This is a genomic window from Fodinibacter luteus, assembly GCF_039541575.1.
Taxonomy (GTDB): Bacteria; Actinomycetota; Actinomycetes; order Actinomycetales; family Dermatophilaceae; genus Fodinibacter; species Fodinibacter luteus.
Genome location: NZ_BAABGM010000025.1, coordinates 57201 through 113121 on the forward strand (window position 1 = coordinate 57201; position 55921 = coordinate 113121).

Sequence of the window (55921 nt, forward strand, 5' to 3'; positions counted from 1 at the left end):
AGCGCGTCGGCGGTCGCCTCCGGGGCGAGGACGTCGACCCGCAGGCCGTGCTCCTCGGCGGTCTTCGCGGTCGCCGGGCCGATGCACGCGACGACCGTCGTCGGGTGCGGCTTGCCGGCGATCCCGACGAGGTTGCGCACCGTCGAGCTCGAGGTGAAGAGCACCGCGTCGAACGAGCCGTTCTTGATGGCGTCGCGCACCTCGGCCGGCGGCGGGGCGGCACGCACGGTGCGGTAGGCCGTGACGTCGTCGACCTCCCAGCCCATGTCCTGCAGGCCGGCGACGAGGGTCTCGGTGGCGATGTCGGCCCGGGGCAGGAAGACCCGGTCGATCGGGTCGAGGTCGGCGTCGAAGGCCGGCCACTCCTCGAGCAGGCCGCGCGCCGACTGCTCGCCCGACGGCACGAGGTCGGGCGTGATACCCCAGTCGCGCAGCGCCTGGGCGGTGACCCCGCCGACGGCGGCGACCTTGAGGCCGGCGAACGAGCGGGCATCGAGCCCGAACTCGTCGAACTTCTCGCGGATGGCTCGCACCGCGTTGACCGAGGTGAAGCCCACCCACTCGTAGCGACCGGTGACCATCCCCTTGACGGCCCGCTCGAGCTGCTGCGGCGTGCGCGGCGGCTCGACCGAGATCGTCGGCACGACGGCGGCGTGGGCCCCGTGGTGCTCGAGGCGGGCGATCGTGGACGCCGACTGCTCCTTCGTGCGCGGCACGAGCACCTGCCAGCCGAAGAGCGGCTTGGTCTCGAACCACGAGAGCGTCTCGCGCATGGTGACAGTGGACCCCACGACGGCCAGCACGGGGAAGCGGCCGTCGGCCATCGTCTCGCCGGCGGCGTCGAGCGTCGTCGTGATGGTGCGCTGCTCGGTCGTCGTGCCTCGCTCGGTCACGGCCACCGGGGTCGACGCGTCGCGACCGGCGGCGACGAGCGCGTCGAGGGTCTGCGCGGCCTTGTCGGGCGGGCCGATGACGACGACGGTCACGGTGGGGTCGACGGCACCGGACAGGTCGGTGCCGCGGGCGCCGGCGACGACGACGTGGATGCCGGTCGAGGCGCTCGACGTGAGCGGCACCCCGGCGTAGGACGGCACGGCCGTCACCGAGCTGACGCCCGGCACGACCTCGAAGGGGATGCCGGCCCGCGCGCAGGCCCGGGCCTCCTCGGCGAGGCCGTTGAACACGGCGGGGTCGCCGTCCATGAGCCGCACGACGAGGCCACCGGGGTGGGCCTTGGCGGCGCGCACGACGAGCTTGGCGCGCGAGGCGTGGGTCAGCCGCTCGCCGTGGTCGCCGTGACCGGCGTCGACGACGTCCACCTCGGGACGGCACCAGCGCTCGACGACGGCCTCGCGGGCGACCTGGTCGATGACGACGGCGTCGGCCGTGGCGAGCAGCTCGCCGGCCCGCACGGTGAGCAACCCCGGGTCGCCGGGGCCGGCGCCGACGAAGGCGACGCGAGCGGGGGTCTTGGTGGATGGGGTGGTCGAGCGCGTGGGGCTCACGGTGCATGCTCCGTTGCGATGGGGTCGGTCGTGGGCAGCGGGGTCGTCGGGTCGGTCGGGGACGCAGCCGGCGGCTCGGCGCCGGTCATGAGGTCGGCGGCGCCGTCGTCGAGGAGGAGCCGGGCGAGCCGGCGCCCGAGGGCACCGGGGTCGCCGGGGTCGCCGACGAGGGAGCGCCGCAGGTCGGCGGTGCCGTCGGGGGTCGTGACGACGGCGCGCAGGGACAGCTCGGGGCTTTCGAGCCCCTCGACGACCTCGGCGAGGGCGCCGACCGGCGCCGAGCACCCCGCCTCGAGCTCGGCGAGGAGCACCCGCTCCGCCGTCGTGCACGCTCGCGTGTCGGCGTCGTCCAGCGCGGCGACGGCCGCAGCGGTCGCCGCATCGCCGGCGCGGACCTCGACGGCGAGTGCCCCCTGGCCGGGTGCCGGCAGCATCTGGAGCGGGTCGAGCAGCTCGGTGGCCTCGTCGATGCGGCCGAGGCGGCGCAGCCCCGCGGCGGCGAGCACGACGGCATCCAGCCGCCCCTGCGAGACCTGGCGCAGCCGGGTGTCGACGTTGCCCCGCAGCGGGGTCACGACGAGCCCGAGCCCGAGCGCCTCGAGCTGGGCACGACGGCGCGGCGACCCGGTGCCGACGGTCGCGCCGGCGGGCAGCTCGCCGAGGGTGAGGCCGTCACGGGCGACGAGCGCGTCGCGGGGGTCCTCGCGCGTCGGGACGGCAGCCACGGTCGTCGACTCGTCCGGGGCCGTCGGGAGGTCCTTGAGCGAGTGCACGGCGAGGTCGACCCGCCCCTCGGCGAGCGCGGCGCGCAGGGCCGAGACGAACACCCCGGTGCCCCCGAGCCGGGCGAGCGGGGTCGTGCGGTCGCGGTCGCCCTCCGTCGTCACCTCGACGAGCTCGACGTCGTGGCCGAGCGCCCGCAGCCGGTCGGCCACCCACGACGACTGGGTCGTCGCGAGGGCGGAGCGGCGGGTGCCGAGGCGCAGCACGCTCACGTCTCGTCCCCGGGGATCGCGGGCGGGGCGGACACGAGCGAGACGTCGCGCGGGTCGAGGTCGAACAGCTCGCTGAGGGCCCGGGCGTAGCTGCCGCCCTGGCCGTCGCGGGCGAGCTCCTTGACCCGGACCGTCGGGGTGTGGAGCAGCTTGTCGACGACCCGCTCGACGGCGCGTCGCACCTCGGCGCGCTCGGTGTCGCTGAGGTGGGGGGTACGGCGTTCGAGGCGACGCAGCTCCTCCTCGACGAGCTCACCGGCGTGGGTGCGCAGTGCGGTGACGGTCGGGGCGACGGCCTCCGCCGAGCGGGCGAGGAGGTACGCGGCGACCTCCGCGGTCACGAGGTCCGCCGCGTCCGCGACCTGCGGGGCCGACCCGGCGTCGGCGAGGTCCTCGCCGAGCTCGGCGAGCCCGACGCGCGTCGCGCCCTCGAGCTCGGCGACGGCGAGGTCGATGTCGTGCGGCAGGGCGAGGTCGACGTAGACCTGGGGGCGTCCCTCCCTGGCCCCGAGGGCGTCTCGGACGTCGTCGGCGAGGACGACGACGCCGGGCGCGCCGGTCGAGGAGATGACGACGTCGGCCTCGGCGAGGGCGGCCCGCAGCTCGGCGAGCCGGCGTGCCGACCCCCCGACCCGCTCGGCGACAACCCTCGCCCGGTCGTGGTTGCGGTTGGCGACGACGACCGTGCGGGCTCCCACCCGGGAGACCGTCGCCGCCGCGAGGGCGCCCATCCCACCGGCGCCGACGACGAGCACGGACAGCCCGCCGAGGTCCCCGAGCTCGGTCTCGGCACGGCTCAGCCCGGCCTGGACGAGCGATCCGCTCACGAGGTCGATCCCGGTCTCGGTGTGCACGCGCTTGGCGACCCGCAGCGCCTGCTGGAAGACGCCGTTGAGGGCCGGCCCGACGTGACCGTGGGCCTGGGCGCGGGCGAGCGAGCGGCGTACCTGTCCGAGGATCTGGGCCTCGCCGACGGCCATCGAGTCCAGGCCGGACGCGACGGTGAACGCGTGGGCGATGCCGCGCTCCTCGTAGTGCACGAACAGGTGCGGCTGCAGCTCGGCCCGGTCGACGCCGCACCGCTGCGCGAGGGCGACGGTGATGTCGGTGAGTGCACCGTGGAAGGTCAGGCACTCGGCGTACACCTCGGTGCGGTTGCACGTCGAGACGACGACGACCTCGGTGACGTGCTCGGAGCGCAGCACCTCGGCCTCGAGCGCGGTGCGCGCGTCGGGGTCGAGCGCGACGGACTCGAGGAGCGAGAGCGGGGCCCCGTGGTGGGACAGCCCGAGGACGACGAGGCTCACGGGGCGACGACCTCCTCGACCGCGACCCGCTGTCCGTGGAAGGCGAGGATCTGCAGCTCGGTCGACAGGTCGACCTTGCGCACGACGACCCCGTCCGGGACGGCGATCACCGCGGGGGCGAAGTTGAGCACCGACCGCACGCCCGCCGCGACGAGGTCGTCGCACGCCTGCTGCGCCCCGTCGGACGGCGTCGCGATGACGCCGATCGCCAGGCCCTCCTCGGTGACGAGGGCGGGCAGGTCGGCCATCGGCCGCACCCGCTGGCCGGCGACCTCCTCGCCGACGACCCGCGGGTCGCCGTCGAGGAGCGCGATGACCCGGAAGCCCCGCTCGGCGAAGCCACGGTAGGCCGCGAGCGCCCGCCCCAGGTTGCCCATCCCGACGATGGCCACCGGCCAGTCCTGGGTGAGGCCGAGGGCGGAGGTGATCTCGGAGGCGAGCCGCTCGACGTCGTAGCCGACCCCCCGCACGCCGTAGGAGCCGAGGTGCGACAGGTCCTTGCGCAGCATCGCCGAGCTCACGCCGGCCGCGGCGGCGAGCTCCTCGGAGCTCACGGAGGCGATGCCGTCGCGGGCGAGGGAGGTCAGCGCCCGCAGGTACCCGGGGAGGCGGGCCACCGAGGCCTCCGGGATCTCCCGGCGGGCGGTCGCTGCGGCGGACACGGGCGGTCACCGACTCCTTTCGCGCACTCCGCGAAGCCGGTGGAGGACGGGGGTCGCACGCTTCAGGGCGGCCCGGCTCGCGGGTGAGACCGTCAGCGTACGGTCATGTGAACGCCCGCACAAAGTCGTGTTGGACCCCGTGAGACTCCTCACTCCCGGGTGTGCTATGGGCGCCGGGCAGCGTCCGACCGCCCGGTGCGCGCCGCGGGTGGCGGTGCGGCCGGGAGGCCCAGCCACCCGGCCGCACGCTCCACCTCGGCCTCGAAGACCGCGCCCCGCCGCTCGTCCTCGACGGCGCCGGTGAGCTGCCCGAAGAGCTCGAAGGAGACGGCACCGAAGAGCCAGGTCCACGCCATGAGCCCCCCGAGCGCCCGCTCGTGCGTCGTGCCCGGCCCCAGGAACGCCACGAGGGGGGCCAGCCCCTGCGCGGCGCCGGGCGAGAGGTGGGGGTCGGGGACCGCGGCGTCGACGGCATCCACGGTGCCGGTGCCGGCCGCGGTGCCGGTGTCGGCCGCGGTGCCGGTGCCGGCCGCGGTCTCGGCGTCGGCCGCGGTCTCGGCGTCGGCCGCGGTCTCGGTGTCGGCCTCGGCCTCGGCCTCGGTCTCGGTCTCGGCGCGGACGATGTCCTGGAGCAGGAGGGCGAGGAGGCGGGTCACCCGCGTCGCCGGCCCGACGGTGTCCTGGGGTGCCGAGTAGCCCGGGACGGGCGAGCCGTAGACGAGCGCGTAGAGCGACGGGTTCTCGAGCGCCCAGGTGCGCACCGTGCCGGCGATCGTCCGCCAGCGCGCGAGCAGGTCACCCCGGGGCACGAGCGCCTCCGCGGTCTCGACCGCCCCGCCGAGGGAGTCGTAGGCGTCGATGATGAGCGCGGTGAGCAGGGCGTCGCGGTTGTCGAAGTAGCGGTAGACCGCGGACGAGACCATCCCGACCTCTCGGGCCACCGCGCGCAGCGACAGCCCCGCCACCCCCTCCTGCGCCAGCTGCCGTCGGGCGGCGTCGAGGATCTCGGTGCGCATCTCGGCGCGAGCCCGCTCCCGCACGCGCTGGGCTCGCCCGGTGGTCGCCATGGGAGCCAGTCAAGCACATCCGGTGAGCAGTGCCCTGTCGAGAGAGCAATGCTCTTGCACTTCTCGGCTCATGGGTGTTCACTGATCACAACAGAGAGCACTGATCACAAGGAGACCGTCATGAGCACCCATCTCGTCGTCGGAGCGGGGCCGGTCGGCACCCGCACCGCCCTGCTGCTCGCGGAGGCCGGCGCCTCCGTCCGCGTCGTCACGCGGTCGGGAGGGGGACCGGACCACCCCGCGGTCGAGCGGGTCGCCGCCGACGCCTCCGACGCGGCGCGGATGCGCTCGCTCGCCACCGGCGCCGTGGCCGTCTACAACTGCGCCAACCCCGCCTACACCCGGTGGGACACCGACTGGCCGCCCATCGCGGCAGCCCTGCTCGACGCGGCGGCATCCTCGGGCGCGGTGCTCGCCACGGTGAGCAACCTCTACGGGTACGGGCGGGTCAGCGGCCCCATCGGCCCGGACACCCCGCTGGCTCCGTGCGACCACAAGGGGGAGGTCCGGGTCCGCATGTGGCGGGACGCCCTCGCGGCCCACGAGGCCGGTCGCGTGCGCGTGGTCGAGGTGCGCTCGAGCGACTACGCCGACGCCGGGAGCAACTCGCACCTCGCGCGCAACGCCCCTGCCGTCCTCGAGGGGCGCACGGCGTGGGTCCTCGGCGCGGCCGACCAGCCGCACAGCTGGACGACGACCCACGACACCGCGCGCCTCCTCGTCGACCTGGCCGGGGACGACCGGGCGCACGGGCGGGCGTGGCTCGTGCCGACGGCGCCGCCACGCACCCAGCGGGAGGCGCTCGCCGACGTCGCCGGCGCTGCGGGTGTCGCGACGCCCCGGGTGCGGGTGCTCGGCCCGAGGGCCCTGCGCGCGGCCGGGGTGGTCGCCCCCATGCTCCGGCAGCTGTCCGGAACCGCCTACCAGTTCACCGCCCCGTTCGTCGTCGACGACGCGGCCACGACCAGCCACGTCGGGTGGGGGCCGGAGGACTGGGACGTCACCGTGGCCCGCGTCGTGCGGGCCGCGCGGACCACCACCGTCCAGGCAGGGGCACGGTGATGCGCCGGCCGGCGGGAACGGGCGCCCTCCTCGTCGCCTCGGCGGTGCTCAGCCTCGGCGGCTACCTCGTGCTCGGCACGCAGTTCGGGTGGCCGGCCGTGCTGGACGACCCCGGGACGAGCGCGCTCGACGCCTTCGTCGAGGCCCAGGCGTGGGTCCGCTTCGGCTTCTACCTCTTCCTCCTGGCGAGCCTGCTCCTCATCCCTGCCGCCGTCGGCCTGCACGACCTCATCGGCCGCCACTCCCCGGCCTCCGTCTCCGTGGCCGTCCTCGGCATCCTCGGCGCCTTCGCCCAGATGCTCGGGTGGGTGCGGTGGCCGATCGCCGTGCCCGGCCTCGCCGACGCCTGGACCGACGCTGCTGCGACCGCCACCCAGCGCGAGGCCACGGCTGCGGCGTACGACGGCCTCAACGGGTATGCCGGGGGCGCGCTCGGCGAGCACCTGGGCTGGCTGCTCCAGGGCATCTGGGCGGTGGGGGTCGCCATCCTCCTGCTCCGGTCGCGCCGCGTGCCGAGGTGGTTCGCCCTCCTCGGGCTCGGCCTGGCCGGAGCGTGGGCCCTCGCGGTCCCCACGGCGACCGCCGTCGGCCTCGCGACCCTGGAGTTCTGGGGACTCAACGTCTACACCGCGTGGTACCTGTGGCTGCTCGCCCTCGGGGGGCTGCTGATGGGTGCGTCGCGGGGCGGCGAGGGTCAGCGCGTGCCGGGCGGCACCGAGAGCGCCGCCCGCAGCCGGGCCTCGTCGACCCGCCAGTAGTCGTGCTGCCGCCCGTCGACGAGCGTGACGGGGATCTGGTCGGCCCACCGTTCGCGCAGCTCGGGGTCGGCGTCGACGGAGCGCTCCTCCCAGCCCACACCGAGCTCGGCGCTCACCCGCTCGACGGTCGCCCGGGCGGTGTCGCACAGGTGGCACCCCGGACGGCCGATGAGCGTCACGCGGACCGGGGCCGGGTGCATCAGAAGAACACCGACCGACGCTGCATGAGCAGGGTGTACAGGGTCTGCTGGATCGTCTCGCGGACCTGGTCGGTGAGGTCGAAGACGAGCATGGGGTCGTCGGCGGCGCCGGCACCGTGGGTGTCGGTGGGGATCGGCGCACCGAACTCGATGATCCACTTGCTCGGCAGCGGGATGAGCCCGAGCGGCCCGAGGAGCGGGAAGGTCGGCGTGATCGGGGCGTACGGGAGGCCGAGCAGCCGGGCGATGGTGCCCATGTTGCCGAGGATCGGGGCGATCTCCTCGGCCCCGACGACCGAGCAGGGGATGATCGGCACCTGCGCGCTCAGGGCCGCGGCGACGAACCCGCCCCGCCCGAACCGCTGCAGCTTGTAGCGCTCGCGGAACGGCTTGCCGACCCCCTTGAAGCCCTCGGGGAAGACGCCGACGAGCTCACCCTGGCGGAAGAGCCGTTCGGCGTCGTCGTTCGTCGCGAGGGTCGAGCCGGACCGGCGGGCGATGGTGCCGAGGAAGGGCGTCTGGAAGACGAGGTCGGCGCCGAGGGCGCGCATGACCCGTCGCTGCGGGTGCTCGTCGTGGATCGCGAGCTGCACCATGAGCGAGTCGATGGCGATCGTGCCGGAGTGGTTGGAGACGACGAGGGCCCCGCCGTCGGAGGGGATGTTCTCGATGCCCCGCACCTCGACGCGGAACCAGCGCCGGTAGATGGGGCGCAGCATCGGGTAGAAGACGTGCTCGGTGAAGTCGGCGTCGTAGCCGAAGTCGTCGACCTCGTAGTCCCCGTCGACGCGGCGGCGGATGTAGGCCAGTACCTGGGCGATGCGCCGCTCGACGTCCTCGGGTGCGACACCGGCCGCCTCGGCGCCGAGCCGGAGCATGCCGACGACGGCGTCGAGGGCGTCACCGACATCGGGCAGGGGCAGGCCGGTGCGGGCAGGGGCGTCGTGCACCGTGGGGTCGAGCGGGGGCTCGGCGATGCGCAGGTGCGGGCGCCGGCCCGTGGCGTCGCGGCGGGCCTTCTCGCGCGGGTCGAGCCGTGGCCGGCGGGGGGTTTCTCCGGATGCCGTGGGCCCGGGTCGGGTGCGTCGCTCACCCGCCTGCCGGGATGCCGCCCGCGACGGGGCGGAACGCACCTGCGGGGCGGGGCGGTGCGGGCGGCGCACCGCGTCCGTCCCGACATCCCCTGACGGCTCGGTGCCGGCACCGGACGCCGCCGTCGTCGCGTCCGCCGTCGTCCTCGAGGTGTCCGCCGTCGTCGTCGCATCGGCTGCCGTCGTCGCGTCCGCCGTCCTCGCGGTGTCCGCCGTCGTCCGCACGGGCGCCCGCGTCGGGGTCGGGGCACCCGCCGTCGTCGACGGGGTCGGCCGCCTCACGGCCTGCTGCGCGCCCTTCCCCTGCTGCGCGCCCTTCCCCTGCTTCGCACCCTTCGCCTGCTGCGCGGCCTTCCCCTGCTTGGCGGCCTTCGCCTGCTTCGCGGCGCCGGGCTTCCTCGCCGCGGGGCGCGTGCCCCCTGCCGGCTGCTGACCGGGCGGTCGCTTCGTCCCGCTGGCCGTTCCGGCGCCGGGGCTCGTCACCTCGGCGTCGCCCTCGGCTCCCGCGGGCACGACCGGCTCGGCGCCGATGAGCGGGGTCGCCCGTCGCCGGGCCCGCTCCCCCGACGCCCGCGCCGCGCCCGCGGCGAGTGCTCCCGGTCGGCTCGCCATCAGTGTCCCCGTCCGGCCCCGAGCAGGCCGAGCACGGCCTGGCTCGCCGTGCCGGCGACTCCGCTCACGGCATCCCCGATGACCGCGACGGCGGGGACCGCCGGCCCGACCGTGCGGGCGAAGTCCTCGAAGGCCCCGCGTGAGGTGAACCGCGGGTCGAAGCCCAGGGTGCGGCGCATCCGGGTCGTGTCGAGGCCGCGACCGAACGCGAGGAAGGACATCTGGTCGGGCGAGAAGTCGGCGAGCCCGACGCGGCGTGCGAGCCCACCGACGAGGCCGGCGGTCTGCAGCGGCATCGGCACGACCGGGCGGCCCACGATGGCCGCGGCCTGGAGCACGGTGACGACGCCGTCGCCGGCGAGGTTGACGACGCCGGTGGCGTCACCCGTCGTCGCGAGGACGAGGGCGTCGATGGCGTCGTCCTCGTGGACGAACTGCATGCGGGCGTCGTAGCCGAGCGGCACGGGGATGACCGGAAGGTTGAAGTAGTCGGTGATCGACGTGCGGATCCTCGGGCCGATGATGTTCGCGAAGCGCAGGGTGAGGATCTCGGTGTCGGGGCGGCGGCGGGCGAAGCCGCGCACGTACCCCTCGACCTCGATCGAGTCCTTGCCGAAGCCGCCCGACGGGGTGCGCTTGGCGCCCATGTCCTCGGTGAACATCGCCGGGTCGCGCGGCGTGGAGCCGTAGACGGCGGCGGAGGACTTGACGACGAGCCGCCGCACGACGCCCGACTTCTGGCACGCCGCGAGCAGCTGCATCGTGCCGATGACGTTGATCTCCTTCTGCGGGGTGCGCCCCCCGACGAAGGTGGGCGTCGCGATGACGTTCATGTGCACGACCGTGTCGACGCCCGTGGACTCGATGACCCGCGAGATCATCGGGTTGCGGATGTCGGCCCGCACGAACTCGACCCCGCCGATGTCGTGGACCGGGGGGATGACGTCGACACCGACGACCCGATCGACGGAGGGGTCGGCGCTGAGCCGGCGCGCGAGCAGGCCCCCGAGGTACCGGGACACCCCGGTCACGAGCACCACTGACCCCACGCCCTTGCTCCTCACGTCACGACCGTCGTCCCCGACCCTACCCAGCGCTGCGCCGGGCCGACAGGCTGGCCCGGTACGACAAAGGCCCCCTCGGTGCGGGGACCTTTGAAGTGCAGAGGTGACGCGAGGTCACTTCTTGTTGCGGCGCTGGTGGCGCGTCTTGCGAAGGAGCTTGCGGTGCTTCTTCTTCGCCATCCGCTTGCGCCGCTTCTTGATGACTGAACCCATGGGATGTCCTCGTCGCTGGTGCGTCTGGTGCGGCTGCCCACCCTACCGGCACGCGCGCGCCGCCCCCAAACCGTCGCCGGCCGACGCAGCCGCGAGGGGCGGCCCGACGTGCGGGCCGCCCCTCGCGGACACAGGGTGTCGCGGTGCGATCACGCGGTGTCGACGAACGAGCTGCGCAGGTAGGCGTGCACCTCGTCCTCCGGCACCCGGAAGGACCGACCGACGCGGATCGCCGGGAGCTCCCCGGCGTGGACCATGCGGTAGACGGTCATCTTCGAGACGCGCATGATGGCGGCGACCTCGGCGACGGTGAGGAACTTGACCTCGCCGAGCTGACGCTCCGTGGACATCGTGACCTCGATCTTCTGCCCGTCCACAGCGCCGGGACGCCCCGGCATTCCCTGCGGTCGTGCAAGCGCAACCATAGGGGCAGTTGTGACCACTGGGGAAGGGAATGGGCGACATTGGCGCCCGCTGTCCACTCGACACGCCGCCCTTCCCCCGACTTCTTGCACATCACCCACGCGGGCGGGCGGCCAGGACGCCGGTTCGCGTGGGTGATCCGCAGTCAGTCGAACCAGGGGTCGAGGCCGTGGTGGCTGAAGACGGCCTGCCGGGTGGCGAGGATCGCTCGGTCGACCGGGTTGTCGGGGTTGTGGCCCATGTTCCACGGCTGCACCCAGATCGGCAGCCGCTCGGCGGGCAGGTCACCCATCCGGCTCGGCGCCTGCCGGCCGAGTGACCGTTCGACGTGCCCGAGCCACTCCTGCGGCACCGCCGTGTCGCTCGGCACCGGCACGTGCGCGGCGATGGCGGTCAGGTGCGTCCACGAACGGGGCACGACCTCGACGAGCTCGTACCCGCCCCCGCCGAGCGCCACCCACCGGCCCTGCGTCGTCTCGTGGGCGAGGTCGTGGACCGACTCGTGGGCCCGCCGCTGGCCGTCGACGGTGATGGCGAGGTGGGCCAGCGGGTCGTGCATGTGCGTGTCGCAGCCGTGCTGGCTGACGAGCACGTCGGGCTTGAAGGCCCGCACGAGCGGGTGCACGACCGACTCGATCGACCGCAGCCACGCGGCATCCCCCGTCCCCGGCGGCAGCGCGACGTTCGCGGCACCCCCCCGCGCCGAGGGGCCACCGACGTCGGCCGGCCACCCGGTGCCCGGGAAGAGGTGCTGCCCGCTCTCGTGGACGGAGATGGTCAGCACCCGGGGGTCGTTCCAGAACATCCGCTCCACGCCGTCACCGTGGTGGACGTCGATGTCGACGTAGGCGACCCGCTCGGCGCCGTTGTCGAGGAGCCACTGGATGCCGACCGCGATGTCGTTGTAGATGCAGAAGCCCGACGCGTGGGTGCGCATCGCGTGGTGCAGCCCACCGCAGAAGTTGACGCCGTGGTCGATCTCGCCGCGCCACACCTGGCGGCAGATGTCGAGGGTGCCCTGGACGATGCGCGCCGAGGCCTCGTGCATCCCGCGGAAGGCCGGGTCGTCGTCGGTGCCGAGCCCGCGGTTGACGTCGGCCGCCGACGGGTCGTCGGAGGCCGCGCGCACCGCCCGGATGTACGCGCGGTCGTGGACCGTGGCGAGGACGTCGTCGCCGGCGACGTCGGGGCTGAGCAGCTCGACGTGGTCGAGCACGCCGAGGGCCCGCGAGAGCCGGGTCGTGAGGTCGAGGCGCACGGGTGCCATCGGGTGCGTGGGTCCGAAGTCGTACGCCGTGAAGACCTCGTCCCAGACGACGCTCGTCCGTGGGGCCATGGCTGCACGCTACTCCCGGCAGCGCGCGTGGCAGGCTTGTGTCCCACGACTCCCCGTGAGAGAGGCACCAGGATGGCTCGCAGCACCGCCCACGAGGACGACGTGCTCGTCATCGGGCTCGGCCGCTTCGGGGCGGCGGCGGCCCTCGAGCTGCGACGGCTCGGCCACAAGGTCACCGCCATCGAGAAGGACGGCTTCCTCGCCGAGCGGTTCCTCGGGCGGATCACCCACGTCATCCACGGCGACGCGAGCGACGTCGGCGTCATCCGCGACGCGAAGGCCGGGCGCTTCCCCATCGCCGTCGTCGCCATCGGCTCGTCGGTCGAGGCCTCGGTGCTCGCCGCGGCCAACCTCGTCGACGCCGGGGTCCAAGACATCTGGGGCAAGGCGCTCTCACCCGAGCACGCGCGCATCCTCGACCGGATCGGCATCCACCACATCGTGCGCCCCGAGGCCGACACCGGGCGCCGGGTCGCCCACCTCGTCGGCGGCCGGATGCAGGACTACATCGAGTTCGACGACGGGTTCGCGATCGTCAAGATGCGCCCCCCGAGCGAGACGATCGGGTTCACGCTCGAGCAGAGCGGCATCCGCAGCAAGTACGGCGTCACCGTCGTCGGGGTCAAGGCGCCGGGCGAGGACTTCACGTATGCCGTGCCGTCGACGAAGGTCTCGGCGCACGACGTGCTCATCGTCAGCGGCCCGACGACACTCATCGAGCGCCTCGCGGCGCGTCCCTGACGACCGGCGCGGCCCTGACGAGCGGGCCGGGCGGGTCAGAGCTGCGGGATGCCGCCCCGGTCGCCGGAGAGCGGGAGCGTCATCGCGAGCTCCTCCTCACCGTCGTCCTCGGACACGACCCGCATCGGCCGGCGCTCGGCGGTGGGCCGGAACCCGAACCCGCTCGCGAAGGCGACGGCGCGGCCGTTGTCGGTGCCCACCCAGTACAGGAGCTGGCGCTTGCCGGCCGCAGCCGCGCTGCGTGCCCCGGCGCGCACGAGCGCCGTCGCGACCCCGGTGCCGCGCGCCTCGGGGTGCACCCACAGGCCGAAGAGCTGGGCCGCCTCGGGCTGGTCCTCGTTCGCGGAGCCGACGCTGGCGATGCCGAGCGCCCGGCCGTCGCGCTCGGCGAGCAGCCGGGTCGAGCGTTCCATCCGGTGCCGCCAGAACTCCTCGGGCTCGGCGGACTCCTCCTCGTACGACGCGACGAACGCATCGGGCGACTCCTGCAGAGCGGTGAGGCGCACAGCGCGGTAGCGCTCCCAGTCGTCGGCCCGCAGGGGGCGCACCGTGATGTCACTCATGGCGGCCACTCTCCCACGGCCCCTCCCCGCCGGGGCAAGCCGGGTCGGTGAACTCTCGGAGATGCGCCGCGAGGTCGAGCACCATCGACTCCTCCGTGACCGACGCGTCCCAGGGCATCGCCTCGACGACACCGGTGGGCCGGAAGCCGAGCCGGGTGTAGAAGGCCCAGGCCCGGGTGTTCTCGTGGGCGACGTCGAGCGTGACGCGCCGGATGCCGGCATCCGCGGCCGCCAGCAGCGCGGTCCGCACGAGCCGCTCGGCGACGTCGGTGCCCCGGGCCACCGTGGCCACCCACATGCCGATGAGCGTCGTCTCGTCGGCGGGCTGGTCGTCGGCCCGCCAGAGCCCCACCGTCCCGACGGGCCGGTCGCCGTCGAGCGCCAGCCACGCGGTCACCTGCTCGGGGAAGCGCCGCCACTCGTCCTCGGTTCGCCCTGCGACCTCGGTGTACGTCGACCAGAAAGCCCGCGGGCTGTCGATGAGCGCCGCGATCCGGACGTCGCGGTAGGTCCGCCAGGACGGCGCCCCGACCCGCTCGACCCGGATGCCGCCGGTCGGCCCCACGGCCTCAGTCACCGGCGAGCTCGCGGGAACGGTTGGCGGCGGCCTCCATCGCGCTGATGAAGGCGGCACGCACCTTGTGGTCGTCGAGCATGCGCAGCGCCGCCGCGGTCGTGCCGCCGGGCGAGGTGACCTGCTCACGCAGCACGGTCGGGTGCTGCCCGGTCTCCTTGATCATCGTCGCCGCACCGAACAGGGTCTGGACGACGAGCTCGGTGGCGGTGCTGCGCGGCATCCCGAGCACGACCCCCGCCTCGATCATCGCCTCGACGACGTAGAAGATGTAGGCCGGGCCGCTGCCGGAGATCGCCGTGACGGCGTCCTGGAGCTTCTCGGGCACCTCGAGCACCTTGCCCGTGGCCGCGAGCAGCGCCTCGGCCTCGCGCAGGTGCGCGGGGTCGCAGTGGGCGCCGGCGCTCACCGCCGCCATGCCCTGGTCGACGAGCGCCGGGGTGTTCGGCATGACGCGCACGACGGCGCGCCCCTCGGGCAGGCGCGACTCGAGGTAGGTCGTCGTGATGCCGGCCGCGAGGCTGACGACGAGGTTGCCGTCGGCGACGTGGTCGCGGATCTCGGCGAGCAGGCCGCCCATGTCCTGCGGCTTGACGACGAGCACGAGCGTGTCGGCGAGCGCCGCCGCCTCCGGGTTGTCGAGCACCCGCACGCCGTAGCGCTCGGTGAGCTCGGCGGCCCGCTCGGGCCGGCGCTCGGTGATGACGAGCTCGTCGGCGGCCCTCCCGGACCGGAGGAGCCCCGACAGCAGGGTCTCGCCCATGACGCCGGCACCGAAGATCGCAACCGTTCCCATGGCAGGTGAGTATGCCGGGTGTCAGGTCGCGGGCTCGCGCGGGTTCTCGTGGCGTCGGCCGGCCGGGGTCAGTCGTTCGTGGCGAGGGAGCGCAGGAAGAACTGCAGGTTCGCAGGGCGCTCGGCCATCCGCCGGACGAGGTAGCCGTACCAGTCCTCGCCGAACGGCACGTAGACGCGCATCTGGTGCCCCCGGTCCGCGATCCGCTTCTGCTCGTTCATCCGGATGCCGAGGAGCATCTGGAACTCGTAGGAGTCGGGAGAGCGCCCGTGGTGCCCGGCGAGGGCCTGGGCGATGTCGAGCAGGCGCGGGTCGTGGCTCGCGACCATGGGGTAGCCGTCGCCGGCCATGAGGACCTTGAGGCAGCGCACGTAGGACAGGTCGACGTCGTCGCCGTCCTGGTGGGCGACCGACGGGGGCTCCTTGTACGCGCCCTTGCACAGCCGCACCCGGCTGCCCGCGGTCGCGAGGTCGCGGCAGTCGGCCTCGGTGCGGTGCAGGTAGGCCTGGAGCACCGCGCCGACCCACGGGAAGTCCACGCGCAGGGCGCGCAGCGCCTCGAGGGTGCGGTCGGTCGTCGTGTGGTCCTCCATGTCGAGCGTCACGGTCGTGCCGGCCCGGGCGGCCGCCTCGCAGATCGCGCGGGCGCTGTCGAGGGCGATGGCGTCCCCGTCGGCGGGCAGGGCCTGGCCGATCGCGCTCAGCTTGACGCTCACCTCGGCGGCCCCGTACGCCGCGAGGTCGGCCGCCGCGAGCGCGTCGAGGAGGCGGACGTAGGTGTCGCGGGTCGCCTCGGCCCGGGCCCGGTCGGTCGTGTCCTCACCGAGGTAGTCGAGGGTCGCGAGCCGGTTCGTCGTGCGCAGCTCGGCGGTGACCGCGACGGCCTCGTCGACGGTCTCGCCGGCGACGTAGCGGGCGACGACCCCACGGCTCATCGGCGCCCGGACGACCATGCCACGCACGAGGTCGGAGTCGGACAGCTGGAGCATCGCCGCGCGGAGCAGGTCACTGGGGTCCATGGCGAGAGGCTAGCCGTGGTCGTGACGGCCCGGGGAGCCGGATGCCGCGCCGTCGCCGCCGGAGCGGCGGCTCCCTCGCGATCATCCGGCTCTCGGGGTCCCGCGGCCGGGCCAGGGGCTCCGGTGGACGGTCAGGGGGTCCGGCGCCGCAGGGTGAGGCTGCCCAGCGCGAGGGAGAGCACGATCCACAGCGCGATGAACCCCAGGCTCGGCAGGACGTCGGCGAGCGGGTCGGCCTGCACGGTGACGTCCTTCATGGCGTCGACGGCGTACGACAGCGGGAGCACGTTCGAGACCGCCTCGAGCACGGGCGGCAGCTGGTCGCGGGGCACGAGCAGCCCGCAGAGCAGGAACTGGGGCAGCACGAACGCCGGCATGAACTGCACGGCCTGGAACTCGGTGCGGGCGAAGCCGCTCGCGAGCAGCCCGAGCGCCGTGCCGAGCACGGCGTCGAAGAGCGCGATGACGACGAGCAGCGGCAGCGGCCCGGCGATGTCGAGGCCGCACACCCACACGGCGAACCCGGTGGCGACGAGGGCCTGCACGACCGCGACGGCACCGAAGGACAGGGCGTACCCGAGCATGAGGTCACCCTTGCCCAAGGGTGTCGTGAGCAGCCGCTCGAGTGTCCCCGACGTGCGCTCGCGCAGGGTGGCGACGCTCGTGACGATGAACATGACGACGAAGGGGAAGACGCCGAGCAGTGCCGGGCCGATCCGGTCGAAGACGTCGATCGGGGAGTCGACGTAGATCCAGGCGAGCAGCCCGAGCAGGACGCACGGCACGACGAGCATGAGGGCCAGGGTGCGGTGGTCGCCGCGCAGCTGCCGCAGGATGCGGCCCGCGGTCGCGAGGGTGATGCCGGCGTTCACGCGGCACCCCCGAGGCCGTCGCCCTCAGCGGGATGCGCGGCATCCGCTGCGTCGGCAGCGTCCGCGGCGTCGATGAGCGCGAGGAAGGCCTGCTCCGCGTCGACGGCGCCCGTCATCTCGAGCAGCTCGGGCAGCGTCGAGTCGCTGAGCACCCGGCCGTCGCGCAGGAGGATGAGCCGGTCGCAGCGCACCGCCTCGTCCATGACGTGGCTCGACACGAGCACGGTGCGCCCCGCCGCCGCGAGCCGCCGGAACAGCTCCCACAGGTCCCGGCGCAGCACCGGGTCGAGCCCGACGGTCGGCTCGTCGAGCACGAGCACCTCGGGGTCACCGACGAGGGTGCAGGCGAGGTTGGCTCGCGCCTCCTGGCCCCCGCTGAGGTTCTCGACGCGGGCGTTCGCGTGGTCGGTGAGGTCGACGGCCGCGATGGCCCGGTCGACCGCGTCGCCGCCGATGCCGAGGACCCGCGCGAAGTACCCGACGTTGTGCCGCACCGACAGGTCGCGGTAGACGCTCGGCGCCTGGGTGAGGTAGCCGACCCGGTGCCGCAGCGCCGGCGACCCGGCATCCTCGCCGAGCACGGTGACCCGTCCGCCCGCCACGACCTGGACGCCGACGACGGCCCGCATGAGCGTCGACTTGCCCCCACCGCTCGGGCCGAGGAGCCCGACGACCTCGCCGTGCGGCACCCGGATGCTCAGGCCGGGCAGGACGGTGCGGGCCCCGCGGACGACCCGGAGGTTCTCGACGACGATCGCGTCGCCGTCGGCGTTATTCGTCATGTGATGAAATATGCCACCGGGCGGGCGCAGGATCAAGCGTGACGGCTCAGCCGAGCGAGGCGAGGTGGAGCCGCGCGAAGGCGAGCGCCTCGGCGAGGTCGAGCTCGCGCTGCGCCTCGGTGGCCCGGCGGGTCGCGACCTCGACGACGACGTGCCCGGCGAAGCCCTGGGCCGCGAGGGTCTCGAGCACCTCGCCGCACGGCTGCGTCCCTCGGCCGGGCACGAGGTGCTCGTCGCGGGGCGACCCCACCCCGTCGGCGAGGTGGAGGTGGGCGAGCCGCGGGCCGAGCCGGCGGACCATCCCCATCGCGTCCGAGCCCGCGGTCGCGGTGTGCGACAGGTCGAGGGTCACGTGGTCGTACGGCTGCGGCACCGGGTCCCAGTGGGGGAGGTAGGCCTCGACCTCGCGCGAGCGCGGGGCACGCCACGGGTACATGTTCTCGACGGCGAGCCGGATGCCGCTGTCGTGCTCGCGCAGCGCGACCCCGTCGACGAAGTCGCGGGCGTACTCGCGCTGCCAGCGGAACGGCGGGTGGAGCACGACGGTGTCGGCGTCGAGCTCGGCGGCGAGCCGGATCGACCGGTCGACCTTGCCCCACGGGTCGGCGCCCCAGACCCGCTGGGTGACGAGCAACGTCGGTGCGTGGACCGACAGCACCCGGATGCCGTGCAGCTCGGCGAGCGTGCGCAGCGCACCCGCCTCGCGGGTGAGCGGGTCGGTCCAGACCATGACCTCCACCCCGTCGTAGCCGAGCCGCGCGGCCAGCTCGAAGGCCGCGGCGCAGCCCTCGGGGTAGACCGAGGCCGTCGAGAGCCCGACGAGCGCGCGCGGCACGTCGACCGGTCGGGCCCGACCGGTCCCGCCGCGGGAGCGGGTGGCCACCGCTCAGCTCATCCTGTCGAGGTGGCGCAGGATGATCCCCTCGCGCAGGGCCCACGGGCAGATCTCGAGCCGGTCGATGCCGAGGAGGTCCATCGTGGCCTCGGCGACGATGCCCCCCGCGAGCAGCTGGAGCGAGCGCGACGCCGAGACGCCGGGCAGGCCGGCCCGCTCGGCGGCGCTCATCACAGCGAGTCCGGGGAGGCGCTCGGCGAGCACCTCACGCTCGAGAACGCGCGGGGCGTACATCCCCTCGGCGCTCGGTGCCGCGCCGCAGACCCGCGCGAGCGAGCGCATCGTCTTCGACGTGCCGACGGCGTGGTCCCGGGTGCCGGCCTTGGCGAGGGGCCGCAGCTCGGCCGCGATCGACGCCCGCACGAGCCGACGGGCCTCGCGCACGGCATCCGGGCGCGGCGGGTCACCGGCGAGCAGCTCGCGCGTCACCCGCCCCGCGCCGAGCGGCAGCGAGACGGCGACGTCCGGGTCCTCGTCCATGCCCTGCGCGAGCTCGAGCGAGCCGCCGCCGATGTCGGCGACGAGCAGCGTGCCGGCCGACCAGCCGAACCAGCGGCGCGCGGCGAGGAAGGTGAGCCGCGCCTCGTCGGCGCCGCTCAGCACGTCGAGGACGACGCCCGTGCGCTCCTTGACCTCGTGGAGCACCTCGGTGCCGTTCGGGGCCTCGCGGATCGCGCTCGTGACGAACCCGCTGAGGTCCTCGACCCCCTGGTCCTCGGCGAGGCCGAGGCACTCCTCGACGAAGGCCGCGAGGCGGTCGCGTCCCTCGTCGGCGATGAGCCCGTCGTCGGTGACGTGCTCGGACAGGCGCAGCTCGATCTTGTGCTTCGAGGCGGGCAGCGGCTGGGCCCCGGGGTGGGCGTCGACGACGAGGAGGTGGACCGTGTTCGATCCGACGTCGATGACCCCGAGGCGCATGCGCCCAACGTAGTCGCTGCCCGAGGGCGCCCATAGGGTGGGGCGCGTGCCCGAGACGCCGCTCGACATCCCCCGCACGTGGGCCGAGCTCCCCGACCCGGCGAACCCGGAGCAGCGGTTCCGGGTCGACCTCACCTGGCTGACGTCGAGCTGGACCTGCATCTTCGGCGCGGGCTGCCGGGGCATCTACGCCGACCGCCCCGACGACGGGTGCTGCACCCTCGGAGCGCACTTCACCGACGCCGACGACCTCGAGCGGGTGGGGGCGGTCGTCGCCGAGCTCGGCGAGGACGAGTGGCAGCACCACCCGGGGCGCGGGCGGCACGGCGACAAGGACCCGGCCCGGCCGAAGGCCTGGACCGAGAAGGAGGGCGACGCGCGCAAGACGAAGGTCGTCGACGGTGCGTGCATCTTCCTCAACCGCCCCGGGTTCCCCGCCGGCGCCGGCTGTGCCCTGCACCAGCACGCCGTGCTCACCGGGACCCCGCCGCACGAGGCGAAGCCCGACGTGTGCTGGCAGCTGCCGATCCGGCGGTCGTACCGCACCGTCGAGCGGCCCGACGACACCTCCTACCTCGAGGTGACGATCGCCGAGTACGACCGCCGCGGCTGGGGGCCCGGTGGCCACGACCTCGACTGGTACTGCTCGTCGAACACCGAGGCGCACGTCGGGGCCGAGCCGGTCTACCGCAGCAACCGGGCCGAGCTCACCGCCCTCATGGGCCACCAGGCGTACGCCGCTCTCGTCGTGCGCTGCGAGGCGCACCTGGACACCGTCAAGCGGGCGCGTTCCGCCGGTGGGCGCGCCCTCATCCCGTTGCTCGTCCACCCCGCGACGGTCGAGGCCGGCACCGTGGGGGGCCGCCGTACCCGGGTGCCGCGCAAGCGCACCGCCCCGCCGCCCGGGGCCAACGAGCCCGCGCGCCCCGTCGCCGAGGGTCCGGGCCGGGCGGCCGGCGCCACCGCGAAGAAGCGCCGCTCGTCGTCGTGATCCGCAGCCCGAACATCTGGGACAACCCGGACGTCTACGAGCTGGAGAACCTGGCGTCCGACCGCGCCGGGGTCATCGACGCCACGATCGAGGCCCTCCACCCCCTCGCCGGGTCCACGGTGGTCGACCTCGGGTGCGGCAGCGGCTTCCACCTGCCCCGGTTCGCCGCCCGGGGCGCCCGGGTCGTCGGCGTCGAGCCGCACCTCCCCCTCGTCGAGCGCGCCCGGGCTCGGCTGGCGCAGGCTCGGCCGGCGCAGGCTCGGCGGGCCGGGGCTCGACCGGCGGGGACGGGCGACGGTGGGCCGACGGGGGCGGCCGACGGTGGGCCGACGGGAGCGGCCGACGGTGGGCCGACGGCATCCGTCGTGGCCGGCGACGCCGAGGCGATCCCGCTGCGCGACGACGCCGTCGATGTCGTGCACGCCCGCTGGGCCTACTTCTTCGGGGCAGGCTGCGAGCCCGGGCTCGCCGAGCTGGCGCGCGTCCTCCGGCCCGGTGGCACGGCCTGCCTCGTCGACAACGACGCGACCCGATCGACCTTCGGGGGTTGGTTCCGTCGCGCCTACCCCGCGTACGACCCCGTTGCGGTGCAACGGTTCTGGGACCGCCAGGGCTTCACGACCGAGCACCTCACGATCCACTGGACGTTCGACCGCCGCGAGGACCTCGAGGCGGTGACGCGGATCGAGCTCCCGCCCGCGGTGGCGTCGGAGGTGCTCGACGCGCATGCGGGGCTCACCGTCGACTACGCGGTCGCCCTGCGCTGGCGGCGCTTCTGACCCCTGCTCCCCTCGCCGTGGGTGCGGAGGTGGCTGCCGGGGCGACCACGTCCGCACCCACGGCGAGGGATGGCTGGCTCAGGTGACGGATGCCGCGTAGATCTCGGCGATCGAGGCGTCGAGGGTGGCGTCGAACTCCTCGTCGGTCATCCCGGCGCCCAGCCCCTCGGTGAGGGCGCGCGAGAGGCTCGCGATGACCCCGTGGTTGCGGGTGAGCCGGGCGTCGGCCTCCTGCCGCGAGTAGCCGCCCGACAGGGCCGCGACGCGCAGCACCCGCGGGTGGTCGACGAGCTCCTGGTGGAATCCGTCCTCCTCGGGCAGGGTCAGCTTGAGCATGCCCTCCTGCCCCGCGTCGAGGCCGTCGAGGTGCCTCACGAGGGCCGCCTTGAGCAGAGCCTCGGCCGCCGCCTTCTCCGGGCTGTGGATGTCGACCTCGGGCTCGACGATCGGGACGAGCCCAGCCGCGAGGATCCGCCGGGCGACCTCGAACTGCTGGGCCACGACGGCATCCACGCCCGCCTCGTTCGCGAGGAGGACGACCGAGCGCATCTTCGTGCCGAAGACGCCGTGCCCGACCGCCCGCTCGAGCAGGGCGTCGAGGCCCGGCATCGGCTTCATGAGCCGTGCCCCGTCCGCCTCGCCGGCGAGGCCCTGGTCGACCTTGAGGAAGGGCACGACCTGCTTGCGGGTCCGCAGGTACTCGGCGGACCCCACCCCGTCGACCTGGCGGTCCATGGTCTGCTCGAACAGGATGGCGGCGAGGATCCGCTCGCCCGTGAACACCGGGCTCGTCATGATGCGGGTGCGCATCTCGTGGATGAGGTCGAACATCGCGTCCTCGTCGGTGTAGGCCGACTCGGGGATGCCGTAGCGCTGCAGTGCCTTCGGGGTGCTGCCGCCGCTCTGGTCCAGGGCGGCGATGAACCCCCGCCCGGTCCTGACCTTGGTGAGCATGTCGTCGTTCACGGCTGTCCTTCCCGGTGCCGGACCCGCCGCGGTCGCGGCGGTCGGCCACCCACGTCCTTCGGGGCCAGCCTCCCCCCACGCCCGCACGGGCACAAGGACCTGGGTCACGTCCCTCGGCCGCCTCGGGTCGGCGTGCACGGACCACACCGATCGGGCGCCGATTCCCCTAGGGTCGGTTCCACGGGCGGACGCCCGTGCACCACCATCACGAAAGGCGGTCTGTCGTGCGAGGATCCGGCCTGATCTGGACGATTGTCGGAGTGCTGCTCATCATCGCCCTGCTCATCTTCATCTTCTAGGCACCCGCGCGGCGCGGGTCCCGGACCCCACGCGGGACCCGCGCCGAGCCCGCCCAGCAGGTCCGGCCCGCGGTCCGCCCCGGCCGGACGTCCCGGGCCTCGGTCCTCCTTGTCTCGGGCGTCAGCCGTCCGGCGCGAGGTCGAGGGCGATGTCGAGGATCGGCGAGGAGTGCGTGAGCCCGCCGACGGACAGGTAGTCGACGCCGGTCGCCGCGTAGGCCGCCGCGACCTCGAGCGTCAGCCCGCCCGTGGCCTCGACCTCGACGTGCTCGCCGGTGGCCCGCACGGCGGCCACGGTCGCGCGCAGCAGGTCGGTCGACATGTTGTCGCACAGCAGGAACCGCGCGCCGGCGGCGACCGACTCCAGCGCCTCGGCCGTCGTCGTCACCTCGACCTGGATGTCGACGTGCGGGAACGCCGCGCGGATGGCGTCGTAGGCCGCGGTCAGGCCCCCGGCCGCGAGCTTGTGGTTGTCCTTGACCATCGCGACGTCGTAGAGGCCCATCCGCTTGTTCGTCCCTCCGCCGCAGCGCACGGCGTACTTCTCGAGGGCGCGCAGCCCCGGGGTCGTCTTGCGCGTGTCGAGGACCATCGCACCCGAGCCGGCGAGCGCGTCGGCCCAGCGCCGCGTGTGCGTGGCCACCCCCGAGGTGCGCGAGAGCACGTTGAGGACGGTCCGCTCGGCGACGAGCGTCGTGCGGGTCGACCCGCGCAGCGTCGCGAGGTGGTCGCCGCGCACGACCCGCGACCCGTCCTCGACGTGCGCGTCGACCCAGACCTCGCCGGTGCCGAGCCGCGCGTCGACCGCCTCGACGACGAGCACCGCGACGGGCAGGCCCGCGACGACCCCGTCGGCGCGGGCGACGAGGTGCGAGAGCGACTCCTGCTCGGCCGGGATCGTCGCGAGCGTCGTGACGTCCGTGCCGTCGTCGAGGTCCTCGTCGAGGGCGCGCTCGACGACGAGCCGGGCCTCGTCGTGCGGGAATCCGTGCTCGGTCATGAGGGTGCCTCCACGGCGCGTTCGGTGAGGGCGACGACACCGTCGGGTGCGCGGGTCGCCGTGAGGTGGGTGAGCCAGCGGGCGTCGTCGCGCTCCGGGAAGTCCGAGCGCACGTGCCCGCCGCGGGTCTCCTCGCGCCGGAGTGCGACGAGCGAGAGCACCTGCCCGAGGTGGAGCAGGTTCGTCGTCTCCCACGTCAGCGGGCCCGGTTCGACCCCCGTGGGGGGCTCGAGCGCGAGGTCGCGCAGGGTCGACAGGGCCCCGCGGGTCGAGTCGGCCGAGCGGACCGGGCCCGAGCCGCGCGTCATGGCCCGCTGGACGTCGAGGCGCCGGGAGGCGTCGAGCACCGCGGCCTCGCCGTCGGCGACCTCGGGGGTGCGCAGCGGCAGCTCACCGCCGGCGAGCCGCGCGCTGACGTCGTCCGCGATCCGGTGGGCGAAGACGAGCCCCTCGAGCAGCGAGTTCGACGCCAGCCGGTTCGCGCCGTGGACGCCCGTGCACGAGCACTCGCCGCACGCGTAGAGGCCCTCGACCGACGAGCGCCCGACGAGGTCGGTCTCGACACCCCCCGACGCGTAGTGCTGGGCGGGGGCCACCGGCAGCAGCTCGGTCGCGGGGTCGAACCCGAGCTCGTGGCACCGGGCCACGATCGACGGGAAGCGCGCCGCGAGGAAGTCCCGGCCGAGGTGCCGCGCGTCGAGCCAGACGTGGTCGACGCCCTGGTCGCGCATCACGTCGAGGATCGCCCGGGCGACGACGTCGCGCGGTGCGAGGTCGGCGAGCGGATGCCGGCCCGCCATGATGCGCGCGCCCTTCCCGTCGACGAGGAACGCGCCCTCGCCGCGTACGGCCTCGGAGATGAGGGGTTGCTGCCCGGTCGAGCCCTCCCCGAGGAAGAGCACGGTGGGGTGGAACTGGACGAACTCGAGGTCGGTGACCCGCGCCCCGGCACGCAGCGCCGCCGCCATCCCGTCACCGGTCGCGACCGGCGGGTTCGTCGTCGAGGTGTAGATCTGGCCCAGGCCGCCGGTCGCGAGGACGACGGCCCGCCCGTACGCCGCGCCGACGCCGTCGACCTGGCCCTCGCCGATGACGTGGAGGGTGACCCCGCAGATTGCACCGTCGGCGGTGCTCAGCAGGTCGACGACGAGCGCGTGCTCGACGACCTCGATGCCGGGGTCGTCGACGACGCGGTGCAGCGCCGCGATGAGCGCCCGGGAGATCTCGGCCCCGGTGGCGTCGCCGCCGGCGTGCGCGATGCGGTCGCGGTGGTGGCCGCCCTCTCGGGTCAGCTTGATCTCGCCCCCGGCGTCCCGGTCGAACTCGGCGCCGAGGGCGACGAGCTCGTGGACCCGGGCGGGGCCCTCCGTGACGAGCGCCCGCACGGCCGCGACGTCGCACAGGCCCACCCCGGCCGTCAGGGTGTCCTCGAGGTGCTCCTCCGGGGTGTCCTCCGGGTGGAGCGCGGCCGCGATGCCGCCCTGGGCCCACGTCGTCGAGCCGGCCGAGAGCACGGTCTTCGTGACGAGCAGCACCCGGTCGACGCGCTCCCGCAGGCGCAGCGCACACGTGAGCCCCGCGATGCCCGAGCCGACGACGACGACGTCGGCGGTCGTCGTCCAGCCGGGTGCGGGCGCGGTGAGGCGCCGGGGCAGCGTCACGGGGGCGGACGGCATCCGGTCGGCCCTCAGACCTCGGCCCGGGCGTGCGGCACGTCCGAGAAGACGTCGAGCGCACCACCCCCGGGCCCGACGAGCACCGGGGTGTTGTCGATGAGGCGGGTCGTGCCCACCCGGGCCGCGACCGCGAGGAGGGCCTCGCCGCGGTACCACTCCGGCACGTCGGCGAGCGTGTGCGGGTGGACGAGCACGAGGTAGTCGACGAGGGCGAGCGGCTCCTCGACGAGCACCTCGCGCGCGGCCCGACGGATCGCGGACGGGCCGAACGCCGCGGCGTCGGACCCGGCTCGCAGGGCCCGGCTCAGGCACAGGGCGACCTCGCGGTCGGAGGTCGTGAGGTACATGTTGCGGCTGCTCATCGCGAGGCCGTCGGGCTCGCGCACGGTCGGCACCGAGACGATGTCGACCGGGAAGTCGAGGTCGCGCACCATCCGGCGGATGAGGAGCATCTGCTGGGCGTCCTTCTGGCCGAAGTAGGCGCTGCGGGCCGCGGTGAGGTGGAGCAGCTTGCCGACGACGGTGAGCACCCCGTCGAAGTGCCCGCGGCGCGACGCCCCCTCGAGCACCTCCCCGAGCGGTCCCGCCGAGACCCGCACGCCGGGGTCGCCGTCGGGGTAGACGACGTCCGGCGTCGGGGCGAAGACGACGTCGACCTCCGCCGACCGGCAGATCGCCATGTCGGCGTCGAAGGTCCGCGGGTAGCGCGAGAGGTCCTCCTTGGGCCCGAACTGGAGCGGGTTGAGGAAGATCGTGACGACGACGTGCGCGTGGCGCTGCCGGGCGGCCCGGATGAGCTGGGCGTGCCCGTCGTGCAGCGCCCCCATCGTCATGACGACGGCGACGTCGCGGCTCGGCAGGGCCTCGCGGGCGGCCTTGAGCTCTTCGCGGGTGTGCGCGACGGCGGGTGCGGCGGTGGCGGTGGTCACTCAGGGCTCCTGGTCGGCGAGGGTGTCGAGGAGGGGCTCGGCGGCGGCCGGTCGCAACCGGCCGCTGTCGAGCGCCCGCAGCGCGGTCGCCCGGGCGAGCGCCACGTAGGTCCTGCGGATCTCGGGCGAGAGCCGGTCCAGCTCGCGCAGGTGGTCCTCCACGGTACCGACGTCCCCGCGGGCCACCGGCCCGGTGAGGGCGGTGTCACCGAGGCGCAGCGCGTTGTCGAGGGCCGCGCGCATGAGCGGGCCGAGCAGCTTGCGGGGCTCGGCGACGCCGGCGCGCGCGAGCAGCTCCATCGCCTCGCTCGTCAGGGTGACGAGGTGGTTGGCCCCGTGGGCGAGCGCCGCGTGGTAGGCCGCCCGGTCGGCCTCGAGGACCCACACGGGGTCGGCACCCATCTCGACGACGAGGGCCTCGGCCACCGGGCGGAGCGCGTCGTCGGCGGTGACACCGAAGCAGCACTCGGCGAGCCGTTCGAGGTCCATCGCCGTGCCGGTGAACGTCATGGCGGGGTGCAGCGCGAGCGGCAGCACGTGGTGAGGACGGGTCGGCTCGAGCACACTGACCCCGTGGCGGCCACTCGTGTGCACGACGATCTGGCCGGCCTGCCACGCCCCCGTGGCGGTGAGGCCGGCCACGAGGTCGGCGAGGGCGTCGTCGGGCACGGCGAGCACGACGAGCTCGGCCCCGGCGACGACGTCGGGCACCTCGCGCACCGGCACGCCGGGCAGCAGGTCGGCGGCGCGGGCCAGGCTCGCCGCGGAGACCGCCGAGACCCCGGTGACCCCGTGGCCCGCCCGGGCGAGGGCCGCCCCGAGGACGGCGCCGACCCGGCCCGCACCGACGACTCCGACGGTGAGGCGGGCGGGGTGCTCGATGCCGTCCACAGCCGAGCACGCTACCGCCACCGCCGGGTCCGGTGCCGAGGTGGCGGGCGGGAGGGCCCGGCCCGGGGATAGCGTGCGGCTCGTGATGGTCCCGTGGCGCGAGGCGTGGCAGGGGGCGCTCTACGGTCCCAGCGGCTTCTACCGCCGGGCCGAGGGGCCGGCCGGCCACTTCACGACGGCAGCCCACGGCCCGCTCGGTGCCGTGCTCGCCACCGCACTCGGCACGCTCGCCGACCGCGAGGCCGCGACGCACGTCGTCGACGTCGGCTGCGGTCGCGGCGAGCTGCTCACCCACCTGCACGCCGCCCGGCCCGACCTGCGCCTCACCGGGGTCGACGTCGTCGACCGCCCCGGCGGGCTGCCGGATGCCGTGGCGTGGCTGCGCTCGCCCGGTGGCCCCGCGCTGCCGCCCGGGCTGCGCGACCTCGACGACGTGCTCGTCGTCGCCCTCGAGTGGCTCGACGTCGTGCCGTGCACCGTGGCCGAGGTCGTCGCACCCGGCCGGCTCGCGGTCGTGCTCGTCGACCCGTCGAGCGGGAGGGAGTCGCACGGGGGGCCACCCTCCCCCGACGAGCTCGAGTGGTGCGTCCGCCACTGGCCGCTCGACGGGCTCGCGCCCGGCGCGCGCGTCGAGGTGGGCACGACGCGGGATGCCGCATGGGCCGACCTGGGCTCGAGGGTGCGGCGCGGCGCGCTGCTCGCCGTCGACTACGGCCACACCCGCGGCGCCCGGCCCGCCGCCGGCACGCTCACGGCATACCGCGCTGGTACCACCGTCCGGCCGGTGCCCGACGGCACGTGCGACCTCACCGCCCACGTCGCCGTCGACGCGCTCGAGCACGACGTGCTGGCCACGCAGCGGGAGTCACTGCGCGACCTGGGGGTGGACCCCGGCATCCCGCCGGCCGCGCACGCACGCACCGACCCGGCGGCCTACCTCGCGGCCCTGGCCACCGCGTCGGCCGCGGCGGCCCTGACCGACCCGGCGGGTCTCGGCGGCTTCCGGTGGGTCCTGCGGCGGGTGCACCGGTCGTGACGGCCCGACCGGGTCCGTGGCACCCGGTCGGCGGGCCCAGGACGTCGGTCTCGTCACGGGCGACGGGGGCGAGACGTCCGCCGGATGCCGGGCGCCGCCGCTCGGGCGAGGGCAGGCCGTGGTGCGGCAGACTGTCCGGGTGACCACGGAGAGCGATGCCGGCACGGGCCCCCGGGTGCTCGACGTGGGCACCGGTGCGGGGGGGCTCGCGACGGCCGACATGGTGCTCAACATCGGTCCCCAGCACCCGGCGACGCACGGGGTCCTGCGGCTGCGGGTCGTCCTCGACGGCGAGCGGATCATCTCGGCCGAGCCGGTCGTCGGCTACATGCACCGCGGCGCCGAGAAGCTCTTCGAGGTGCGCGACTACCGGCAGATCACGGTGCTCGCGAACCGCCACGACTGGCTCTCGGCGTTCGGCAACGAGCTCGGCGTCGTCCTCGGTGTCGAGGCGATGCTCGGGATGGAGGTCCCCGAGCGCGCGGTGTGGCTGCGCACCCTGCTCGCCGAGCTCAACCGGGTGCTGTCACACCTGATGTTCCTCGGCTCCTACCCGCTCGAGCTCGGCGCGATCACGCCGGTGTTCTACGCGTTCCGCGAGCGCGAGGAGCTCCAGGCCGTCATGGAGGAGGCCTCCGGCGGGCGGATGCACTACATGTTCAACCGGGTCGGCGGCCTCAAGGAGGACGTGCCCGCGGGCTGGCTGGGACGGGTCGACGCGGCGGTCGGGTCGGTGCGGCGGCGGCTGCCCGAGCTCGAGTCGCTCGTCGTCGGCAACGAGATCCTCGAGGCCCGCACCCGCGGGGTGGGCGTGCTCGACACGGCGACGTGCGCGGCCTACGGCGTGTCCGGGCCCATCGCCCGCGCGAGCGGGCTCGACCTCGACCTGCGCCGCGACGACCCCTACCTCGCGTACGGCGTCCTGTTCGCCCCCGGCGGGCCCGGGCGCGTCGTGACCCGGACCGCGGGCGACTGCCTGGCCCGCCTCGAGGTGCTGCTCGAGCAGGTGCACGTCAGCCTCGACCTGGCGCAGGCCTGCCTCGACACCCTCGCGACGCTGCCGGCCGGCCCGGTCAACCAGCGCCTGCCCAAGGTGCTCAAGGTGCCCGAGGGCGAGCGCTACACGGCGACCGAGAACCCGTTGGGCCTCAACGGGTACCACCTCGTCTCGCGCGGCGAGAAGACCCCGTGGCGGCTCAAGCTGCGCTCGGCGTCGTTCAACAACGTGCAGGTGCTCTCGCGGGTGCTGCCCGGGTGCCTCGTCGCCGACATGGTCGCCGTGCTCGGGTCGATGTTCTTCGTCGTCGGCGACGTCGACAAGTAGCCGCCGCCGTCAGGGGACGGTCGCCTCCCGCGCCGCGGTGGCGCACAGGCTGTCCGGGTCGGCGTTCGCGAAGGTCGCGTCGAGGTCGATGTCCTGGTCCGCGGCGACGGTGCCCAGGAGGCGGCACAGGTCCCGCACGTCGGCCTCGGTGGCCGCGGCATCAGAGGACCCGCTGACGAACTGGTCGACGGCCTCCCCCGCGGTGCTGGCGGCGGAGCACGACGCGAGCATCGTCAGCACGATGACGACGTTGACCCAGGTCGGCAGCCGGACGATCGGCGGGCGTGCCGGTGCCGGTGGCGTCGCTCCGGCGGGTGGCGAGGGGGCGGCGGTCGGGTCGGGCATGGGGTCCCCTCCGGAGGGGTGGCAGCGAGGTGGCGAGGTGGCGCGGTGGCGAGGGCCAGTATCGCGCAGGCCGGCCGGTCGGTCAGCGGTGGTGGTCGTCGCGGTCGAGCCGGTCACTCTCGCCGCGCTCCCCGAGGTCCTCCTCGGGCGGCTCGATGCGGCACCAGCGCTGTGCGACGAGCCCGGCGGCCGACAGCGCGAGCGACGCGACGACGAGTGCGCCGAGTGGCAGCAGCCGGCCGCGGTTCGCGACGAGCGACAGGTCGGTGAGCACGACGGCGACCTGCCCGGCGTACCAGCCGGCTGCGGCCGCCCCCGTGATCGCCGCGGCCTGGGCGAGCACGACGACGCGGGCGGCCCGCAACGGGTCGAGGGTGCTCGTCGCGCGACCGGTGAGGTAGCGCCGCACCGGCCGGGCCATCCACAGCACGAGCCCACCCATGACGACGAGGAGCACCCCGGCGAGCAGCGACGGCCGCGGCACGAGCGACCCGTCGCGGGTGAGGAGCGCGAAGACGGCGAAGCCCAGGATGCCGGTCACCGCCGCGACGAGCACGAGGGTGTGGACGCGGATCTCTCGGTGGCGCATCAGCGCTCGTGTCCTTCGTCGGAGGGGTCGTCGGGGCCGGGTGCCGTGGCGGGCGCACGGCGCCGGATGCCGTGCCCGGTGGCCCCGGCGAGGTCGCGGACCGCGAGCACCCGGTCGCCGTGGCGGAGCACCGCGGCGGGGTCGACGTCGGCCCACGGGACGAGGACGAAGCCGCGCGCGTGCGCCCTCGGGTGCGGCAGGGTGAGTGCCGGGTCGGCGGAGACGACGTCGGTGCCGGCGGCGGGGTCCCCGTACTGGACGAGGTCGAGGTCGAGGGTCCGCGGCCCCCAGCGCACGTCCCGGCTGCGCCCGAACCGGGCCTCGATGCCGTGCAGCGCCTCGAGGAGGTCCTGCGCTGACAGCGTCGACCGGGCGACGACGACGGCGTTGACGTAGACCGGCTGGTCGGCGGGCCCGCCGACGGGGTCGCTGTCGAACAGCGCCGACGCGGTGACGTGGGCCAGGCCCGGGGTCGTCTCGAGTGCGGCGACCGCCGCCTCGACGGTGACCTCGGGGGCCTCGCCGTCGCGGGGCAGGTTCGCCCCGAGCGCGACGACGACCGGCACCGGGGCCGCCGTCTCGCGCGTGCGCACCACGGTGACCGCGACGTCCCCGAAGGGCACGCCGACCGGGGCGTGCGGCTTGTGGACCGTGACCCGCACCTCCTCGACGCGGCGGTCGCGACGGACGTCCTCGGCGATAACCGTCGCCAGCCGCTCGATGAGGTCGAAGGGCTCCCCCTCGACCCGGGCGACGACTCCCGCCGCCAGCGCGCCGTAGTCGACGGTGTCGTGCAGGTCGTCGGTGGCCCCGGCGCGGCCGAGGTCGAGCGTGACCTCGACATCGATGACGAACTCCTGACCGTCGCGCCGCTCGTGCTCGAAGACGCCGTGGTACCCCGTGGCCCGAACGCCCCGCAGCGAGATCCGGTCGGCGCTCACGGCATCCCCCGGCGAGGCTCGCGCAGCGCCTCGACGACGTCGAGGGCGTCGACGGTCGAGGCGACGTCGTGCACCCGGACGCCCCAGGCCCCCAGGCGCGCGACGTGCACGGTCGTCGCCGCGGTCGCGACGTCGCGCTCGAGCGGCGCTCGCACGGTCTCCGGGGTGCGACCGACGAGCCCGAGGAAGGCCTTGCGCGAGCTGCCGACGAGCACGGGGTGACCCAGGGCCACGAGCTCGTCGAGGCGACGGAGCAGCTCCCAGTTGTGCTCGGCGCGCTTGGCGAAGCCCAGGCCCGGGTCGAGGACGATGTCGGCGGCGGGGATGCCGGCGGCCGTGAGGGCCTCGACGCGCTCGGTGAGCTCTCGCGCGACGTCGGCGACGACGTCGCCGTAGTCGGCCCGCGACTGCATGTCCCTGCTGTGGCCTCGCCAGTGCATCGCGACGAACGGAACGGCGCGCTCGGCCACGAGGGGCGCCATGTCGGGGTCGGCGAGGCCCCCGCTCACGTCGTTGACGAGGGTCGCACCGGCATCGAGCGCGGCTGCGGCCACCTCGGCGCGCATCGTGTCGATGCTCACCGGCGCGAGGGCGCTGAGTGCCTCGACGACGGGGACGACCCGGCGCAGCTCCTCGTCCGTGGCGGGCCGCTCGGCCCCCGGACGGGTCGACTCACCGCCGACGTCGAGGAGGTCCGCCCCCTGCGCGACGAGCTCACGACCGTGCGCGAGGGCGGCCTCGGGGGTGAACCACGCCCCTCCGTCGCTGAAGGAGTCGGGCGTGACGTTGACGACCCCGATGACGAGCGGACGCCCGCCCCTCGGTTCCGGGAGGGTCACCGGGCGGTCACCGCTTGCCGCCGAGCAGCAGCGACATCGCCTCGGCGCGGGTCGCCGGGTTGCGCAGCTGGCCGCGCACGGCGGAGGTGATGGTGCGCGAGCCGGGCTTCTGCACCCCGCGCATCGACATGCACAGGTGCTCGGCCTCGATGACGACGATGACGCCCTGCACCCCGAGGTGCTCGACGAGGGCATCGGCCACCTGCGTCGTGATCTGCTCCTGCACCTGGGGCCGGCGGGCGAAGACCTCGACGAGCCGGCCGAGCTTGCTCAGGCCGGTGACCTTGCCGTCGTCGGAGGGGATGTAGCCGATGTGGGCGACGCCGTGGAAGGGCAGGAGGTGGTGCTCGCACGTGGAGTACATCGGGATGTCGCGCACGATGATGAGCTCGTCGTGCTCGATGGAGAACGTCTTCGCCAGCACGTCGGCCGGGTCCTGGCCCATCCCGCCGTACAGCTCGCGCGCGGCCCGGGCCACCCGGCCCGGGGTGTCGACGAGGCCCTCGCGTTCGGGGTCCTCGCCGATCGCGAGGAGGAACTCGCGCACGGCCGCCTCGGCCCTCGGGAGGTCGACCGGGGCGAGCGGCCGCTGCGGGTCGACCTCGTCGGGGTCAGGGCTCGACACGCCCACCGTCCGGCACCTCGACGACCTTGACCGGCGGGTTCTCCTCGTGCTCGCGCACGGTGCCTGCGCTCGCGGCGGCGTCGATCTCGGCCTGGGTGCCGGGGTCGCCCGGTGTCACGGTGGCCCCCGCGGGCGCGCCGGACCCGTTGCGGCCGTTGAGCGCGGCCTGCTCGGCCGGGGTGAGCACCGGCGGCCGGTCGGACAGGGTGCGGTGCTCGCTCGAGAGCCACAGCGGACGGGTGGGACGCTTGCGGACCCCGGCGAAGAGCTCGGCGAGCTCGGCCGCGTTGAGGGTCTCCTTCTCGAGCAGCTCGAGGACGAGGTGGTCGAGGATGTCGCGGTTGTCGTTGACCGCGTGCCAGGCCTCGTCGTGGGCGTCGTCGACGAGCTTGCGCACCTCCTCGTCGACGACCCCGGCGACCTGCTCGGAGTAGTCGCGCTGGTGGCCCATGTCGCGCCCGAGGAAGACCTCGCCCTGGCTCTGGCCGAGCTTGACCGCGCCGACCCGCTCGCTCATCCCGAACTCGGTGACCATCTTGCGGGCCATCGCCGTGGCCTTCTCGATGTCGTTGGCCGCGCCGGTCGTCGGGTCGTGGAAGATGATCTCCTCCGCGACGCGCCCACCGAGTGCGTACGCGAGCTGGTCGAGGATCTCGTTGCGGGTCGTCGAGTACTTGTCGTCGGTCGGCATGACCATCGTGTACCCGAGCGCGCGGCCGCGCGGCAGGATCGTCACCTTCGTGACGGGGTCGGTGTGGTTCATCGCCGCGGCGACGAGGGCGTGGCCACCCTCGTGGTAGGCGGTGATCTTGCGCTCCTTCGCCGACATGATCCGGGTGCGCTTCTGGGGGCCGGCGATGACCCGGTCGATGGCCTCGTCGAGGACGTCGTCGTCGATGAGCTTCCGGTCGCTGCGGGCGGTGAGCAGCGCCGCCTCGTTGAGGACGTTGGCGAGGTCGGCACCGGTGAACCCGGGCGTGCGGCGGGCGACCGCGAGCAGGTCGACTCCGGCGGCCATCGGCTTGCCCTGGGAGTGCACCTCGAGGATGCGGTGGCGACCGATCATGTCGGGCGCCTCGACGGCGATCTGGCGGTCGAAGCGACCGGGGCGCAGCAGGGCGGGGTCGAGGATGTCGGGGCGGTTGGTGGCCGCGATGAGGATGACGTTGGTCTTGACGTCGAAGCCGTCCATCTCGACGAGCAGCTGGTTGAGGGTCTGCTCGCGCTCGTCGTGCCCGCCGCCGAGGCCGGCGCCACGGTGGCGGCCGACGGCGTCGATCTCGTCGACGAAGACGATGGCGGGCGCGTTGGCCTTGGCCTGCTCGAACAGGTCGCGCACCCGCGAGGCGCCGACGCCGACGAACATCTCGACGAAGTCCGAGCCGGAGATCGAGTAGAAGGGCACGCCGGCCTCACCGGCGACCGCGCGGGCGAGGAGGGTCTTGCCCGTGCCGGGCGGGCCGTAGAGCAGGACGCCCTTGGGGATCTTGGCCCCGACGGCGAGGAACTTCGCCGGCTCGGCGAGGAACTCCTTGATCTCGTGCAGCTCCTCGACCGCCTCGTCGGCTCCGGCGACATCGGCGAAGGTGACCTTGGGGGTGTCCTTCGTCGCGAGCTTCGCCTTCGACTTGCCGAACTGCATGACCCGCGAGCCGCCGCCCTGCGCCTGGCTCATGAGGAACCAGAAGAGCCCGACGAGCAGGAGCACCGGGAAGAAGCTGATGAAGATGGTCCAGAAGGCGCTGTCGCTCTCGACCTTGTCGTTGTAGCCCTCGGGGAGGTTCGTGCGCAGGGACTCGACGAGCTGCTCGGCCCGGGCGTCGACGTACTCCGCGCGCACCTTCGTGGCGTCCCGGACGTCGGTCTCCTCGTCGGTGAAGTCCTGCCCCTCCCGCAGGTCGAGCGTCAGGACGTTCTCGGTCGTCATCTGCGCCGACTCGACCTTCTTCTCGGCGATGAGCTTCTCGGCCTGGGCGGTGGTGATCGTCGTGTAGCCGCCGTTGCCGTCGAAGGAGAACACCGTGAGCATCACCACGACGACGGCCAGGACCCAGAACAGCGGGGCCTTGAAGATGCGCTTGAAGTCCATGTGGGTGCGGAGCCGACGCTCCGGTCCTCCTGCTCGTCGTCAGTCGGCCGCTCGGAGGTCACACCGGGCGGAACGGGTACACGCTAGCAACGCGCCCACCTCGTCCCGTGTTCCGGACGCGGGCGCAGGTGCGACGGCATCCGGCGATGGGACGCGACGGCATCCGGAGGGCGGGACGCCACGGCATCCCGCGTTCCGGACGCCACGGCATCCCCGACGGCGGCGGCCCGCCTCAGCTGTACACGTGCGGGGCGAGCGTGCCGACGACGCGCAGGCCCCGGTAGGCCTCGGCGTAGTCGAGGCCGTAGCCGACGACGAACTCGTTCGGGATGTCGAACCCGACCCACTTGACGTCGACCTCGACCTTGGCGGCCTCGGGCTTGCGCAGCAGGGTGCAGATCTCGACCGAGGCGGGGCTGCGCGACTCGAGGTTGGACCTGATCCACGACAGGGTCAGCCCGGAGTCGACGATGTCCTCGACGATGAGGACGTGGCGGCCGGAGATGTCACCGTCGAGGTCCTTGAGGATGCGCACGACGCCGCTGCTCTTCGTGCCCGACCCGTACGACGACACGGCCATCCAGTCGACCGGCACGCTCACCGGCAGGGCGCGCATGAGGTCGGCCATGACCATGACCGCCCCCTTGAGCACGCCCACGAGCAGGAGGTCCTTGCCGTCGTACTCCGTCGCGATCTGCCCGGCGAGCTCGTCGAGCTTGGCGTGGATCTCCTCCTCGGTGATGAGGACTCGTTCGAGGTCGGATCCCATGTGGGCGGCGTCCACTGCTGCTCCTGGTGTGGGGGGCGAGGGCTGCGTGGCCTACTCAACCAGAGCGGGGGGACCGATGGACACCCGACCGCCGGATCGCCGGACCCGCAGCCCCCCCGGTGCGTGCACGGCGCCCTGCCCGTGCCACGCCGTGAGGAGCCGGTCGCAGGCGTCGGTGTGCCGGGCCGTCACCTGGCCCGCGGGTGCACCCGCTGCGACGAGGAGGCGGCGCCACACCCGGGTGCGCACCGCTCGGGGCAGGGCGGCGACCGCCTCGACGGACCACGGGCCGGGCGCGAGGGCGGTGACGGCGGCGTCGGCGAGCGCGTCGAGGTGGTCGGCGTCGTCGCGCAGCTGGGATGCCGTGCGCGCGAGTGCCGTCGCGACCCCCGGCCCGAGGTCGCGCTCGAGGTCGGCGAGGGCCCTGCGGGCGCGGACCCGCGTGAAGGCGGGGTCGTCGTTCATGGGGTCGTCCCACCACGCGAGCCCCTCGGCGGCGGCGGACGCCCGGGCCTGCGCCCGGGTCACCCCGAGGAGGGGACGGCGGTAGCGGCCGCGGGCGGCCGGCATCCCGGCGAGCGAGCGGGCACCCGCGCCGCGCACGAGCCCGAGGAGCACCTGCTCGGCCTGGTCGTCGAGGGTGTGGCCGAGGAGCACGACGGCAGCCCCGTGCCGGTCGGCGGCGGCGTCGAGAGCGGCGTAGCGGGCCGAGCGGGCGGCCGCCTCGAGGCCCTCCCCCGCGCCGGCGACCCGGACCGCGACGAGGTCGACGGGCTCGAGGGACAGCGCACGCAGGGTCTCGGCCGCCCCCGCCGCGACCTCGGCGGACCCCTCCTGGAGGCCGTGGTCGACGACGATCCCCCCGGCACGCAGACCGGCTGCCGGCGCCTCGAACGCCGTCGCCGCGGCGAGCGCGAGCGAGTCGGCGCCGCCGCTGCACGCGACGAGCACGAGGGCGTCGGGTGGCAGGCCGGCGAGCACCGCGCGCACGGCGTGCCGGACCGCCGCCGTCGCGGGGTGGGGTCGACCCCAGCGCCTCTCCACCGCCGCATCCTTGCCGACCTCGTGCGGTTTGCACACGGTTCTCACGGGGTCGGTCCTGCGAGAACCGCGTGCAACTCGCACGAGGTGGGATGCCGGGCCGGGGCGAAGCCGGGGCCGGGGCCGGGGCGGGCTCCCAGGCGGTCAGCGGGTCAGCCGTGGACGCGGCGGACCCAGGCGTGCGGGTCCTCGATCTCGCGGGCCATCGGGAGGGTCTCGGGAGAGGTCCAGATCGCGTTGAAGCCCTCGACGCCCACCCGCTCCTGCACGCCGCGCACGAACACGGCGCCGTCACGGTACTGGCGCATCTTCGCCTCGAGCCCGAGGAGGCGGCGCAGCATCCGGTCTGCGGCGCCCACGCCCTTGCGGCGCTGCGTGAACCGCGCCCGGATGTGCGCGACGGTCGGGATGTGCGCGGGCCCGACGTCGTCCATTACGACGTCGGCGTGCCCCTCGAGGAGCGACATGATCGCGGTGAGGCCGGCGAGCCGCTCGCGCTGCTCGGGCGTCGTGAAGAGCTCGGTGAGCCCGGCGCTGCCCTCGCGGAAGACCTCCGGAAGCTTCTCGGTGAGGATGCCGGCCAGCTCGGTGAGCCGCTCGGTGTCGGGTGCGAGGTCGACGGCGAGGCTGCGGGCCTCGGCGACGAGGTGCTCGCGCAGCCACGGGTTCGCGGTGAACTGCACGCGGTGGGTCTCCTCGTGCATGCACACCCAGGCGCGGAAGTCGGTACGGTCGACCCCCAGCTCGTCGGCGACGGCGACGATGTTCGGCGCGACGAGCATGAGCGCCGGCGTGCCACCCGGGGCGAGGTCGTACTGCCCGAGCACCTTGCTCGCCATGAAGGCGAGGAGGGCACCCGCCTCGGCGCCGGTCACCTTGGACCCGACGGCCTGCACGCCCGGATGCGGCGCCTCCCCCCGCCGCTCGATGATCGCGTCGAACGTGGGGTCGAGCATCGCGCTCATCGAGTCGGCGTTGACCGCGATCCACGTGGCGCGGTCGACGACGAGGGCGTCCGGGGCGTCGTCGGGCGTGTCGAGGAGGGCCGTCGCGGCCACCGGCTCCCGGGCGGCCCGGGCGGCGGCCCGGATCGCCGCGACCTCGGCCTCCGCCTCGGCACGCGTGACGGTCGGGCCCGCGGGCACGAGGGTGCGCCCGGTCGTCTTCGCGAACTCCCAGTCGACGTATCCCACGCAGGTCCTGCCTCTCCGTCGTGCCGCCGTCAGCGGCAGCCGCACCTGGTCAGCGCGGCCACGATCCGGTCCAACGCGGCCCGGGCGCGCTGCGTTCCCCCGAAGGTCTCCGGGAACTCGTCGACGAGGACGACGTAGGTGAGCGGCCGCCCGTCGGCACTCACCGTCGTGCCCGCGAGCGCGGACCCGGCCCGCAACGTGCCCGTCTTGGCCCTCGGCACCCCGGCGACGTCCTGCGTCGCGTCGGCGGTGAAGCGCCGCCTGAGCGTGCCCGAGAGCCCGCCCACCGGCAGCCCGGCGAGCACGCCGCGCAGCTCCGGGAGCTGACCCGAAGCCTCGACGGCCGCGAGCCGCAGCACGCCGGACAGCGTCGCGGCGCTCGCGGCCTGGTCCGGGCTCAGGCCGCTCGCGTCCTTCAGGACGAGCCCCTCGGTCGGGACGTCGTGGGCGGTGAGCCGCTCGACGATGAAGTCCGCGTTGTCGCCCTGCCCGGTCGTCGGGCGCCCGGCGGTCGCGGCCGCCTGGCGGACGAGGTTCTCGGTGAGGGCGTTCTCGCTCCGGTCGAGCGCGAGGTCGAGCACGTCGGCGTAGGTCGCCGACTCGACCGACCCGAGCTCGAGGGCACCGGCCGGGGCCGGCTCGGTCCACGTGCGCTCGGGGGCGAGGGTGGCCCGGATCCCCCGGTCGGACAGCGCCTCGGCGAACACCCGCGCCACCTCGCGCTCCGGGAAGCGGGGCGACGGGCGGCCGGCGGCCGGCAGCTGGGTCGCGAGGCCGGTCATGACGACGGCCTGGGTGAAGCCGTCGCGCACGTCGTTCGGGTTCCACGTCGAGGGGTAGCGGGGCCCGGGAGCCCAGCTCAGGTCGAGGCGCAGCGTCGCCGTCCTCGCGCCGCTCGGCGCGAGGGCGTCGGCCACCTCGGCGGCGAGGTCCGCGAGCCCCGCCCGCCCCGCGACGGCATCCGGGTCGCCCGTGCCCGGGGCGAGGAGGGTGTCCCCGCTCGCGACGAGCACGAGGTCGGTCGACCCGGCCGGGGCGACGACGCGGGTGGCCATCGTGGCGCCGAGGTCGACGCCGTCGACGACGGCGAGCGCGGCGAGCAGCTTGGCGGTCGAGGCGGGGACGCGCGGCCGGTCGGCGTCGAGCGCCCACAGCTCCTCGCCGGTGATGCCGTCCCGCACGCTGATCCCGACGCCGCCGTCGAGGGCGGGGTCGCCCGAGGCTGCGGTCAGGGCCCGCTCGAGGCCCGCGGCGGTCGGCACCGGGGCGTCGGAGCCGGTGTCGGCGAGCACCGGGTCGACGACGGCCGGCTCGGGCAGCACGACGGGCGCCGGGGACCCGGAGACGGTGGGCGTGGGCACCGGGACCGGGCGGTCGAGGGTGAGGATGCCGGGCGCCGCGTCGAGGACGTCGGCCGCGGCGTACGTCGAGACGGCGAGGAGGACGCCCGCCGAGGCGAGCATGACCCGTCTCACCCCGTCTCCCTTCGTGGTTCCGCGGGCCGATGCGCCACACTGTGCAGCGAGCCTAGGTCACCGCCGTCACAGAGGGAGAAGCCCGTCGTGGAGTTCGACGTCACCATCGAGATCCCCAAGGGGCACCGCAACAAGTACGAGGTCGACCACGAGACGGGCCGGATCCGCCTCGACCGGATGCTCTTCACCGCGATGGCGTACCCCTCCGACTACGGCTACGTCGAGGACTCCCTCGGCGAGGACGGCGACCCGCTCGACGCGCTCGTCCTCCTCGACGAGCCGACCTTCCCCGGCTGCCTCGTGCGGGCCCGGCCGATCGGCATGTTCCACATGCGCGACGAGGCCGGCGGCGACGACAAGATCCTGTGCATCCCCGCGGGCGACCCGCGCAAGAACCACATCCGCGAGATCGACGACGTCAGCGAGTTCGACCGCCTCGAGATCCAGCACTTCTTCGAGACCTACAAGGACCTCGAGCCGGGCAAGTCGGTCGAGGGCGCGCACTGGGCGGGTCGCGAGGACGCCGAGAACTGCATCCGTGAGGCGCTGGAGCGGGCCAAGGAGGCCGGCATCACGACGGCGCGCTGGCGGATGCCGGAGCACGACGACCTCGGCTGGGACGGTGGGTCGGCGCAGCGCACCGCCGACGAGCTCTCCGCGGCGTCCGAGAAGGCCCGGCGCGAGCTCGCGACGAAGGACCACCCGCTCAGCGACACCTGAGCCGTCGAGCGGTCAGGTCACCGACGGCGCATCACGGTGACCGCGCGTCACGGTGACGCCGCGTCACGGTGACGCCGGGTCACGCTGAGACCCGGCGCGGTGGGACCGCGTCACGGCGACGTCGCCTTGAGGTCTCACCAGCCCCGCGTCCCCGGCCCGCCCTTGAACGGCCCGACGACGCGTGAGGTGATCCACCCGCCGTAGAACCCGCCCTCCTGCGGGAGCACCTCCTCCCCGTCGACGAGGCACCGGTCCATGGCGCCCGGCATGACGGCGACGTGGCCGACGAGCGCCTCGAACCCCGGGCTCGGCGTCGGGTACCCCCACGCGGCCCGGGGTGCGACGGCATCCCCGCCGAGGACGTCGAAGTACGTGGCGGCGCCCTTGAACTCGCACCACGTCGACCCCTCGGCGGGGCGCAGCGCACCGGGGGTGACGTCGTCGAGCGGCAGGTAGTACGACGGCGGATGGCTCGTCTCGAGCACCCTGAGCGACCGAGTCGACGCCGCCACGAGCACGCCCCCGAGCCAGACCTCGACCCGTTCCGTGCTCGGCTCGACGCGGGGCGGCCGCGGGTAGTCCCACACCGACTCCTGGCCGGGGGCTGGAGCGACGCGCGCGGGGTGCCTCACCGGTGACCGTCCACGGCGTGGCGTCAGTCCCGCTCGACCCAGCGGTCGATCGCCCAGACGACGGCAAGGGCGAGCCCGACGTCGACGCCGTCGGCGACCTCGACGGAGTACTTGTCGCGCACGGTCATCCACTTCTGGCTGATCCGCACGACGTCGCGCCCGCCGCTCGTCACCGTGTAGTTCTTCTCGATGAGCTTGCCCTCGACGTGCCAGGGCTCGCCGGAGGCCATCTCCATGTCCATCCGGTCCTTGACGACGGAGAACTTCTTCGCCTTCAGGGTGGCCACCTCCGCGCCTGCGGCGTCGGCGATCGTCAGCTTCTTCGGGATACCGAGCAGCTGTCCCCTCACGCTGTAGAGCAGCGTGCCGGCCGCGTCGAGCACCTCGGCCTTCGGCCGCGGGCCGATCTTGCCGTCGACGAGGTAGAGCTGCTGCTCGGTCTGCGGGTCGAGCACCTGGAAGTCGCGACCGGCGCCGAGCTTGCTCTTCATGAGGAAGCGGGTGAACCCCGGCTGGACGGCGGGATCGGTCATGGGTGGGCTCCTGGTGGGTCGGGGGGCACCAGCCTAGCGACGGGGGGATCCGGGCGCTCCGCCTTCGACGGCGAGGGCGGCGCGCAGGGCGGTCTCGAACGCCGCCACGGAGCCCTCGAGGGCCCGGAGCGCAGCCGGTCCCAGGAGGACGGTGTGCCCACCGTCGGCGCGCACGCCGAGCACGACCGGCAGCCCCGTCGCGTCGTGGGCCGCGCGCTCGGACCCGGTCGTCTCGTTGCGGTGCACGAGTCGCACCACGACGGGCAGCCGCGCGGCCATGGCGTCCCAGTCGGGCTTGCGGCGCACCGGCCCGTGGGTGACGTCGCACAGCGAGCACTCGGTGCGGCCGAGGAGGTGGCCGACGACGTACGTGAGCTCGCCGACGACCCCGCCGTCGGCGTCGTACACCCCGACGACCTCGACGACGGGCTCGGCCATGCCGACACGCTAGCCCCCGGCACGGTCAGCCGCGGAAGCGGTACCCGGCTCCCCGTACCGTCTCGATGCGCTCGCGCCCGAGCTTGGACCGCAGCTGGGCGACGTAGACGTCGACGACGTTGGAGCCCGGTGCGAAGTCGAAGCCCCAGACGAGGTTGAGCAGCTGCTCGCGCGAGAGCACCTGGCCGGGGTGGCGCAGGAGCGTCTCGACGAGGTGGAACTCCCGTTCCGTGAGGTCGTGCTCCGTGCCACCGACGGTGAGGCGCCGCTCGAGCAGGTCGAGCACGACGTCGCCGGCGACGAGGCGGGTCTCGTCCGGACGGCCCGACGTGGTCGCGGCCCGCCGCGACTCGGCGAGGCGCAGCGTCACCCGGGCCTCGAGCTCGGCGAAGTGGAACGGCTTGACGACGTAGTCCGTCGCCCCGGTCGTCAAGCCGGCGACCGTGTCGCGGACCCCGCCGCGCGCGGTGAGCACGATGACGGGCACCTCGCTGCCGCTCCCGCGCAGCTCCCGGAGCACGTCGAGGCCGTCGCGGTCGGGCAGGCCGAGGTCGAGCACGACGAGGTCGACGTCGCCCCCCAGTGCGAGGTGGAGCCCGGTGTGCCCGTCGGCGGCGACGGAGGTCACGTGGCCCGCGGCCCGAAGGCCGCGGTCCAGGAAGTCGGAGATCCGGGTCTCGTCCTCGACGATCAGGATGTGCGCCACCGGGTCACCCTCTCACCGGCAGGTGCAGGCGCACGCGCGCCCCGGCATCCGGCTCGTCGATGACGACCTCACCGTCGTGCGCCCTCGCGATGGTGGAGACGATGGCGAGGCCAAGGCCGGCCCCGTCGGACCGCGACGTGCCCGCCCGCACGAACCGCTCGAGCACCCGGTCGCGCTGCTCGGGCGAGATGCCGGGGCCACTGTCGTGCACCCACAGGTCGACGCTGTCGGGACCGGCGGCGCTGCCGATCCGGATGACGTCACCCGGTCCGGTGTGCGCCACCGCGTTCTCGGCGAGCTGGAGCATCGCCTGGAGCACCCGCTGCTCGTCGGCCAGGAAGAAGCCCGCGCCGACCTCGTCGAGCTGCCAGTCACGGTCGGCGAGCGCCCGGGCCCGGGCGAGCACGCCGAGGGTGAGCTCGCTCAGCTCGACCCGGCCGGGGACGACGAAGTCGGGCCCGTCGGAGCGGGCGAGGGTGAGCAGGTCGTCGACGAGCCGGCCCATCCGGTCGAGCTCGTCGAGGACGACCGTCATGGAGGCCGCGCGCTGGGCCGGGTCCGCGCTCATCGTCTCGAGGTTGCCCCGCACGATCGTGATCGGGGTGCGCAGCTCGTGGCTCGCGTCGTCCAGGAACTGCCGCTGGTCGGCGAAGGCGTGCTCGAGCCGGTCGAGCATGCCGTTGAAGGTCCGCGCGAGATCGGCGACCTCGTCGGTGCCGCGGACCTCGAGCCGCCGCGACAGGTCGGACGCCCCGATCTCCTCGGCGGCCCGGCGCACGTCGTCGACCGGGCGCAGCACCCGCCCCGCGGCGACCCAGGCGAGCGAGCCGGCGAGGAGCAGGCCGACGAGCCCGGCCCCGAGGAGGACGAGCACCACGACGTCGACCTCGCGGCGCTCGAGGTCGCGGAAGACGCCGACGACGAGGGCCCCACGGCGCGGCGAGCCCTCGACGAGCACCGGGACGACCCGGTAGCGCACGACGCCGCTCGCGGTCTCGAGCTCGCCGGTGCGGACGTCCTGCGCGGAGGCGAACGTGGCGACGGCCTCCGGGTCGAGGTCGAGGCGCACCGGTGGCTCCGGGGCGAGCCGGCCGGCGGGCACCCCGTCGACGAGGGCGAGGATCGTCTCGTTCTCCTGCGGGACGGTGCGCTGCAGGTGCAGCGTCAGGAGCCGCTCCGGGTCGTCGTACAGCGCGCCGGTCACGGGGTCGATGCCCTTCGCCGCGAGGGCGCGGAACTCGCCGACCTCTTGGGCCAGGGCGGCGTCGATGCGGTCGTCGACGCGCTCGAGGAGGTACTGCCGCGTGATGACGAGCGTCACGAGGAGCGCGAGGACCACGAGCCCGACCTGGACGAGCAGCAGGCGGGCCCGGGCGGAGTCCCGGGGGCGCCACGGGCGCCCGGCCCGGGGTGCGCTGTCGGTGCGCGGCGCGGATGCCGGTCGCGCGGCATCCGCGGCCACCCCGCCGAGTGCCGGGTCGGATGCCGTGCCGGGTACCCCACCGGATGCCGTCGCCCTCACCGGACCATTGTCGCGGTACGTCACGCCGCCGCGCGTTCGTGTCGTCGAGCGGTCAGCGGAGCCGGTAGTCGAAGTCCTCGTCGACCGGCTCGAGGTCGTCGTCGTCGACGACGGGGCCGTCGGTGGCCGGGTCGAACCGGCCGTCGCCGTCGTCGGTGTGGAGGAGCACGACGAGCTCACCGCTGCGGGTCACCGGGTCGGCGAGCGGCACGGTGACGCCGCGGGTGGTGCCCGAGCTCACGGTGGCGCTGCCGAGCACCTGGCGGGTGCGGGGGTCGACGACGACGACGTGACCGGTGCCGACCGACAGGCGCACCTCCGAGACCCGCACCGACCTGCCGTCACCGCCCTGGTCCTCGGCGTCGACGTCCGCCCGGTCGTCTCGCACGAGCGTGGGCACCGGTGCGGCCCCGCCGGGGGCGGCGGTCGAGGCAGCGGTGGAGGGGGACGCGGTCGGCTTGGCGGTCGGCTCGGTGGTGCTGGAGCCGGGGCCGACCGGGGTGCTGGACAGCGTGATCGGCGCACCCACCGACTCGGGTCCGGGCTCGCTGCCGCAGCCGGTGAGGCCGAGGGCCGCGGGGCCGACGAGGGCGAGCGCGGCGAGGCGGAGGGCCGGGGTGGGGGTGGCGCGGTGGGTCGTGCGGGTCATGCCCCCATCGTGGCGTGCCGGGGTGAGCCGCTCGTGAGGCGTTCGTGAAGGAATCCTCACGCTGCGGGGTCGGGGTCGGTCACACGACCCACCGGCATCCGGCCGCCGGGCGGACACTGGCAGCATGACCGCCCCCCCGACCCCCGTCGCGACCGACGAGCCCCTGCTGCCCGGCTCCATCGAGGCCTACCTGGCGACCCGGGTGCCCGTGTGCGGGCCCGACGACACGGCGGGTGTGGTGCGCCGCGGGCTCCACGACCGCACGTTCGACACCGTCGCGGACATCGCGGTGTGCCGGGGCACCCGGCTGCTCGGCCTCATCCCGGCCGAGGCGCTGCTCGCCGCCGACGAGGGGACCTCGGCGGCCGAGCTCATGGACGCCGACCCGCCGGTCGTCCGGCCCGGTGAGGACCAGGAGAAGGCTGCGTGGAAGGCGGTCCAGCACGGTGAGTCGAGCCTGGCCGTCGTCGGGCCCGACGGCTCCTTCCACGGCCTCGTGCCGCCCGCCCGGCTCATGGGTGTGCTGCTCGCGGAGCACGACGAGGACGTCGTCCTCCGCCTGTCCGGGGTCACGGCCTCGGCGGCGAACGCCCGGCACGCGAGCGAGGAGTCCCTCGGCGCCCGGCTGCGGCACCGCACCCCGTGGCTGCTGCTCGGGCTCCTCGGCGCCGGCCTCGCCGCCTGGCTCGTCGGGGGCTTCGAGGAGACCCTGTCCGAGGACGTCCGGCTGGCCTTCTTCGTGCCCGGCGTCGTCTACATGGCCGACGCGATCGGCACGCAGACCGAGTCGCTCATCATCCGCGGGCTCTCGGTCGGTGTGTCCATCCGGCGGGTGCTCCGGCTCGAGGTCCTGACCGGCGTGGCCCTGGGGCTCCTGCTCGCCGTCGCCGCGGTGCCCGCGGTCGTCGCCGTCTTCGGGTCCTTCGACCTCGCCCTCGTCGTCGCACTCTCGCTCTTCGCGGCGTGCGCGGTGGCCACCGTCGTGGCGATGGCGCTGCCGGCCCTCATGTCCCGCCTGGGGCGCGACCCGGCCTACGGCAGTGGTCCGCTCGCGACCGTCGTCCAGGACCTGCTGTCGCTCCTCGTCTACTTCGTCGTCGCGACGGCCATCCTGGGGTGAGTCGGCGCCCTCTGACGGCGGAACGTGGGTGAAGATCGCCGCCTCCCCGCATGTCATGTGAAGGGACGGTCTGGACAAGGGTGTGAAGGGACGTTCTGGACAAGGGTGTGAAGGGACGTTCTGGACAGCCGCCTCCCGAAGGAGTGCACCCACGTTCGCGACGGGGGCGACGCAAGGGCCTGCTGATGAGCGCTCGCCATCGAGTGAGCAGGACACGCGCGGCATCGCCCTCGATCCCGGGCATGTTCTGCTCACTCGTGCGGCCGATCTGGCGCAGGATCTGACGCAGGATCTGGCCACGGGTGATGCAGAGGGCGCGGGCTGTCGCGCGGTGTGCATCACCGGACCCACCGTGACGGAGGCGGACCATCCGTTCCCGCAGCGGTCCCTGACCGTGGCTGGCGCCCGGGTGCCTCGGGCCGACAGAAAGCGCAGGCAGGCAGGCAGCGCCATGCCGGCACTCGTGGGCACGCGGCCATCCCGGGGGCGACGGAAAGGCCCCCTCGACCGGCGTCGCGGGGGCCTGACCTGCGGTGCTGCTGCGGAGCCGCCTAAGGGAATCGAACCCTTGACCTATTCATTACGAGTGAATCGCTCTGGCCGACTGAGCTAAGGCGGCGGGCGCCCGAGCGGGCTCGGGCACGCCGGACGAGTATACGAGCCGACCGCGTCCACCGCGAATCCCGGTGCCGCCACCGCCGCGGTCGACCCACGAGCGCCCCGCCGGCCGCGTCCACCGCGAATCCCGGTGCCGCCACCGCCGCGGTCGACCCACGAGCGCCCCGCCGACCGGCCGACACCACCGCGACCCGCGCGACGCCCCGCTCAGCAGCGCAGGCCGTCCTCGGGCACGGTCCCCTCGAGGTAGTACGCATCGACCGCGTCGTCGACGCACGAGTTGGAGCGCGTGTACGCCGTGTGGCCGTCGCCGTCGAAGGTGATGAGCGAGGCGTCGGCGAGCTGGTCGCGCAGGCGCACCGCCCACTCGTACGGCGTCGCCGGGTCGCGCGTCGTGCCGATGACGACGATCGGGTCGGCCCCCTCCGCCGCGATGGTCCGCGGCTCCCCCGTGGGCTCGACCGGCCACGAGCCGCACGGCTGCGAGCTCCACATGAGGAACGGGCCCCACGTGGGCGCGTCGGCCAGGGACTCCTCGGCGAGCCGCCGGCGCTCCGCGACGTCGTCGGTGTCGGGCTTGTCGAGGCAGTTGACCGCGTAGATGGCCTCCATGATGTTGCCGGCGTACTGGCCGCCCGGGTTGCGGTCGGCGTACTGGTTGGCCAGCTGCATGAGCGAGGTGCCGTCGCCACCGACGGCGTCGCCCATGGCGTCGACGAGGCTCTGCCACGCCCCCTGGTCGTACATGGCGGCCGCGATGCCGAGCGAGGCCCAGCCCTCGGTGAGCCGCGGCACGGCGTTGTCGCCCGTGCGCGGCAGGGGGCTGCCGTCGACGGAGAGCAGGAAGGTGCGCAGGCCCTCCATGACCTGCTCGACCGAGTCACCCAGGGGGCAGTCGCCCTCCTCGACGCAGTAGGCCGCCCACTCGCGGGTCGCCCGCTCGAAGCCCTTCGCCTGGCCGAGGTTGACCTCCTCGGGGGTGAGGTCGGGGGCGACCGCGCCGTCGAGCACCATCCGCCCGACCTGCGCCGGGAAGAGCTCGGCGTACGTCGCACCGAGGTAGGTGCCGTAGGACTTGCCGAGGTAGGTCAGCTTCTCCTCCCCGAGCGCCGAGCGCAGCACGTCCATGTCGCGGGCGGCATCCTTCGTCGAGACGTGCGCGAGCAGCGGCCCGGCCGTCGTCCCGCACGACGCGGCGAAGTCGGCCGCGGTCCGGGCGAACTCCTGCTCCTCCGCAGCGTCGTCGGGCGTGGGGTCTGCTCCGAGGAACGCGTCGAGCTCTGCGTCGGTCACGCAGTCGACGGGGGCCGAGCGGCCGACCCCGCGCGGGTCGAAGCCGACGACGTCGTAGGCGTCGCGCACCCCCGGGCCGACGATGAAGTCCGCCGCCCGCGCGTAGTCGACGCCCGAGCCGCCCGGCCCGCCCGGGTTGACGACGAGTGAGCCGAGTCGCCTCGAGCCGCGCTCGGCCGGCACCCGGATGACGGCGACCTCGATCGTGTCGCCCTGCGGGTTCTCGTAGTCGACGGGCACCTCGAGGGACGCGCACTGTGCGCCCTCGCAGTCGGTCCACTCCAGTCGCTGGGTGTAGAAGCGCTCGAGCGACTCGGCACCCGGCGGCGGCCCCTGCGGAGTGACGACCGCGGTCGGGGTGCTCGCGGACCCCCGCATCCCGTCGACGAGGGTGCACCCGGACAGGGCGAGCACGGTGACCGTGGCACCCGCGAGGACGGCGACGCGGCGGGGGTTCATGGGCGCACGATAGGCGAGCCGTCTGGAGGACACCGCATCGGCGAGGTCACGATCCGGCCATGCCGCACGGACGAGGCCCCACGACCGCTCAGCGCGGCAGCCGCAGGTCGAGCGCCATCGCCTCGAGCGCGAGGAGCGGGTTGACGTTGGCGCCGATCCGCTCCCGGGCGGTGCCGATCGCGTCCATCGCCCTCAGCAGGTCGTCGGGCTCGAGCAGCTCGCCGACCCGCTGGACGACCTGGCGGCTGTCCTCGTTGACGAGGGAGGTGCCGGCGCCGGTGCGCACGACGAGCGCGTCGCGGTAGACGGAGAGCAGGTCGACGAGGGAGCGGTCGATGACGTCGCGGGTGAACCGGGTGGCCCGCGCCTTCTGCTCCTTCTCGAGGGAGGAGAGCTGGGAGCGGATGTGCGGCGGCTGGGTGCGCGCCGTGGGGTCGGCGCCGAGCACCTCCATGAGCCGGGTGCGCTCGGCGGCGTCGCGCTCGCCGGATGCCGCGGCGGACTCCTCGGCGGCGATGGTCATGATGTCGCTCGCCGCGCCGATCGCCTCCCCGACGCCGACGATGCGCGCCGCGAGGGAGATGACGTCGTGGCGGCGGATCCGGGCGTGCTCGTCGCGGGCCAGCCGGCGAGCCATGCCGACGTGCGACTGGGCGGCTCGCGCGGCGTACCGGGCCATCGCCGGGTCGACGCCGTCGCGGCGGGTGAGCAGGTCGGCGACGGCCTCGACCGAGGGGGTGCGCAGCCGCACGTGCCGCGAGCGAGACCGGATCGTGATGATGACGTCCTCGACGGAGGGGGCGCACAGCATCCAGACGGTGCGTGGCGCGGGCTCCTCGAGGGCCTTGAGCAGGGCGTCGGCCGCCCGTTCGGTGAGCCGGTCGGCATCCTCGACGATGACGACCCGGTAGCGGCCGACCGAGGGCCGGTGGGCGGCGAGGGCGACGAGGTCTCGCGCCAGCTCGACCTTGATGGACAGCCCCTCGGTCGCGACGACGTCGACGTCGGCGTGGGTGCCCTCGAGCGCCGTGCGGCACTCGCGGCACTGCCCGCAGCCCCCGTCGGGGCACAGCAGGGCCGCGGCGAAGGCCCGCGCGGCGACGGAGCGGCCCGAGCCGGGGGGGCCGGTGAACAGCCAGGCGTGGGTCATCGCGTCGGGGTGGCGCACCGCCTGCTCGAGGGTGGCCACGGCGGCGTCCTGGCCGATGACGTCGTGCCAGACCGTCATCGCGGCACCAGGCCCATCTCCTCGAGCCGGTCGAGGGCCCGGTCGTGGAGGCGGTCGGGTGGCTCGGTGCCGTCGACGACGAGGTAGCGCTCGGGGTGGCCGGCGGCCATCGCGAGGAAGTGCTGGCGGATGGCCTCGTGGAACGCGTCGGCCTCGGACTCGAGCCGGTCGTGGGTGCCCCCGCGGCGCCGGCGGCCCTCGGCGGCCGGGACGTCGACGACGACCGTGAGGTCGGGGACGAGTGCGTCGACGGCCCACATCTGCAGGTCGTGGACCTCGGCGGCACCGAGGTCGCGACCGGCGCCCTGGTAGGCCACCGACGAGTCGGTGTAGCGGTCGGTGATGACGACCTCACCGCGCTCCAGGGCCGGGCGGACGAGCTCGTCGACGTGGTGCGCCTTGTCGGCGGCGAAGAGCAGCGCCTCGGCGCGCGGGGACACGTGGTCGCCGTGCAGCACGAGGTCGCGGATCGCGGCCCCGAGCTCGGTGCCCCCGGGCTGCCGGGTCACCGCCACGGTGCGTCCGCGCTCGCGCAGGGCCTGCGCGAGCAGCCGCACCTGCGTCGACTTGCCCGCGCCGTCGCCGCCCTCGAAGGCGATGAACAGCCCGTCGTGTCCCGTCACCCGAGCGAGCCTAGGCCAGCCCCGTGACACGCCCGCACCGTCCCGGCATCCGCCGCCGCATCGACCACCCCCCCGGACCCCGACCTCGTGCGACCTACCCACGGTTCTCGTCGCTCTCCCGCGCCAGAACCGCACCCAGGTCGCACGAGGTCGCAGGCGGCGGGCGGGGTCAGGCCTGCTCGTGCCGGTCGGCGTTGGTGTGGATGGCGTCGTGGACGTAGGCGGCGAGGCCGGGCTCGAGGTCCTCGTAGGTCCTCGTGAACCGCGGGTCGGCGACGTACATGTCGGCCAGGCCCCGGTGGAAGCCGTGGTCGAGGTCGTAGAACCACCGCTCGATGTGCGCGCGGTGCGCCTCCGCGGCATCCATCGCCCGCGTCGACGTGGCGGGCTCGCCCGACCGCAGGGCGGCCACGAGGGCGGCGTTGACGGCATCCCCCTCGGCCTTGATCTCGGTCCACTGCTCCCGGGTGTAGCTGTTGGTGCGCGAGGCCGACTGGCGCCAGGCGTCGGTGTCGCCCCACCGCTCCTCGGCCTCGGCCTGGTACTCCTCGCTGAAGCCGTCGCCGAACAGCTCCGTGAGCTCCTCGGTCGTGGCGGGTCGGTGCTCCATGTGTGCCTCCAGTGCTCGGTCGATCGCCGCGACGAGCCGCTCGAGCTCGCCCAGCCGGGACATGACCGCGTCGCGCTGGCGCCGCAGGTGCTCCGCCGGCGTCCCCTGCCCGGCGAGCAGCGTGCGCACCTCGCCGAGGGGCAGGCCGAGCCGCCGGTAGGTGACGACGGTCGCGAGCCGGGCCAGGTCGGCATCCGTGTAGAGCCGGTACCCGGCGTGGGTGCGCGCGCTCGGCACGACGAGGCCCTCGGCGTCGTAGTGGTGCAGAGTGCGCACCGTGACGCCGAAGGACTCGGCCACCTGGCCGACGGTGAGCTCCACCCCGGCAGTGTGCTGGCTCGTCGCGGTCATGTCACCACCGTGCCGCCTCACGCGGCGTCAGGGTCAAGCCGGATGCCGGGCGGACGCCGCGGATGCCGGGTCACGCCTTCGGGGTCTCGAACCAGCTCGAGAGGCCGCTCGCGAGCCCGAGGTCGCCGCGCGCCTTGATCTTGCCCATCATGAACATCATCGCGGGGTTGCCGGTGCCGGTGATGAGCTTGAGGAACTCGGCCGGGCCGAGCATGAGCGAGAGGTCGGGGGTCTGGCTCGGCCCCTTGTGGATCGTGCACGTGCCGGCGTCGACGACGACCCCGTAGGTGTCGCTCGTGTCCCCCGGGCCGCCGGTGATGCGGAAGTCGATCCGCGCGCTGCGGTCACCCGCCTTCTCGGGGCGGAACTGGTGGGGGAAGCGGGCGAAGATGGCGTCGAGCGTCTCGACCCGGTGGCCACCGCCGAGGTCGTCCCGGATCTGCTGGTCCGACATGCCCTTGATGAGGGCGACGAACTCGGTTGCGGAGAGGTTCTCGAGGACGTCGGGGTGCAGGTACATGCCGGCTCCGGGGTCGGTGCCGCGGCCACGGCGACTGCGGCGGTCCCACGAACCTAGGCGCGGGTGCCGACCGGGGCAAGCGGCGCCCGGGTCAGCGCGCCCGGGCCGGCGTCACGGCTCGGGTCACGGGGCCGCCCGTCCCGGCGAGGCGTTCGAGGAGGTCCGCGGCCTCGTGGGCGGCGTCGTGGGCCCGCAGCTCCCGACCCATGCCTGCGGCGGCGGCCGCGAACGCGGGGTCGCGCAGCACCCGGCGCACGGCCGCACGCAGCCGACGGGGGTGCGGTCGGGTGGCTCGGATGCGGACCCCCACCCCGCTCCACCGGATGCGCGCCCCGATCTCGGCCTTCTCCTCGGTCGAGCCCGCCTGCACGAGGGGGACTCCGTGGTGCAGCGCGGTGGTCACACCGGTGTACCCGCCGTTCGTCAGGCACACGTCGGCGTGCGGGAGCAGCAGGTCGTAGGGCACGAACTCGCAGACCCGCGCGTTGGCGGGCACCGGGCCGCCGAGGGCGGCCTCGAGCCGAGTCGGCGACACCCCCCCGGTCGTCACGACGACGAGGACGTCCTCGTCGGCGAGCGCCCGCAGGGCCGGGACGACGAGCTCGGTCATGTCGTGCCTGATGCTGCCCTGGGTCACGTGCACGACGGGGCGGGACGACGTGCGCACCTCGTCCCACCACGCGGGCGGCACCCAGCGCGGGGGGTCAGGGCGCAGGGCACCGATCCAGTGCACGGTCGGCGACAGGTCGGGCACCGGGTACTCGAACGACGGGCCGCACGCCTGCAGGTGCAGCAGCGGCGACACCGATGCCTCGAGCACGTCCCTGCCGTCGCGTGCCAGACCCAGCTCGCGGCGCAGGCGGTCGTGGCGTTCCTGCGCCTCGGCGAAGACCCACCGTCGGGACGCCGTGCGGACCGCGTGGTTGCGCAGCCGCGACGCGGGCGCGAGGAGCGGCCCTCGCAGTGGTCGCAGGCCCGGCCCGAAGGCTGGGGTCGGCCCGTGGGCCCGCACGAGGGGGCCGTCGCCGAACGTGGCCGAGGGGACGCCGAGCGCCTCCCCGAGCAGCCCGACCCCGTAGCTCAGCGCGTCGGACACGAGGGCGTCGACCGGGGTCTCGTCGAGCACGGCACGCAGGTCGGCGACCCGGCGGGGGGCCTCACCGACGAAGACGTCGGCGTACGCACGCCCGATGGCCCGTGGTCCCCGGAGCCCTGCGAGCTGGGGGAACTCGTCGAGCAGGCGCGCCCCGTCGAAGTCGCGCGTCGTGCGGAAGGGCAGCGGGGTCGCGCCGACGCGCGCGACGTCGTCGTGGAAGCGGCGGCTCGCGAACCACAGCACCTCGTGACCGCGCTCGACGAGCCGGGCGGCCACGGGCAGCGGGAAGCGGGTGTGGGCCGGGACCGGCACCGTGGCGAAGAGGAAGCGGGACATCGTGGGTCTCCCCCGGACCTGCCGGCCTCAGGCCTGCGTCGCGGGCCGCGCGCCGGCCGCCTTCGTCGCAGCGGGCCCCGTCGCAGCGTCCTTCGTGGCAGTCGCCTTCGCGGCACTCGACTTCGTTGCGGCCGCCTTCGTCGCCGTCGCCTTCGTGGCAGCCGCCTTCGTCGCGCTCGCGTTCGTCGCGGTCTTGCTCGCGGCCGTCTTCCGGGTCGCCGTCTTGCGCGTCGCCGTCTTCTTCGTCGGTGCCTTCTTCGTCGTCCGCTTCTTCACCGGCCCGCGCGCCCGCTTGTCGGCGAGCAGCTCGTAGCCGCGCTCAGGAGTGATCTTCTCCGGGTCGTCGTCCTTGCGCAGGGTCGCGTTCGTCTCCCCGTCGGTGACGTACGGCCCGAACCGGCCGTCCTTGACGACGACCGCACGCCCCGACACGGGGTCGGTGCCGAGCTCAGCGATCGGTGGCTTGGCGGCCGCGCGCCCCCGCTGCTTGGGCTGGGCGTAGATCGCGAGGGCCTGCTCGAGGGTGATGTCGAACAGCTGCTGCTCGGTCTCGATCGAGCGCGAGTCGGTGCCCTTCTTGAGGTAGGGCCCGTACCGGCCGTTCTGAGCCGTGATCTCCTCCCCCGAGTCGGGGTCGACGCCGACGACGCGCGGCAGGGACAGCAGCCTCAGCGCCGTGTCGAGGTCGATCGTCGCGAGGTCCATGTCCTTGAACAGGGATGCCGTGCGCGGCTTGGCCCTGGCCGCCTTGCCCCGCCCCTTGGCCGGCGCCTCGTCGGCCTCCGGCAGCACCTCGGTGACGTACGGGCCGTACCGGCCGGCCCGGGCCACGACCTCGTGGCCGGTCGACGGGTCCGTGCCGAGCACGCGACCGTCGTCGGCCGCGGTCTCGAGCAGCTCGCGCGCCAGGGCCGGGGTCAGCTCGTCGGGGGCGATGTCGTCGCCGATCGTGGCCCGCCGAGGCGCGGCCGGGGCGGCGCCCTCACCCAGCGCCGCGGCATCCGTCACCTCCCCGGTGCTGGGGTCGACGCCGGCCGGCACCGTCTCCTCGACATAGGGGCCGTAGCGCCCGACCCGCACGACGATGCCCTCCCCGATGTCGATCGTCGAGATGGCGCGGGCGTCGATGTCGCCGAGGTCGTCGACGAGGTCGCGCAGGCCCTCGGCCGAGGTCGCCTCGTCGCCGAAGTAGAACCGCCGGAGCCACGCCGCGCGCTGCTCGTCGCCGCGGGCGATGGCGTCGAGGTCCTCCTCCATCGAGGCGGTGAACCCGTAGTCGACGAGCCGCGAGAAGTGCTCCTCCATGAGCCGGGTCACGGCGAACGCGAGCCAGCTCGGGATGAGGGCCGACCCTCGGTTCGACACGTAGCCGCGGTCCTGGATCGTCCCGATCGTCGAGGCGTACGTCGAGGGGCGGCCGATGCCGCGCTCCTCCATCGCCTTGACGAGGGTCGCCTCGGTGTAGCGCGGCGGCGGGGAGGTCTCGTGGCCGAGCGCCTCGGCGCGCACGGTGCGCAGCGCGGTGCCCACCCCGAGGCGGGGCAGTCGGCGCTCCTCCTGGGCCTCGTCCTTGCGACGGGTCGCCTGGCGCTCGTCGCGACCCTCCTCGTAGGCCGCGAGGAAGCCGCGGAAGGTGATGACCGTGCCGGACGCCGACAGCTCGACGGCTCGCGCCGGCGCGCCCTCGCCGAGCGTCGCCCCGAGCCGCACGGATGCCGTGGAGCCCCGGGCGTCGGCCATCTGCGAGGCGACGGTGCGCTTCCAGATGAGCTCGTAGAGCGCGTACTCCTCCCCCCGCAGCTCGCCGCTGACCTGGGCCGGCGTGCGGAACCGGTCGCCGGCCGGGCGGATCGCCTCGTGCGCCTCCTGGGCGTTCTTGACCTTCTTCTCGTAGCGGCGGGGGGCGTCGGGGACGTACTCCCCGCCGTAGAGGTCGCGGGCCTGCTGGCGGGCGGCGGCCAGCGCGGCATCCGACAACGTCGTGCTGTCGGTGCGCATGTAGGTGATGTAGCCGTTCTCGTAGAGCCGCTGGGCGACCCGCATCGCGTTGCGGCTGTTGAGGCGCAGCTTGCGCGAGGCCTCCTGCTGCAACGTGCTCGTCGTGAACGGCGCGCTCGGGCGGCGCGTGTAGGGCTTCTCGGACACGTCGGTGACGGTCACCTCGGATGCCGGGAGCGCGGCGGCGATGCCGGTCGCGGCGGCCTCGTCGAGCTGGACCGCCTTGGCCGTGGTGAGGGTGCCGTCGTCGGCGAAGTCGCGGCCGGTGGCGACCTTGCGGCCGTCGACGCCGGTGAGCCGGGCCGTGAAGACGTTGGACTCGCCGTCGGGGGTGAAGTCGCCCTCGACGTCCCAGTAGCTCGCCGCCCGGAAGGCCATCCGCTCGCGCTCGCGCTCGACGACGAGCCGGGTCGCGACGGACTGCACCCGCCCGGCGGACAGGCCGGCCTTGACCTTGCGCCACAGCACCGGGCTCACCTCGTAGCCGTAGAGGCGGTCGAGGATGCGGCGGGTCTCCTGGGCGTCCACGAGGTGGGTGTCGACCTCGCGGGTCGTGTTCGCCGCGCGCTGGATGGCCTCCTTGGTGATCTCGTGGAACACCATCCGCTTGACCGGGACCTTGGGCTGGAGGGTCTCGAGCAGGTGCCAGGCGATCGCCTCGCCCTCGCGGTCCTCATCCGTGGCGAGGTAGAGCTCGTCGGCGCCCTTGAGGAGCGCCCTGAGCTCGCGGACCTTCTTCTTCTTGTCGGCGTCGACGACGTAGTAGGGGTCGAAGTCGTCGTCGATGTTGACCCCGAACTTGCCGAACGGGCCCTTCTTCATCTCCGGGGGCAGCTCGCTCGGGGTCGGGATGTCGCGGATGTGGCCGACGGACGCCTCGACGTCCCAGTCGGCGCCGAGGTAGCCGGCGATCGTGCGCGCCTTGGCCGGTGACTCGACGATGACGAGCTTGCGTCCTGACATGGGTGCACCTGATCCGTTCCGTCGACCCACGTGCAGCGGATTCGTCGCTGCTCCGACGTGGAGACGCCCCGACGGTAGCGCCCGCACGACGCTTTCGTGCAAACCGGTCGTGGTTCAGACCCCGAGCGCCCGCTCCACCGCGGCCCGCATGACGTCCCGGTCGGGCTCGACCCCGGTCCAGTGCCGCACGGCGAGCGCGCCCTGGCCGACGAGCATGCCGAGGCCGTCGAGGGTCACGGCCCCCCGGGCCGCGG

57 protein-coding genes and 1 tRNA gene (2 of these 58 only partly in view) are annotated in these 55921 nt (G+C 74.4%); 9 read left to right on the forward strand and 49 right to left on the reverse strand.

Annotated features, from left to right (window positions below):
- The 5 genes from ABD899_RS17225 to ABD899_RS17245 all read right to left on the reverse strand — a co-directional run.
- A protein-coding gene (locus ABD899_RS17225; RefSeq protein WP_345208276.1) for a bifunctional uroporphyrinogen-III C-methyltransferase/uroporphyrinogen-III synthase crosses the window boundary here: on the reverse strand, nucleotides 1-1505 show its 5' portion. 115 nt of this gene lie to the left of the window's left edge; the window shows 1505 of its 1620 coding nt (coding positions 1-1505); the start codon lies at nucleotides 1503-1505; its stop codon lies beyond the left edge, outside the window.
- On the reverse strand, nucleotides 1502-2500 hold the full coding sequence (hemC, locus tag ABD899_RS17230) for a hydroxymethylbilane synthase (RefSeq protein WP_345208278.1): 999 nt from the start codon (nucleotides 2498-2500) through the stop codon (nucleotides 1502-1504). Before hemC ends, ABD899_RS17225 begins: the two co-directional genes overlap by 4 nt.
- Nucleotides 2497-3807: a glutamyl-tRNA reductase gene (locus ABD899_RS17235; RefSeq protein WP_345208280.1), complete on the reverse strand. Its 1311-nt coding sequence runs from the start codon at nucleotides 3805-3807 to the stop codon at nucleotides 2497-2499. The genes hemC and ABD899_RS17235 overlap by 4 nt, the downstream gene beginning before the upstream one ends.
- A complete protein-coding gene (locus ABD899_RS17240) occupies nucleotides 3804-4469 on the reverse strand; it encodes a redox-sensing transcriptional repressor Rex (protein ID WP_345208282.1) in 666 nt (221 codons plus the stop codon). Before ABD899_RS17240 ends, ABD899_RS17235 begins: the two co-directional genes overlap by 4 nt.
- 164 nt (nucleotides 4470-4633) lie before the next feature.
- Entirely contained in the window at nucleotides 4634-5536 is a 903-nt protein-coding gene (locus tag ABD899_RS17245; RefSeq protein WP_345208284.1) for a TetR/AcrR family transcriptional regulator, read from the reverse strand.
- 120 nt (nucleotides 5537-5656) lie between these two features.
- Here ABD899_RS17245 and ABD899_RS17250 point away from each other — a divergent pair, with 120 nt between their 5' ends.
- Entirely contained in the window at nucleotides 5657-6598 is a 942-nt protein-coding gene (locus ABD899_RS17250) for an FAD-dependent monooxygenase (protein ID WP_345208286.1), read from the forward strand.
- A complete protein-coding gene (locus ABD899_RS17255) occupies nucleotides 6598-7356 on the forward strand; it encodes a DUF4386 domain-containing protein (RefSeq protein ID WP_345208288.1) in 759 nt (252 codons plus the stop codon). Before ABD899_RS17250 ends, ABD899_RS17255 begins: the two co-directional genes overlap by 1 nt.
- On the opposite strand, the gene ABD899_RS17260 is transcribed toward ABD899_RS17255, so the two are convergent.
- The 6 genes from ABD899_RS17260 to ABD899_RS17285 all read right to left on the reverse strand — a co-directional run bounded on the left by ABD899_RS17260 (nucleotide 7293) and on the right by ABD899_RS17285 (nucleotide 12295).
- Nucleotides 7293-7556, reverse strand: a complete 264-nt coding sequence (locus ABD899_RS17260) for a glutaredoxin family protein (protein WP_345208290.1) — start codon at nucleotides 7554-7556, stop codon at nucleotides 7293-7295. The two genes, ABD899_RS17255 and ABD899_RS17260, sit on opposite strands and share 64 nt — an antisense overlap.
- Nucleotides 7556-9259, reverse strand: coding sequence for a lysophospholipid acyltransferase family protein (locus ABD899_RS17265; RefSeq protein WP_345208292.1), 1704 nt, complete (start codon nucleotides 9257-9259; stop codon nucleotides 7556-7558). Before ABD899_RS17265 ends, ABD899_RS17260 begins: the two co-directional genes overlap by 1 nt.
- The gene (locus tag ABD899_RS17270; protein WP_345208294.1) at nucleotides 9259-10308 is read right to left on the reverse strand and encodes an SDR family oxidoreductase; all 1050 of its coding nucleotides are present in this window, start codon (nucleotides 10306-10308) and stop codon (nucleotides 9259-9261) included. The genes ABD899_RS17265 and ABD899_RS17270 overlap by 1 nt, the downstream gene beginning before the upstream one ends.
- 129 nt (nucleotides 10309-10437) lie before the next feature.
- Nucleotides 10438-10536, reverse strand: a complete 99-nt coding sequence (locus ABD899_RS17275) for a 30S ribosomal protein bS22 (RefSeq protein WP_003792170.1) — start codon at nucleotides 10534-10536, stop codon at nucleotides 10438-10440.
- Nucleotides 10537-10685: 149 nt separating this feature from the next.
- Nucleotides 10686-10886, reverse strand: a complete 201-nt coding sequence (locus tag ABD899_RS17280; RefSeq protein WP_345208296.1) for a helix-turn-helix domain-containing protein — start codon at nucleotides 10884-10886, stop codon at nucleotides 10686-10688.
- 218 nt (nucleotides 10887-11104) lie between these two features.
- Entirely contained in the window at nucleotides 11105-12295 is a 1191-nt protein-coding gene (locus ABD899_RS17285) for an acetoin utilization protein AcuC (RefSeq protein WP_345208298.1), read from the reverse strand.
- Nucleotides 12296-12367: 72 nt separating this feature from the next.
- Between ABD899_RS17285 and ABD899_RS17290 the strand changes: the two genes are divergently transcribed.
- Nucleotides 12368-13036 carry a potassium channel family protein gene (locus ABD899_RS17290; RefSeq protein ID WP_345208300.1) on the forward strand — a complete coding sequence of 223 codons (669 nt, stop codon included), beginning with the start codon at nucleotides 12368-12370 and terminating at the stop codon, nucleotides 13034-13036.
- A 35-nt stretch (nucleotides 13037-13071) separates the two neighbouring features.
- Here the strand turns inward: ABD899_RS17290 and ABD899_RS17295 are convergent, their stop codons facing one another.
- The 8 genes from ABD899_RS17295 to ABD899_RS17330 all read right to left on the reverse strand — a co-directional run bounded on the left by ABD899_RS17295 (nucleotide 13072) and on the right by ABD899_RS17330 (nucleotide 19455).
- Complete coding sequence (locus ABD899_RS17295) at nucleotides 13072-13599, reverse strand: GNAT family N-acetyltransferase (protein ID WP_345208302.1); 528 nt, start codon at nucleotides 13597-13599, stop codon at nucleotides 13072-13074.
- Entirely contained in the window at nucleotides 13592-14176 is a 585-nt protein-coding gene (locus tag ABD899_RS17300; RefSeq protein ID WP_345208304.1) for a GNAT family N-acetyltransferase, read from the reverse strand. Before ABD899_RS17300 ends, ABD899_RS17295 begins: the two co-directional genes overlap by 8 nt.
- Nucleotides 14169-14969 (reverse strand): pyrroline-5-carboxylate reductase, encoded by an 801-nt coding sequence (gene proC / locus ABD899_RS17305; RefSeq protein ID WP_345208306.1) that lies wholly within the window; start codon nucleotides 14967-14969, stop codon nucleotides 14169-14171. Before proC ends, ABD899_RS17300 begins: the two co-directional genes overlap by 8 nt.
- 68 nt (nucleotides 14970-15037) lie before the next feature.
- A complete protein-coding gene (locus tag ABD899_RS17310; RefSeq protein WP_345208308.1) occupies nucleotides 15038-15988 on the reverse strand; it encodes a proline dehydrogenase family protein in 951 nt (316 codons plus the stop codon).
- 131 nt (nucleotides 15989-16119) lie between these two features.
- Nucleotides 16120-16860 carry an ABC transporter permease gene (locus tag ABD899_RS17315; RefSeq protein ID WP_345208310.1) on the reverse strand — a complete coding sequence of 247 codons (741 nt, stop codon included), beginning with the start codon at nucleotides 16858-16860 and terminating at the stop codon, nucleotides 16120-16122.
- Nucleotides 16857-17642, reverse strand: a complete 786-nt coding sequence (locus tag ABD899_RS17320; protein ID WP_345208312.1) for an ABC transporter ATP-binding protein — start codon at nucleotides 17640-17642, stop codon at nucleotides 16857-16859. Before ABD899_RS17320 ends, ABD899_RS17315 begins: the two co-directional genes overlap by 4 nt.
- 46 nt (nucleotides 17643-17688) lie before the next feature.
- Entirely contained in the window at nucleotides 17689-18477 is a 789-nt protein-coding gene (locus ABD899_RS17325) for a sugar phosphate isomerase/epimerase family protein (RefSeq protein ID WP_345208456.1), read from the reverse strand.
- Between the two features lie 51 nt (nucleotides 18478-18528).
- The gene (locus ABD899_RS17330) at nucleotides 18529-19455 is read right to left on the reverse strand and encodes a Ppx/GppA family phosphatase (RefSeq protein ID WP_345208314.1); all 927 of its coding nucleotides are present in this window, start codon (nucleotides 19453-19455) and stop codon (nucleotides 18529-18531) included.
- Between the two features lie 46 nt (nucleotides 19456-19501).
- On the opposite strand from ABD899_RS17330, the gene ABD899_RS17335 reads away from it, so the two are divergent.
- Complete coding sequence (locus ABD899_RS17335; protein WP_345208316.1) at nucleotides 19502-20446, forward strand: DUF3109 family protein; 945 nt, start codon at nucleotides 19502-19504, stop codon at nucleotides 20444-20446.
- Nucleotides 20443-21225: a class I SAM-dependent methyltransferase gene (locus ABD899_RS17340; RefSeq protein ID WP_345208318.1), complete on the forward strand. Its 783-nt coding sequence runs from the start codon at nucleotides 20443-20445 to the stop codon at nucleotides 21223-21225. The genes ABD899_RS17335 and ABD899_RS17340 overlap by 4 nt, the downstream gene beginning before the upstream one ends.
- A gap of 78 nt (nucleotides 21226-21303) precedes the next feature.
- On the opposite strand, the gene ABD899_RS17345 is transcribed toward ABD899_RS17340, so the two are convergent.
- From ABD899_RS17345 to ABD899_RS17365, 5 genes are all read right to left on the reverse strand, one after another.
- Nucleotides 21304-22191, reverse strand: coding sequence for a fructose bisphosphate aldolase (locus ABD899_RS17345; RefSeq protein ID WP_425474990.1), 888 nt, complete (start codon nucleotides 22189-22191; stop codon nucleotides 21304-21306).
- 420 nt (nucleotides 22192-22611) lie between these two features.
- Nucleotides 22612-23490, reverse strand: coding sequence for a carboxylating nicotinate-nucleotide diphosphorylase (gene nadC, locus ABD899_RS17350; protein ID WP_345208320.1), 879 nt, complete (start codon nucleotides 23488-23490; stop codon nucleotides 22612-22614).
- Nucleotides 23487-25166, reverse strand: a complete 1680-nt coding sequence (locus tag ABD899_RS17355; protein WP_345208322.1) for an L-aspartate oxidase — start codon at nucleotides 25164-25166, stop codon at nucleotides 23487-23489. Before ABD899_RS17355 ends, nadC begins: the two co-directional genes overlap by 4 nt.
- An 11-nt stretch (nucleotides 25167-25177) precedes the next feature.
- Nucleotides 25178-26095: a pantoate--beta-alanine ligase gene (panC, locus tag ABD899_RS17360; RefSeq protein ID WP_345208324.1), complete on the reverse strand. Its 918-nt coding sequence runs from the start codon at nucleotides 26093-26095 to the stop codon at nucleotides 25178-25180.
- A complete protein-coding gene (locus ABD899_RS17365) occupies nucleotides 26096-26977 on the reverse strand; it encodes a Rossmann-like and DUF2520 domain-containing protein (protein ID WP_345208460.1) in 882 nt (293 codons plus the stop codon). It abuts the gene before it with no gap.
- Between the two features lie 94 nt (nucleotides 26978-27071).
- Here ABD899_RS17365 and ABD899_RS17370 point away from each other — a divergent pair, with 94 nt between their 5' ends.
- Nucleotides 27072-28022, forward strand: coding sequence for an SAM-dependent methyltransferase (locus ABD899_RS17370; RefSeq protein WP_345208462.1), 951 nt, complete (start codon nucleotides 27072-27074; stop codon nucleotides 28020-28022).
- Nucleotides 28023-28242: 220 nt separating this feature from the next.
- Nucleotides 28243-29346 (forward strand): NADH-quinone oxidoreductase subunit D, encoded by a 1104-nt coding sequence (locus ABD899_RS17375; RefSeq protein WP_345208464.1) that lies wholly within the window; start codon nucleotides 28243-28245, stop codon nucleotides 29344-29346.
- A gap of 9 nt (nucleotides 29347-29355) precedes the next feature.
- Here ABD899_RS17375 and ABD899_RS17380 read toward each other — a convergent pair whose 3' ends face one another.
- The 10 genes from ABD899_RS17380 to ABD899_RS17425 all read right to left on the reverse strand — a co-directional run bounded on the left by ABD899_RS17380 (nucleotide 29356) and on the right by ABD899_RS17425 (nucleotide 39252).
- Nucleotides 29356-29691, reverse strand: coding sequence for a hypothetical protein (locus ABD899_RS17380; protein ID WP_345208326.1), 336 nt, complete (start codon nucleotides 29689-29691; stop codon nucleotides 29356-29358).
- Nucleotides 29692-29773: 82 nt separating this feature from the next.
- Nucleotides 29774-30280 (reverse strand): DUF3180 domain-containing protein, encoded by a 507-nt coding sequence (locus tag ABD899_RS17385; protein WP_345208328.1) that lies wholly within the window; start codon nucleotides 30278-30280, stop codon nucleotides 29774-29776.
- Nucleotides 30280-31221 carry a dihydroneopterin aldolase gene (folB, locus tag ABD899_RS17390; protein ID WP_345208330.1) on the reverse strand — a complete coding sequence of 314 codons (942 nt, stop codon included), beginning with the start codon at nucleotides 31219-31221 and terminating at the stop codon, nucleotides 30280-30282. The genes ABD899_RS17385 and folB overlap by 1 nt, the downstream gene beginning before the upstream one ends.
- Nucleotides 31218-32060 carry a dihydropteroate synthase gene (folP, locus tag ABD899_RS17395; RefSeq protein WP_345208332.1) on the reverse strand — a complete coding sequence of 281 codons (843 nt, stop codon included), beginning with the start codon at nucleotides 32058-32060 and terminating at the stop codon, nucleotides 31218-31220. The genes folB and folP overlap by 4 nt, the downstream gene beginning before the upstream one ends.
- A 7-nt stretch (nucleotides 32061-32067) precedes the next feature.
- Complete coding sequence (gene folE, locus ABD899_RS17400) at nucleotides 32068-32685, reverse strand: GTP cyclohydrolase I FolE (protein ID WP_345208334.1); 618 nt, start codon at nucleotides 32683-32685, stop codon at nucleotides 32068-32070.
- On the reverse strand, nucleotides 32672-34774 hold the full coding sequence (ftsH, locus tag ABD899_RS17405; RefSeq protein WP_345208336.1) for an ATP-dependent zinc metalloprotease FtsH: 2103 nt from the start codon (nucleotides 34772-34774) through the stop codon (nucleotides 32672-32674). Before ftsH ends, folE begins: the two co-directional genes overlap by 14 nt.
- Before the next feature lie 232 nt (nucleotides 34775-35006).
- Complete coding sequence (gene hpt, locus ABD899_RS17410) at nucleotides 35007-35558, reverse strand: hypoxanthine phosphoribosyltransferase (RefSeq protein WP_345208338.1); 552 nt, start codon at nucleotides 35556-35558, stop codon at nucleotides 35007-35009.
- Between the two features lie 36 nt (nucleotides 35559-35594).
- Complete coding sequence (gene tilS / locus ABD899_RS17415; RefSeq protein ID WP_345208340.1) at nucleotides 35595-36587, reverse strand: tRNA lysidine(34) synthetase TilS; 993 nt, start codon at nucleotides 36585-36587, stop codon at nucleotides 35595-35597.
- Between the two features lie 149 nt (nucleotides 36588-36736).
- A complete protein-coding gene (locus tag ABD899_RS17420; protein WP_345208342.1) occupies nucleotides 36737-37777 on the reverse strand; it encodes a zinc-dependent metalloprotease in 1041 nt (346 codons plus the stop codon).
- Nucleotides 37778-37806: 29 nt separating this feature from the next.
- Entirely contained in the window at nucleotides 37807-39252 is a 1446-nt protein-coding gene (locus ABD899_RS17425; protein ID WP_345208344.1) for a D-alanyl-D-alanine carboxypeptidase/D-alanyl-D-alanine-endopeptidase, read from the reverse strand.
- An 87-nt stretch (nucleotides 39253-39339) separates the two neighbouring features.
- Between ABD899_RS17425 and ABD899_RS17430 the strand changes: the two genes are divergently transcribed.
- Nucleotides 39340-39972, forward strand: coding sequence for an inorganic diphosphatase (locus tag ABD899_RS17430; RefSeq protein WP_345208346.1), 633 nt, complete (start codon nucleotides 39340-39342; stop codon nucleotides 39970-39972).
- A 134-nt stretch (nucleotides 39973-40106) separates the two neighbouring features.
- Here ABD899_RS17430 and ABD899_RS17435 read toward each other — a convergent pair whose 3' ends face one another.
- Genes ABD899_RS17435 through ABD899_RS17460 form a run of 6 tightly spaced genes read right to left on the reverse strand, consistent with a single transcriptional unit; the run spans nucleotide 40107 to nucleotide 44452 of the window.
- Nucleotides 40107-40604 (reverse strand): DUF427 domain-containing protein, encoded by a 498-nt coding sequence (locus ABD899_RS17435; RefSeq protein ID WP_345208347.1) that lies wholly within the window; start codon nucleotides 40602-40604, stop codon nucleotides 40107-40109.
- Nucleotides 40605-40627: 23 nt separating this feature from the next.
- Nucleotides 40628-41137 (reverse strand): LURP-one-related/scramblase family protein, encoded by a 510-nt coding sequence (locus tag ABD899_RS17440; protein WP_345208348.1) that lies wholly within the window; start codon nucleotides 41135-41137, stop codon nucleotides 40628-40630.
- A 33-nt stretch (nucleotides 41138-41170) separates the two neighbouring features.
- Entirely contained in the window at nucleotides 41171-41575 is a 405-nt protein-coding gene (locus ABD899_RS17445; protein ID WP_345208350.1) for a hypothetical protein, read from the reverse strand.
- A 25-nt stretch (nucleotides 41576-41600) separates the two neighbouring features.
- Nucleotides 41601-42281 carry a response regulator transcription factor gene (locus ABD899_RS17450; protein WP_345208351.1) on the reverse strand — a complete coding sequence of 227 codons (681 nt, stop codon included), beginning with the start codon at nucleotides 42279-42281 and terminating at the stop codon, nucleotides 41601-41603.
- A 4-nt stretch (nucleotides 42282-42285) separates the two neighbouring features.
- Complete coding sequence (locus ABD899_RS17455; RefSeq protein WP_345208353.1) at nucleotides 42286-43827, reverse strand: sensor histidine kinase; 1542 nt, start codon at nucleotides 43825-43827, stop codon at nucleotides 42286-42288.
- Nucleotides 43828-43855: 28 nt separating this feature from the next.
- Nucleotides 43856-44452: a DUF7282 domain-containing protein gene (locus tag ABD899_RS17460; protein WP_345208355.1), complete on the reverse strand. Its 597-nt coding sequence runs from the start codon at nucleotides 44450-44452 to the stop codon at nucleotides 43856-43858.
- 124 nt (nucleotides 44453-44576) lie between these two features.
- Here ABD899_RS17460 and ABD899_RS17465 point away from each other — a divergent pair, with 124 nt between their 5' ends.
- A complete protein-coding gene (locus ABD899_RS17465) occupies nucleotides 44577-45572 on the forward strand; it encodes a magnesium transporter (RefSeq protein ID WP_345208357.1) in 996 nt (331 codons plus the stop codon).
- A gap of 545 nt (nucleotides 45573-46117) precedes the next feature.
- Here ABD899_RS17465 and ABD899_RS17470 read toward each other — a convergent pair.
- The 9 genes from ABD899_RS17470 to aroE form a co-directional block, all read right to left on the reverse strand.
- Nucleotides 46118-46191: transfer RNA gene (locus ABD899_RS17470), tRNA-Thr, on the reverse strand.
- 206 nt (nucleotides 46192-46397) lie between these two features.
- On the reverse strand, nucleotides 46398-47942 hold the full coding sequence (locus ABD899_RS17475) for an alpha/beta hydrolase (RefSeq protein WP_345208359.1): 1545 nt from the start codon (nucleotides 47940-47942) through the stop codon (nucleotides 46398-46400).
- A gap of 88 nt (nucleotides 47943-48030) precedes the next feature.
- A complete protein-coding gene (locus tag ABD899_RS17480) occupies nucleotides 48031-49170 on the reverse strand; it encodes a DNA polymerase III subunit delta' (protein ID WP_345208361.1) in 1140 nt (379 codons plus the stop codon).
- Nucleotides 49167-49793: a dTMP kinase gene (tmk, locus tag ABD899_RS17485; RefSeq protein ID WP_345208363.1), complete on the reverse strand. Its 627-nt coding sequence runs from the start codon at nucleotides 49791-49793 to the stop codon at nucleotides 49167-49169. Before tmk ends, ABD899_RS17480 begins: the two co-directional genes overlap by 4 nt.
- A 169-nt stretch (nucleotides 49794-49962) precedes the next feature.
- Nucleotides 49963-50754: a MerR family transcriptional regulator gene (locus tag ABD899_RS17490; protein ID WP_345208365.1), complete on the reverse strand. Its 792-nt coding sequence runs from the start codon at nucleotides 50752-50754 to the stop codon at nucleotides 49963-49965.
- Between the two features lie 70 nt (nucleotides 50755-50824).
- Nucleotides 50825-51274 (reverse strand): SCP2 sterol-binding domain-containing protein, encoded by a 450-nt coding sequence (locus ABD899_RS17495; RefSeq protein WP_345208367.1) that lies wholly within the window; start codon nucleotides 51272-51274, stop codon nucleotides 50825-50827.
- Between the two features lie 91 nt (nucleotides 51275-51365).
- Nucleotides 51366-52706: a glycosyltransferase gene (locus ABD899_RS17500; RefSeq protein ID WP_345208369.1), complete on the reverse strand. Its 1341-nt coding sequence runs from the start codon at nucleotides 52704-52706 to the stop codon at nucleotides 51366-51368.
- Between the two features lie 27 nt (nucleotides 52707-52733).
- Nucleotides 52734-55667, reverse strand: a complete 2934-nt coding sequence (gene topA / locus ABD899_RS17505) for a type I DNA topoisomerase (protein ID WP_345208371.1) — start codon at nucleotides 55665-55667, stop codon at nucleotides 52734-52736.
- Nucleotides 55668-55781: 114 nt separating this feature from the next.
- Nucleotides 55782-55921: the end of a shikimate dehydrogenase gene (gene aroE / locus ABD899_RS17510; RefSeq protein ID WP_345208373.1), read on the reverse strand. The gene runs 712 nt beyond the window's last position; only the last 140 of its 852 coding nucleotides appear in the window; the start codon falls outside the window, past its right edge; the stop codon is at nucleotides 55782-55784.

Coding starts and splice junctions, on each gene's coding strand:
- ABD899_RS17245 (WP_345208284.1), bottom strand. CDS start 5,536: ATGGCGACCACCGGGCGAGCCCAGCGCGTGCGGGAGCGGGCTCGCGCC.
- ABD899_RS17250 (WP_345208286.1), top strand. CDS start 5,657: ATGAGCACCCATCTCGTCGTCGGAGCGGGGCCGGTCGGCACCCGCACC.
- ABD899_RS17255 (WP_345208288.1), top strand. CDS start 6,598: ATGCGCCGGCCGGCGGGAACGGGCGCCCTCCTCGTCGCCTCGGCGGTG.
- ABD899_RS17260 (WP_345208290.1), bottom strand. CDS start 7,556: ATGCACCCGGCCCCGGTCCGCGTGACGCTCATCGGCCGTCCGGGGTGC.
- ABD899_RS17265 (WP_345208292.1), bottom strand. CDS start 9,259: ATGGCGAGCCGACCGGGAGCACTCGCCGCGGGCGCGGCGCGGGCGTCG.
- ABD899_RS17275 (WP_003792170.1), bottom strand. CDS start 10,536: ATGGGTTCAGTCATCAAGAAGCGGCGCAAGCGGATGGCGAAGAAGAAG.
- ABD899_RS17280 (WP_345208296.1), bottom strand. CDS start 10,886: ATGTCCACGGAGCGTCAGCTCGGCGAGGTCAAGTTCCTCACCGTCGCC.
- ABD899_RS17285 (WP_345208298.1), bottom strand. CDS start 12,295: ATGGCCCCACGGACGAGCGTCGTCTGGGACGAGGTCTTCACGGCGTAC.
- ABD899_RS17290 (WP_345208300.1), top strand. CDS start 12,368: ATGGCTCGCAGCACCGCCCACGAGGACGACGTGCTCGTCATCGGGCTC.
- ABD899_RS17295 (WP_345208302.1), bottom strand. CDS start 13,599: ATGAGTGACATCACGGTGCGCCCCCTGCGGGCCGACGACTGGGAGCGC.
- proC (WP_345208306.1), bottom strand. CDS start 14,969: ATGGGAACGGTTGCGATCTTCGGTGCCGGCGTCATGGGCGAGACCCTG.
- ABD899_RS17310 (WP_345208308.1), bottom strand. CDS start 15,988: ATGGACCCCAGTGACCTGCTCCGCGCGGCGATGCTCCAGCTGTCCGAC.
- ABD899_RS17320 (WP_345208312.1), bottom strand. CDS start 17,642: ATGACGAATAACGCCGACGGCGACGCGATCGTCGTCGAGAACCTCCGG.
- ABD899_RS17330 (WP_345208314.1), bottom strand. CDS start 19,455: ATGCGCCTCGGGGTCATCGACGTCGGATCGAACACGGTCCACCTCCTC.
- nadC (WP_345208320.1), bottom strand. CDS start 23,490: ATGACCGAGCACGGATTCCCGCACGACGAGGCCCGGCTCGTCGTCGAG.
- ABD899_RS17355 (WP_345208322.1), bottom strand. CDS start 25,166: ATGCCGTCCGCCCCCGTGACGCTGCCCCGGCGCCTCACCGCGCCCGCA.
- ABD899_RS17370 (WP_345208462.1), top strand. CDS start 27,072: ATGGTCCCGTGGCGCGAGGCGTGGCAGGGGGCGCTCTACGGTCCCAGC.
- ABD899_RS17375 (WP_345208464.1), top strand. CDS start 28,243: ATGGTGCTCAACATCGGTCCCCAGCACCCGGCGACGCACGGGGTCCTG.
- ABD899_RS17380 (WP_345208326.1), bottom strand. CDS start 29,691: ATGCCCGACCCGACCGCCGCCCCCTCGCCACCCGCCGGAGCGACGCCA.
- ABD899_RS17385 (WP_345208328.1), bottom strand. CDS start 30,280: ATGCGCCACCGAGAGATCCGCGTCCACACCCTCGTGCTCGTCGCGGCG.
- ftsH (WP_345208336.1), bottom strand. CDS start 34,774: ATGGACTTCAAGCGCATCTTCAAGGCCCCGCTGTTCTGGGTCCTGGCC.
- ABD899_RS17440 (WP_345208348.1), bottom strand. CDS start 41,137: ATGACCGATCCCGCCGTCCAGCCGGGGTTCACCCGCTTCCTCATGAAG.
- ABD899_RS17445 (WP_345208350.1), bottom strand. CDS start 41,575: ATGGCCGAGCCCGTCGTCGAGGTCGTCGGGGTGTACGACGCCGACGGC.
- ABD899_RS17460 (WP_345208355.1), bottom strand. CDS start 44,452: ATGACCCGCACGACCCACCGCGCCACCCCCACCCCGGCCCTCCGCCTC.
- ABD899_RS17465 (WP_345208357.1), top strand. CDS start 44,577: ATGACCGCCCCCCCGACCCCCGTCGCGACCGACGAGCCCCTGCTGCCC.
- ABD899_RS17475 (WP_345208359.1), bottom strand. CDS start 47,942: ATGAACCCCCGCCGCGTCGCCGTCCTCGCGGGTGCCACGGTCACCGTG.
- ABD899_RS17480 (WP_345208361.1), bottom strand. CDS start 49,170: ATGACGGTCTGGCACGACGTCATCGGCCAGGACGCCGCCGTGGCCACC.
- ABD899_RS17490 (WP_345208365.1), bottom strand. CDS start 50,754: ATGACCGCGACGAGCCAGCACACTGCCGGGGTGGAGCTCACCGTCGGC.
- ABD899_RS17495 (WP_345208367.1), bottom strand. CDS start 51,274: ATGTACCTGCACCCCGACGTCCTCGAGAACCTCTCCGCAACCGAGTTC.
- ABD899_RS17500 (WP_345208369.1), bottom strand. CDS start 52,706: ATGTCCCGCTTCCTCTTCGCCACGGTGCCGGTCCCGGCCCACACCCGC.
- topA (WP_345208371.1), bottom strand. CDS start 55,667: ATGTCAGGACGCAAGCTCGTCATCGTCGAGTCACCGGCCAAGGCGCGC.